Source organism: Kitasatospora sp. NPDC049285 (assembly GCF_040678815.1).
Classification (GTDB): Bacteria; Actinomycetota; Actinomycetes; order Streptomycetales; family Streptomycetaceae; genus Kitasatospora.
Genome location: NZ_JBFAQR010000041.1, coordinates 1 through 57,536, shown reverse-complemented (window position 1 = coordinate 57,536; position 57,536 = coordinate 1). Strand labels below are relative to the sequence as shown.

The window sequence follows — 57,536 nt, the reverse complement described above, 5'->3', positions numbered from 1 at the left end:
CCGCAGGTCACTCGGGCGGCCCCACCCCGCCACCTTCCGGTAACCGGCTTTGACGAGTTGCACTCCTTACGGGACACTCGATCCCATGCCAGGCACCTCCCTCACCGTCGAAACCGCCACCGACTACGCGCCCGCCACCTCCGTTTCCAAGGTGCAGGGCAGTGCCCGCCCGGCGCGGGGCTCCACCGCCCGCGACCGGTCGGCCGGTGCGCGCCGACGGGTGGGCGCGGTACCGGCGCCGGTGCTGTGCGTGGTGTCGATGCTGGCGGTGCAGCTCGGTGTGGCCGCCTCCAAGCCCCTGTTCGGCATCCTGGGCGTGGCCGGTGCCACCTTCCTGCGGCTCGCCTTCGCGGCCGTCGTCCTGCTCGCCTTCACCCGGCCCAAGCTGCGCGGACGCAGCCCCCGCGACCTGGCCCTGGGCGGCCTGCTCGGCGTCGCCTCGGCCGGGATGACCCTGCTGTTCGCGGGTGCCGTCGACCGCCTCCCGATGGGCACCGCCGCCACCATCGAGTTCCTCGGACCGCTCGCCGTCGCCCTGGTCTTCGCCCGCCGGGCCGGCCACGTCCTCTGGGCGATGCTGGCCGCCGCCGGGGTCGCCCTGCTCACCCTGCTCGGCGGCGACGGCTCCGGCGGGCTCGACCCGGTCGGACTGGCCTGCGCCTTCGGCGCCGCCGCCTGCTACGCCGGGTACATCCTGTTCACCGACAAGGTCGGCGCGGCCTTCAAGGGCTTCGAAGGCCTCGCGGTCTCCTTCACCATCGGCACCCTGGTGCTCGCCCCGTTCGGCGCCGCCGAAGCCGTGCACGGCTTGGCCGACTCCGGCTCCCCCGTCCTGCTGCTGCTCGCCGTCGCCGCGGTCGCCCTGCTCTTCCCGGTGCTGCCGTACGCGCTGGAGATGACCGCGCTGCGCCGGATGTCCCAGCGGGTGTTCAGCGTCATCGTCAGCCTGGACCCGGCGGTCAGCGCCCTGGTCGGCCTGGTGGTGCTGGGCCAGGTGCTCGGGCTGCCGCAGGTGCTGGGCATCTGCTGCGTCGTCGCGGCGAGCGTCGGCGCGACGCTGACGGCTCGGCGCTGACTTTCCGTTCCGACGGAACGCCCGCGGGGGCGCGGAGGCCGTTGCGGCCTGCGCGCCCCCGCGGGGTTCTCCTCGGGATCCTCCGGGACTTCTCTCCGGGGATCTCGTGCTCTCTGCGCCCCGAGGCGGTGACCCTCTCCACTCCCGGGTGCCACGGCGGTCCGTGCCCTGTTCCGGTCGGCGCCCCCGCCGGCCGTACGCACCTCCCGCCGGGAGGTCAGGAGGTGAAGACCGGCGAGTAGACGAAGGTGAAGTTCTTGTTGGACTGGTCGGCGAGGACGATGCCGTAGTTGTCCTTCACGCCCAGGGTGTTGTTCTGGTTCGACGCACCGGCGCCGGTCGCCGTCTGCTGGGTGGAGTTGTAGTTGCCGTCGACCGATCCGAAGATGTTGCCGCTGCCGAGGTTGGAGACCACGCTGCCGTTGGAGCCGTGGTCGGCAGCCGCACCGTTGTCGGCCGCCGCGGCGCCGGCCCCGGCGAGCAGCAGACCGGCTGCCAGCGGGACGGAAACGAGCAGGGCGGCCAAGTGAGTGGTGCGGGAGCGCGCCATGAAATTCCTCCGTGAAATCGTCGACCGTCAGCCCTCGGGCTGCGGACTGGTCAGCTGATATTCGGGATATTCGAATCCGGGTTCGCGGCCAAACGAACTCCGGGGGCTGCGACGCCGGGGACCAGACTTCCGCAACAAATCGACAAAGCACCAGCACCGAAGAGCCTTTTCGCCCATTAGCGTGATGCTGACGACTCGGCGCATAATCCGCGGACGGTCGGTTCGCTGACCGACGCACCGACACTGATCTGGCACTTCGCCCGGACGGCGGCGGCGCAACACCCTCCCGGCGGGCGCACGGGAGGGCCCCGTCCGGCGAGTCGCACGAGCCCCGGGGCGCGCGGAATTACCGCCCGCGCCCCGCTTCGGTTCGATGACCATCCATTGTCGACAATTCCCAATAGCGCAGGATTGTCAGATCATCCTTCCCCGACTAATCATCTTTCCCGAATCAGATCATCTTTCCCGGATTGAGAATTCCCAGCGGATCGAAGACCCCCTTGATCTGCCGCTGCAGCTCCAGCCCCACCGGCCCCAGCTCGCGTGCCAGCCACTCCCGCTTCAGCAGCCCGACGCCGTGCTCGCCGGTCACCGTGCCGCCGAGTTCCAGGCCCAGCGCCATGATGTCGTCGAAGGACTGCTTCGCCCGCTCCACCTGCTCGGCGTCCTGGGCATCGAAGATCACCACCGGGTGGGTGTTGCCGTCGCCGGCGTGCGAGACCACGCCGATGGTCAGCCGGTACCGGTCGGCGATCTCGGCCACCCCGTTCAGCATCGCGGCCAGCCGGGCCCGCGGCACCGCCACGTCGTCGATCATCGTGGTGCCCATCCGCTCCATCGCCGGCAGCGACAGGCGCCGTGCCTGGAGCAGCAGTTCGGACTCGGCCCGGTCCTCGGCCGGCACCACCTCGGTGGCTCCCGCGGCGGTGCACAGCTCCGCCACCGCAGCCAGCCGCTCGCGCTGGTCCGGCCCGTCGAAGGCGACCAGCAGCAACGCCCGGGTCGACTCCGGCAGTCCCATCTGCGCCATCTCGTTCACCGCCCGCACGGTGGTGGCGTCCATCAGCTCCATCAGCGACGGCGTGAACCCCGCCGCCATCACCTCGCACACCGCCTGCCCCGCGGCGTCCACCGAGTCGAACTCGGCGGCCAGCACCAACTGCGGGCCCGGCGCGGGCCGCAGCGCGACCACGGCCTCCACCACCACGCCCAGGGTCCCCTCCGACCCGACGAACAACCGCGTCAGGTCGTACCCGGCCACCCCCTTGGCGGTCCGCCGCCCGGTCCGCAGCAGCCGGCCGTCCGCCAGCACCACGTCGAGCCCGAGTACGTACTCGCTGGTCACGCCGTACTTCACGCAGCACAGGCCGCCCGCGCCGGTGCCGATGTTGCCGCCGATGGTGCACGACTCCCAGCTGGACGGGTCCGGCGGGTAGGACAGGCCCACCGCCTCGGCCGCACGCGACAGTTCGGCGTTCACCACGCCCGGCTGCACCACGGCGATCCGCTCCACCGGATCGAGCTCCAGGATCCGGTTCATCCGGGTCAGCGAGAGCAGGACGCACCCGTCCACCGCGTTGGCACCGCCCGACAGGCCCGTCCGCGCGCCCTGCGGCACCACCGGCACCCGCAGCTCGGTGGCCGTCCGCATGACGAACTGCACCTGCTCCACCGTCTCCGGGAACACCACCACCGCCGGATCCCCGGCCGCACAGAACCCGGCCATGTCCCGCGCGTACGCCGCCGTGACATCCCGATCCACCGCGACCGCCCCACCCGGCAGCCCCGCCGTCAGCCGCTCGACCAGATCACCCACGGCAACCCTCCACTCCCGCACACCACTCCACCGCCCGCACTCTCCTCCCCTCCCCCACCCCGGGCAAGCCCCGACCGCCGCTGCGCCGACCCCTGTCCCGCTGTCGGTCCCCTCGGGCACCCTGTTCCCATGCGCGCACCCCGTGTCCAGTGCCCCGCCTGCGAGCGCCCGGTCGCCCTGATGCCCACCCGCCGCACCGGCTACGGCGTCATCCACGACCACAAGCGCGACCGCCGCTCCCTCGTCCTCTGCGACGGCAGCATGCGCCAACTCCCCCTCACCGAAGCCACCCGCTGGCAGGACACCCTCCCCGGCCTCCCCGGCCAGGACCTCCCGCCGACCCTCTTCTGACGGTCCGCCACCTGACGCCCGGGGGCCTGGGGCTGTCCGAGTGGCAGATCGGCGCAGGATGGTGGCGAGCCGTCACACCGGACGGACCGCGCCGCATACTCCCTGGTGAACCACGTCGCAGCCCGGTCGTGCCCCAGGAGGAACCTCGTGCGGAATCCCACCCGACGGGCCGCCGTCATCGGCGCCTGCACCCTGCTGCTGATCGGCGCGACCGTGCTCCACGCGTCCGCCGACGTCGCCGCTTCCGCGCCCGGCACCGGCACCGCGGCCCTGAACGAGTACGCCTTCATCGTCGACTCCGATGATCCGCAGGGGTTCAACGGCAGCCTGGTGGTCCTGGACCGGCGGACGCAGCGCGTGGTCGAAACCGTCTCCACCGGGTTCGGCCAGCTCCCCAACGCGGTGGCGGTCCAGCGGGACGGCACCACGGCGTACGTCGCCAACTTCTACAGCAACAGCCTCTCCGTCGTCGACACGCGCGCCGCCGCGGTGACCGCCACCGTCGCCGTGGGAGAGCAGCCGGTCCAGGTGCTCGTCTCCCCGGACGGGCGCACCGTGTACGTCGTGAACAGCGGATCCCCGACCATCGCGGGCAGCATTATGGTCATCGACGCGGCCACCCTCCAGGTGGTCAGGACCCTCGCCATCGGCGCCAACCCCATCCGGATGGCGCTGGCCCCCGGCGGGCAGCAGGCGTACGTCGTGACCGACAACTCCGTCAGGCTGCTCGATCTCGGCACCGGCCAGACCCTGGCAACGCTCGACAGCCCCAACAGCGGCGGCCTCCTGATCAGCCTCACGCTCGCGCCCGACGGCCGACGCCTCTACGCCGTGGACGCCACCACGAACCAGGTCCTCGACATCGACGCCTGCTCGCTCACCCTCCTCCACGCACCGATCGGCCTCCCCGGGTTCGGCGTCGCCGGGAACGCCGCCGTCAGCCCCGACGGCTCCCTGCTCTACGTCACCGAGTCGGCCTCCACCGACGTGGCCGTCGTCGACACCGCCACCGACACCGCCCGCCCCGCCACGCTCACCGTCGGCCGCAACCCCACCAACGTCGCCTTCACCCCGGACGGAACCGCCGCCTACCTCACCAGCTCGCTCGACGACCCGAAGGGCCTCAGCATCATCGACCCCGCGAACACCCGGGTCACCTCCCAACTCAACGTGGGATCAGGCCCGTTCGACCTCGCGCTGGTGGACACCACGACCACCCTCTGACCGGAGGGCGACAACGCGTCAGGGCGGGTACCGGAATCCTCCGGTACCCGCCCTGAGCTGTGGTTTCATCCACCCTGGCGGAGGGTGTGGGATTTGAACCCACGGTGACGGGTCACGCCACGACAGTTTTCAAGACTGTTCCCTTAGGCCGCTCGGGCAACCCTCCTTGGCGGAGGCCAGCCTAACGGGTCGGGGCGGGTTCGGTGCACACCGTTTCGGGGTGGGGTGGGTCAGTTGTCGCCCTTGCGTTCGCCCAGGGTGACGGTGGTCTTGGCGGTCTTTCCGTCGCGGGTGTACTCGACGTCGACCTTCTCGCCGGGCTTGTGGGTCCAGATCTCGGAGACCAGGGTCGGGCCGCTGTCGATGGTGATGCCACCGAGCTTGGTGATCACGTCGCCGGGCTTGAGGCCGGCCTGGTCGGCGGGGCCGCCGGCGGTGACGGGGGCGGTGCCCTGGACGGCGGCGGTCTGGATCTGGGCGCCGTCGCCCTTGTAGTCGTCGTTGCGCAGGACGCCGAGGATCGCGTAGACGGGCGTGCCGTCCTTGATCAGGGTCTGGGCGACCCACTTGGCCTGGTTGATCGGGATGGCGAAGCCGAGTCCGATCGAGCCGGCCCGGCCGCTGCCGCTGGTGTTGGACTGGATGGCCGAGTTGATGCCGATCACCGCGCCGGAGCCGTTGAGCAGCGGGCCGCCGGAGTTGCCGGGGTTGATCGAGGCGTCGGTCTGCAGGGCGTTCATGTAGGACGCCTGGGCACCGGTCTCGTCGCCGGAGGCGACCGGGCGGTCCTTGGCGCTGATGATGCCGGTGGTGACGGTGCCTTCGAGGCCGTACGGGGCGCCGATCGCGATGGTGGCGTCGCCGATCGCGACCTTGTCGGAGTCGCCGAGCGGCAGCGGGACCAGCTTGCCGGTGGGCGGGTTGTCGAGGCGGATCACCGCGACGTCGTAGCCCTGGGCACGGCCGACCACGGACGCGGTGTACGAGGAGCCGTCGGAGAACTTGACGGTGAGCTTGCCGCCGTTGGCGGCGGGGGCGACCACGTGGTTGTTGGTCAGGATGTGGCCCTCGGTGTCGAAGACGAACCCGGTGCCGGTGCCGGACTCCGAGGAGCCCTGCGCCTTGATGGTGACGGTGGACGGCAGCGCCTTCGCGGCGATCCCGGCGACCGACTCCGGCGAGCGGTCGTTGGTCTTCTGGTTGTCGCCGACCGTGACGGTGGTGCTGGAGTGGCTGGCGCCGGTGTTGGAGCTGCCGCCGTCCTTGTCGGTGACGGCCGCGCCGACCAGCCCGCCGGCCAGGCCCGCCACCAGGGCGACGGCCGCGACCAGGGCGATCATCCCGCCGCGCTTCTTGCCCTTGCCGGGCTGCGGCGCACCCGCGCCCCACTCCGGACCCGGACCGCCGGGCACGCCCGCGTCGCCGCCGGACGGGTACGCCCAGCCGCCGACCGGCTGGCCGGCGCCGAACGGGTGGTGCGACTGCCCCTCGGCACCGCCCGGGACGCCCGCCGGAGAACCGGAACCCTCCGGTGCGGCAAACGGGTTGCCGGCGGCCACCGGCGCGACCTGCGGGGCATCCGCAGCAACCGGCGCGACCGGAGCTCCCGCAGGGCCTGTCCCCTCCGCCGGAACGGAGCCCTCGGCGGACCGAGCGAACGGGTTGGTCGGCGCGGCCGGCGAGCCGTACGGGTTCTGGAACGGCGCCGGACCGTCCACCACGGTCTCCGGCGCCTTCCCGAGCTGGATCGTGTCGTCGGCAGCCGGAGCAGCAGGCGCAGCCGGCAGCACCGGCGGCGGAGCGTCCAGGTAGGCGGGCGCGTCGCCCCGGTGATCGTGGCCGGGCGCGGGAGCGGAAGCTACCGCCTCGGTGCCGGTGGGCCGGGGCCCCTCCTCCGGCGGGGTGGTACCACTCGCGTGCTCGGTGCTCACGGACGACCTCCATCGCTGACAGAACTTCGGGCCGCGACCCGGTTCGGGACTTGGCACCACGGTCGCCGCGTCCTGGCGCGGCGACCTCGGAAGACAGTTTTTCCTATGCCGGATTCGGATGCCGTAAGCGGGCCCCTGAAGAATCCATGAGAAGCCTTAGGTCGCCCTGACATGCACACCCGGTACAGGTCCGCCGGCACCGGATCCCTCCGGGAAAGCCACCCCTGGCCTTGGCGTTCTCCCGCCCGGAGGCTAGCCTGTCGCTCCTGTAAACCGAAGACATCGCGGGAGCTTGGACCAACCAGGCTGAGAGTGCGCTGGATCGACCGTAGGCCATGGCGGTGACGCCGGGTCGGGTCGAGGGGGCGCTGACCGCCGGAACCTGTCCGGGTAATGCCGGCGTAGGGAGTATCGGCCATGACGGCTGTTCCGTCTGCCCCAATTTCCGATCTTGCGGCGTCCGCGCGGGCCGAGGCCCCGCTGACCCTCGACACCGCGCCTCCGCGCACCCTCGACTTCCGGGCGCTCTTCGCGCTCTGGGCGAACCTCGGGGTGAGCCTGATCGGCTTCACCAGTGCCGCCACGGTGCTCGGCGCGCAGGGCGAGGAGCTGGGCTTCTCGGCCGCGGCGACCGCGATCGTGGCGGGTACCGCGATCGGCACCGCGATGCTGGCGGTGGCGGCGCTGATCGGCGCCCGGACCGGCGCCCCGGCGATGGCGGTGCTGCGCGGCCTGTTCGGCACCCGGCTGTCGTACGTGCCGACGGTGCTGAACATCCTCCAGTGCGTCGGCTGGGGCGTGTACGAGCTGACGGTGATCGCCTGGGGCGCGCAGACGGTGGCGGGCACCGAGGGCTGGCGGTGGCTGTTCGTGCTGCTGGCCGGGGTGCTGACCACGGTGCTGACGATCTGGCCGCTGGGCGCGATCGCGGTGCTGCGCAAGTACGTGGCCGTCGCGGTGGGCGTGGCGATGGTGTACTTCACGGCGCAGTTCGCCCGGCACGGCTTCCCCGACCCGGGGGCGGGCAACTGGCACGGCTTCCTGAAGGCGACCGACGCGGTGATCGCGGTGTCGATCTCCTTCGTGCCGCTGGCCGCGGACTACACCCGGCATGCGCGCGGCTCGGCGAAGGCGTTCTGGGGGACGTTCTCCGGCTACACGGTGGCCCAGGTGTGGTGCTACCTGCTGGGCGTGGTGGCGCTGCTGCAGTCCGGCGGCGACCCGGAGAAGATCCTCGGCTCGTTCACCGGCGTGGCGGCGGGCTGGGCGTTCCTGCTGGTGCTGGTGCTGCGGGAGACCGACCAGTCCTTCGCCAACGTGTACTCGACCGCGATGTCGATCCACAACCTGCTGCCGAGGGTGGACCGGCGGGTGCTGACCGGCGGGATCGGCGTGCTGGTGACGCTGCTGGCGCTGCAGATCAAGGAGTTCACCGACTCCTACTACGCCTTCCTGGGCCTGATCGGCTCGGTCTTCGTGCCGCTGTTCGCGGTGCTGGCGGTGGACTACTTCCTCGGCGCGGGCCGGCGCGGCTGGAACCTGGCGCAGGACGCACCGTCCCGCTGGGTGATGCTGCTGCCGTGGGTGCTGGGCTTCGCGACCTACCAGTTCCTGGCGCCGACCGCGATCGCCGGCTGGTGGACGGACCTGTGGGCGAACGTCCAGCAGGCGGTGCACTTCACCCCGCAGGCGTGGAGCTCGGCCTCGCTGTTCTCCTTCCTGGTCGCGGCGCTGGCCACCGGCGCGGTGTCGGCGCTGGAGCGCCCGGTAGCGGCAAAGCAGGCGTAGGCGGAGCAGGCACAGCAGGCGTAGGCACACGGCAGGCGCAGGTAGAGCACGCGCAGGCCGAGCAGGCGTAGGGCCGACGGGTGTTCACCCGGTGGTCGCCGTGGCGGCGGCCGGGCGACATCCGGCCCCGCGTAGGGTGGTTGGCGTGAACGCCCAGCACAACGCCACCGCCGCCCTCGCCGCCCCGCTCGACCGCACGGCGGTCAAGGTCATCGCCCACCGGGGTTCCTCGGCGGCGCTGCCGGAGCACACCGAGGAGGCGTACCGGCGGGCGCTGGAGGAGGGCGCGGACGGGCTGGAGTGCGACGTCCGGCTGACCTCCGACGGGCAGTTGGTGTGCGTGCACGACCGCACGGTGGCGCGGACCTCGGACGGCCAGGGCGTGGTGTCGACGATGACGCTGGCCCAGCTGTCCGCGCTGGACTTCGGCTCGTGGAAGTCGCCCGCGGACCCGACGCCCAGTGGGATCCTCACGCTGGAGCGGCTGTTGGAGCTGGTCGCGGACTCGGGGCGGCGGGTGGAGCTGGCGATCGAGACCAAGCACCCGGTGCGCTACGCGGGCCGGGTGGAGGCCGAACTGCTGCGGATGCTGGACCGGTTCGGGCTGCTGCCGGCCACGCCGGAGGACTCGACGGTGCGGGTGATGAGCTTCTCCGAGCTCGCGCTGCACCGGGTCCGGCGGGCCGCGCCGGCGGTGCCGCGGGTGTACCTGTGGGAGCGCCGGCTGCCGGTGCTGGGACGGACCCGGGCGCTGCCGGGCGGCGCGGCGATCGCCGGTCCGGGCATCGACCTGGTGCGCCGCGACCCCGGTCTGGTGACGGCGCTGCGCCGGGCCGGCCACCCGGTGCACGTGTGGACGGTGGACCGCCCGGAGGACGTCGAACTCTGCCTGGAGCTGGGCGTGGAGGCGCTGATCACCAACCGCCCGGCCGAGGTACGGGCGCAGCTCGGCCGCTGAGCACCCCAGCGGAGCCGGACACCGGACGCACCGGTGGCCCGGATTGCGTGTCGGTAAATACCGAACGGGGTATTTCCCGACGCCCTTTCCTACGGGGGCGGCATGACAACGCAACGTGAGACGTAGCTCACCTTTCGCCCACCGTGCGTGGTGATGCCGTTAATGCCCCCACCGGATCGTCGAACGCCCGTTTCCGATGCATTAAGCGCGGGCATCCATCCCTCGGCAGATGCTGAAGGAGGTCCGGGGGTGGCGTTGATGGTGGCGCGAGCTGTGCCAGTTCAGGCCGGGTCGACCTCATCCGCGATGGCCGTTCCACATGGTCCGGCCAGCGTCTCGGTGGCGCGGCGAAGGCTGCGCAGCGATCTCGGCGACCGTTCGATACCTGATGCGGTGATTGACGACGCGGTGTTGATCCTCTCCGAACTGCTCAGCAATTCCTGTCGGCACGCCAGGCCGCTGGCCGCGGTGGATCACCGGGACGAGCCGGACGAGCCGGACGATCCCGCCGATGATCCGTCAGACGGCGGAACGGTGCTGGTGAGTTGGGAGATGCACGGGGACGGTCTGCTGACGCTGGAGGTGACCGACGGCGGGGCGACGACGCGTCCGCTGCCGGGCAGTCCGTCGGTGACGGCGCACGGCGGTCGGGGCCTGAGCATCGTCGGGAAGCTGGCCAGGGACTGGGGCGTGCGGCACGCACCCGGTCAGGTGACGGTGTGGGCGGAACTGCCCGCGTTCGGGCAGGTGGTGGGCGGCGGGCACCGGCGCAGCGCCTGAGCGGGAGGCCCGGGGCGAAGTAGGCTGCGCGGTGCAACGTCCGCCGTTCCCGGGAGAGCCGCACCATGGCCAAGAAGGCCGCGAAGAAGCAGCCCAGCCAGTCCACCGTCGTCGAGGGCGAGGTGCCGGTCGTCGGAGCGCGCGAGGCGTGCCCGTGCGGCTCGGGCCGCCGTTACAAGGCCTGCCACGGGCGTCAGGCCGCCCACGCGGTGCAGGAGTTGGTGCACCGCCCGTTCGAGGGGCTGCCGGGCGAGGCGGACTGGGTGGCGCTGCGCGAGCTGGTGCCGGCTGCCACGGTGCCGCTGACGCTGGCGGCGGGCGTGGCCGACGAGGCGGTCGGCGAGGTGCCGTCGGTGGTGCTGGCGACGGTGCTGCCGCTGGCCTGGCCGGCGCTGCGTCGCCCGGACGGCTCGATCCTGCTGGGCCTGCAGACCCAGTCGTCCTCCGGTGACCTGAGCCGTGACCTGGCGGACGCCCTGGAGCTGGCGCTGACCACCGAGCCGGGCTCCCCGGTGCCGGCCCGCCGGACCGTGCCGGGCGGCCGTCGCCTGCAGGAACTGCTGGACACCACCGCCGAGTTCACTCCGGCCGTGCACACCGGGTTCGAGTTCTGGCTGGAGGACGCCGACTCGGCGACCGGCGAGGTGGCGGCCTCGCTGGAGCGGGCCAACGCCTCGGCGATCCCGACCGAGAAGCTGGCGGGCGTGGACTCCGCGTACTGGTGCGGCACCCCGGACAAGAACCACCTGCGCTGGGTGATGACCGTCCCGGAGGAGCAGCTGCTGGACGCGCTGGCCCGGCTGTCGGCGGCGGGCGAGAGCTCGCTGGGCGAGGGCACCAAGCTGGTCGGCTCGTTCCGGGCGCACGGCCTGACCGTGCCGGTGTGGGACCTGCCGCTGGAGGTGACCGCCGCGGACGTGGAGAAGCCGGCCGCCGAGTTCGCCGCCCGCCTGGCCGAGGTGCTGGCCGCGCCGGCGCCGCTGACCGCGGAGGAGCGCCGGGCCCGGGCGAACCTGGTGAGCCGTCAGGTCACCCTGAACTGACCGGAAGTGAGCCGCGTCACAGGGGAATCTGACCCCGTCGAAATCCCAAGAGCCTTTCGGCGTGGACAAATTGGCGCGGAGCCGGATCTTTGTTACTGTTTGAACAGTCCGACCGCTGGTGCATCCCCCGTCGCCAGCGGTCGGGCTTTTTTCTGCCCGCTCAGCGGTGCGGCAGGGCGACCGCGCTGGCGGTGATCAGCCCGCCGAGCAGCGTCCCGACCTGCGGCAGCCACGGCTCGTCCTCGATCGGGCGGCGCACCCAGTGCACCGCGCCGGAGCCGGTCCGCGCGGGCGGCAGCACCAGGTAGCCGCCGGGCCCGTGGTAGCGCAGCACCCCCGGCACCCAGGGCCGTTCGGCGAGCAGCGCGCCGAGTTCGGGCAGCGTGTACGGGGCGGTGAGCAGCACGTAGCGGTTGGCGGTGCCGAGCACCGGACCGCAGGGGACGCCGATCTCGTCGAGGTGGCGCAGCAGCCACGGGCCGGCCGGGCGGGGCAGGCTGACGGCTCCGAGGGCGCGGCCGGTGGCGACCAGCACCGGGGCGCCGGGGGCGCGGCGCTCCCACCAGTAGCGGATCATCCGGACGTCGGTGGTGGCGGCTTCCAGCGACGGGTCGTCGGGGTGGGCGCCGGGCGTCGGGCAGGCCCGGTCGGCGCAGGAGCACGGTCCGGCGGCGCCGCGCAGCGCGCGGGCGCCGGGGACGACCGGCCAGCCGCGGCCGGTGGCGGCCTCCAGGGCGGCGCTCAGGGCGAGGGCCCGGACCCGCCGTCGCCCGGGCAGTAGCCGGGTCACCCGCTCGGACAACTGGCCTCGGCCGGTGGGGCGCATGGCGGCTCGTTCCTTTCCGCATCGGGTGAGCGAGGGCGGGGGAGGCGGCCGGCGGCGAACACCGGGCCCTGGAACGAGAATCCCCCATACGTCCGGATGGACGCGGGTCGGCGGGCCGTGGTTCCACCGTACGAGTGAGTGCGGTCCGGCCCGGGTGGCACCTCGGCGGCCTGCGCATACGATCCCTGGCACCGCCCGGCCCGCCCGCTCCTGGACATGCCCCGATCGGCCTGTGTACAAGTGGGGGAATCGTGCCGAGTAGTGAGTAAAGACATCGTTTCGGTCGGTCTGGGGGTCCTGCGTGACACGTTCCGGATTGTGGGGAGTTGCGACATGACCGACATCCAGCCGCTGATGTCCGAGCCGGCACTGGCCGAGCTCGGCGCGGTCGGGGCGCCGGCGGCCGGTCTGCAGGACCGTTTGGCCGGATGGCTGTCCGATTTCACCAATCTGCAGGAGCACCTGGAACTGCTGGCCCGGGCCGACGGGCTGGACGGGACGCTGGACGCGCTGCTCGACTCCGGCGCGGCGCTGCTCGGCGCGCGGCGCGGCCTGGTGGTCACGGTGCGGCCGGGGCCGGCCCGCACGCTGGCCCGACCGGTCGGGCTGGGTCTGGACCGGGCGATGCTCGGCGCGCTGGAGACCGTCCCGGTGGAGCACGGCCCGTTCGCCGGGCTGCTCAGCCAGGGCGCGGAGTCCGGGCGGCTGCTGATCGCCGACCTGGCCGCCGACCCGGCGGTCGAGCCGCGCTTCCGCGAGGTCGCCGCCCAGCTCGGCCTGGGCGCCTGCTACGCGCTGCCGCTGCGCACCGAGCGCGAGGGCGCGCTGGGCGCCGCGGTGTGGTTCTACGACGAGCCGGGCCGGCCGGACCAGCGCCGCCGTCATCTGGTGCGCCGCTTCTGCGAGTTCGCCGCGCCGCTACTGGCCAGGGAGCTGGCGGCGGACCGGGCGGTGCGGGCCACCGCGGCGCTGCGGCGTTCGCTGCTGCCGGACCACCTGCCGTCCCCGGCGGGGCTGCGGATCGCCGCCCGCTGCGTGCCCGCGGCGCTGGACCGGGCGGCGGGCAGCGACTGGTACGACGCGATCGCGCTGCCCGACGACACGCTGGGGCTGACCGTGGGCAGCGTGCTCGGCGGCGGTCCGGGTGCGGGACCGGGTGCGGGGGCGGGCGCGGCGGCCGCGATGGGCCGGGTGCGGGCGGCGCTGCGCGCCTACGCGGTGCTGGAGGGCGAGGACCCGGTCTCCGTCCTCGGCGACCTGGAGCTGCTGCTGAAGACCACCGAGCCGACCCGGTCGGCGACCGCTGTGTACGCCTGCGTCGACCCGGTGGAGCGGCGGATCTCGCTGGCCGGGGCGGCGAACTGCCCGCCGGTGCTGCTCACCCGGTTCGGCGCCAACTTCGTGGAGACCTCGTTGTCCGCGCCGCTGGGCATGCTGAGCTGTTGGGAGGCGCCCGGGGTGGAGCTGACCGCGGAGCGCGGCGACCTGCTGGTGCTGTACACCGAGGGCCTGGCCCGCCGGTTCGGGCCGACGCTGCACGCCGGGCAGGCGGCGCTGCGCCGGGCCGCCGCGGACGCGCCGCGGGACGTCCGGCTCGACCCGGAGCGGTTGTGCACGCACCTGTTGGTGGAGGCGGGCGGCGAGGAGCCGGGCGAGGACGACCTGGTGCTGCTGGTCGTCCGCTTCGAGTAGCACCCCACCAGGGGTCGAACGGCCTTTCTCCACTCGAACAGCCCTACGTACGATGGGGGCGACGTCCGCCCCTCGTGTCCCGCGATCCGGGACGAGTGGGGCGGCACTACGCGCAAGGAGGCGACGTACGTGACCGAGGACCGCAGCCCGGCGGTGTCCGAGAACCCCGAGGGGTCCGCCGACGGCGAGGAGGAGAAGCCGATCAAGAGCCGCAAGAACGGCCTGTACGGCGAGATCTCCGACGAGCTCGCCGCGTCGATGCGCTCCGGCTGGGCCGACACCGAGCTGCACGGCCTGCAGCCGGTCGCGCAGGCCCCCTACGCGGCCGAGCGGCGCGCCAAGCTGTCCGCCGCCTTCCCGGGCGAGCGCCTGGTGGTCCCGGCGGGCAACCTGCGGGTGCGCGCCAACGACACCGAGTACACCTTCCGCGCCGCCACCGAGTTCGTGCACCTGACCGGCAACCAGACCGAGGACGCCCTGCTGGTGGCCGAGCCGGTCGACGGCGGCCACGAGTTCGCGCTCTACCTGCTGCCCCGCTCGGACCGCGAGAACGGCGAGTTCTGGCTCAGCGGCCAGGGCGAGCTGTGGGTCGGCCGCCGGCACTCGCTCACCGAGGCCGGCGAGCTCTACGGCCTGCCCGTCCGCGACGTCCGCAAGGCCGCCGAGGAGCTGGCCGCGCAGAGCGTCCCGACCCGGATCGTGCGCGGCTACGACGCCGCGCTGGAGGCCGCCCTGGCCGAGCAGCTCGACTCCGAGAAGGACGACGAGCTGAAGGTCTTCCTGTCCGGGCTGCGCCTGGTCAAGGACGCGTGGGAGATCGGCGAGCTGCGCGCCGCCTGCGACTCCACCGTCAACGGCTTCACCGACGTGGTGCGCGAGCTCGGCCAGGCCGTCGCCACCTCGGAGCGCTGGATCGAGGGCACCTTCTGGCGCCGCGCCCGGGTCGAGGGCAACGACGTCGGCTACGGCTCCATCTGCGCGGCCGGCCCGCACGCCACCACCCTGCACTGGGTGCGCAACGACGGCGACGTCCGCCCGGGCGAGCTGCTGCTGCTGGACGCCGGCGTGGAGACCCACACCCTCTACACCGCCGACGTCACCCGCACCCTGCCGATCAACGGCCGGTTCACCCCGCTCCAGCGCCGGATCTACGACGCGGTGTACGACGCCCAGGAGGCCGGCATCGCCGCGGTCAAGCCGGGCGGCCGGTTCCGCGACTTCCACGACGCCGCGCAGCGGGTGCTCGCCGAGCGCCTGCTGGAGTGGGGCCTGCTCGACGCCTCGGTCTACGACGTGGAGAAGGTGCTGGAGCTCGGCCTGCAGCGCCGCTGGACCCTGCACGGCACCGGCCACATGCTCGGCCTCGACGTGCACGACTGCGCGCACGCCCGCCGCGAGGACTACGTCGACTCGCTGCTGGAGCCCGGCGTGGTGCTGACCGTGGAGCCCGGCCTGTACTTCCAGGCCGACGACCTGACCGTCCCCGAGGAGTACCGCGGCATCGGCGTGCGGATCGAGGACGACATCCTGGTCACCGCCGACGGCAACGAGAACCTGTCGGCGGGCCTGCCCCGGCAGGCCGACGAGGTCGAGGCGTGGATGGCCTCCCTCACCGCCTGACCCGGCGTCACGCCCGCTGCCCCCGGCCGGAGTTCCGGCCGGGGGCGGCGGCGTGTCAGGAGGCCGTCAGGTCGGTGATCCGCTCGCCGACGTACCGGACGCCGTTCGGCGCCCGGGGGTCGGCCACCCCGGCCCGCGGCGTCACCACCACCGCCGGGTGCTGGCCGGCCGGCACCGCGAACGCCAGCCGGAAGGTCACCGTGCGGCTGGCGCCGGGGGCGAGCGCGAAGGCCGCGGCGGCGCTGGCGGGGTCGCCGTGGGAGGAGTCGGCGGGCAGCCGGGTCCAGGTCGACCCGTCCAGCCGCTCCGCGGTCACCGCGCCCTGCGCCGTGCCGGCCGCGACCAGCAGCTCCGGCCGGACGGCGCGGTAGTCGGTCGGGCTGTAGTTGGTGTAGGTGACGGTGAAGGTCTGCGGGGCGGTGCCGCCCTTGGTGTCGAGCGCGGCCGGCAGGTCGGTGGTGACCTTGACGTCCCGGGCGCCGGCGATGCCTCCGCTCCGGGCGCTGACGTCGAGGCTCTGCGCCAGCGCGGCCAGGTCGTCCTGGTAGTCGGCCTTCATCCCGGCGGCGACCAGGTAGACCATCTCCCCCGGGAAGCCCCACACCTTGAGGTCCACGGCCGAGCCGTCGCCGCAGTCGACGTGCCAGCCGACCTGCTCGGCGTACCGGCTGCCGAGCTTGACCACCGAGCGCTGCGGCGCCTGCTGCTGCTTGGCGCGGGCCGCCGCGGGCATCGGGTGCGGGTTGCCCCAGACCGGGCAGGCCGGCAGCTGCTGCCAGCCGGCCGCCGACTCCAGGGCCTGCTCGTTCGGCCAGTCCACGGCGCCCTGACCGCCGGCGCCCAGGACGACCAGCCGCACGCCGTACGGCAGGCAGTCGCCGACCGGCTTGCCGGAGCCGCCGGGGCTCAGCACGCACAGCGAGTTGACCGGGCTCTGGTCCGGCACGCTCCAGCCGGTCGGCAGGGTGAAGCCGACGTCCTTGAAGACCCGGTGCGAGCCGAGCGGCGGGGCACCGCTCCCCGGCTCGACCGCGTCCGCGGAGTCCTCCGTCGAGGCGTCGGCGGCGGCGCCGACGTCCGGGGCGGGGGTCGGTGCGGCCTCGGACGCGCTCGGGCTGGGCGACGCGGTGACGCCGGCGACCGGACCGGTGTCGTGCTCGGCCGCCGGGCGGGCGCTGTCGGCGCTCAGGTAGGCGGTCAGCGAGGCCGCCAGGGCGAGCAGCGGGGCGACGACCAGCACCACCGGGCGCAGGTGCCGGGGGCGGCGGCGCAGCGGCGGCATCGGGCGCAGGTGCTGCGGGGTGACCTGCTCGGCCCGGGCGGCGAGCGCCGCGCGCAGGAGTTGCTCGACCGGGCGCTCGGCCTTGTGGTCCTCGCTCATCAGGCCTTCTCCAGGTGCTTCTCCAGGGCGTCCAGGGCCCGGCTGGCGGTCGACTTCACGGTGCCCCGGGACAGCCCGAGGGTCTCGGCGATCTGTGCCTCGGACAGGTCCGACCAGTAGCGCAGCACCAGCACCTCGCGTTGCCGCCGGGTCAGTTCGCCGAGGGCGGCGAGGACCCGGCGGTGCTCGTCGCCGAGCACCGCGCGGTCCTCGGCGGAGGGCTCGTCGGCCTCGTGCGGGGGGACGTAGGCGCGGGCGGTGCGGCGGCGGCGCAGCACCGAGCGGGCGCCGTTGACCACCGAGGTGCGCAGGTAGCCGAGGGCGTTGTCCAGGTCGTCCAGCCGGTCGCCGTACTTGCGGTACAGCTCGGTGAAGGCGTCCTGGACGACGTCCTCGGCGATGTCGTGGTGGTCCACCAGCAGGACCGCCAGCCGGACGAGTTGCAGCCGGTGGGCGTGGTACAGGCCGGTTAGGGTGGGTCGTTCGCCGTCGGCGGCGCGGCCGCCGGCCAGCACGCGCAGTCCGGGTCCGGCGGGTGCGGCCGGTTCCGGTTCGGGCGCGGTGTCGCGCACGCCGAGCAGCGCGGTCATGACGCCCCGGAACAGGCCGCGCGCCAGGCGGGCCGCCGGTGGCGTGATCGCCATCGCCATCGTGGTCTTCCGTCCCCCCTGGGGGCGGCGGGACGCTCCTTCCCGCCGCCGGTTCGGTGTTGGTGACGCAGGATCAGGCGGCGCGGTTCGGGGTGATCGCACCCCGCACCCGCCGCCCGGGTGGAACCGACTCACCGCGACCGGCTGCAGGTCCCGGCAGGTCCGGACGGACCGTCAGACGGTCCGGCGCCGGTGACGCCGGCCCCAGCCGGAGCGGAGCATGACGACATTCTTCGCAAAACGGGTATCGGTGGACGCGGCCATCGCAGGTTCCCCCTAGGAGTGGAATCGGTGGAGTCGAGGCCAGGGCCGGGAGCGGGTTCTCCCCGAGTCCGCTCCGCCGGCTCTCACCCGGATAGACGTCCATCCTCCCGGGGGGTTGCGAGTCAGTTCCAAGCATTTTTCGCGGACCGCCGGAGCTACACTCACCGCGAACCGCGCACCACCTTCTGGCCGCATCTGGAGCACCGCATGGCCGCGCCCGTGTCCGTCGTCATCGGCAGCCGCCCGGCGCCCGTGCACACCGTCGCGCTGTACGCCTTCGCGGGCATGGCCCCGTTCGAACTCGGCGTGGTGGTCGAGGTGTTCGCGCTCGCCCGGCCCGAGCTGGCCGGGCTGCTGGCGGCGCCCTGGTACGACGTCAAGGTCTGCGCGGAGCGGCCCGGGCACCCGCTGGAGGCGGTCGGCGGCTTCTCGCTGACGCCCCGTCACGGCCTGGACGAGCTGGCCGCCGCGGACACCGTGGTGGTCGCCGGCGTGCCCGACCCGTACCGCGGGGCGCCCGACCCGCTGGTGGCGGCGCTGCGCACCGCGTACCGGCGGGGTGCGCGGATCGTCTCGATCTGCTCGGGCGCCTTCGCACTGGCCGCCGCCGGACTGCTGGACGGCCGGCCCGCCACCACCCACTGGCGGTACGCCGAGCTGCTGCGCAGCCGCCACCCGGCGGTGCTGGTCGACCCGGACGTGCTGTACGTGGACGACGGCCAGGTGCTGACCAGTGCGGGCAGCGCCGCCGGGATCGACCTGTGCCTGCACCTGGTGCGGCTCGACCACGGCGCGAAGGTGGCCAACACGGTGGCCCGCCGCTTCGTGGTGCCGCCGCACCGGGACGGCGGGCAGGCGCAGTTCATCGAGGCGGCGGTCCGTCCGGTGGCCGAGCCGGAGGACGGGGTGGCCCGTTCGATGCGCTGGGCGCTGGAGCACCTGGCCCGGCCGCTGACCGTGCCGCTGCTGGCCCGGGCGGCGGGCATGTCGGACCGCTCCTACCTGCGGCACTTCACCGCCCGCAACGGCGTCAGCCCGATGCGCTGGGTGGCCACCCAGCGCATCGCGGCCAGCCTGCCGCTGCTCGAGTCGGCGGAGGGCAGCGTCGAGGAGATCGCCGCGGCGGTCGGCTTCGAGTCCGCGGCGACCTTCCGGCACCACTTCGGGCGCACCATGCGCACCTCGCCGACCGCCTACCGGCGCACCTTCGGCGACTCCGCCGCCTGAGCGGCGTCCCGAGCCGCCGTCGGTTCACCCGTCAGGACTGCTCGTGGCGGTCCGCGTTGGCGTGGATCGCGTCGCGCAGCCACGCGGCGAGGCCCGGGGCGAGCTTCTCGTAGGTGGCGGTGAACCGCGGGTCGGCGACGTACATGTCGCCGAGGCAGCGGTGCATCGGGTGCGCGCACTCGTAGAAGTTCAGGCCGATGTGCTGCCGGTGCCGTTCGGCGGCGTCCATCGCCTCCGGGCTGTCGGCGGCCGCGCCGGCGGTGAACGCCGCCACCAGGGCGTCGTTGATGCCGTCGGCCTCCTGCTTGATCCGCTCCCAGTCCGCCTTGGTGTAGCGGCTGGTCTTCTGCCGGGACTGCTCCCAGGCGGCGGTGTCGCCCCAGCGCTGCTCGGCCTCGTCCTCCCAGCTCTCCTGGTAGTCCTCGCCGAACACCTCGAACTTCTCCTCCGGGGTCAGCTGAATGCCCATGGTCCTTGCCTCCATCGCTCGTTCGACCGCCGCGGCGAGTTCCTCGAGTTTCCTGATCCGGCCGCCGATCAGTTCGCGCTGCCGGCGCAGGTGCTCGCTCGGGCTGACCGAGCGGTCGTCCAGGATCGCCGCGATCTCCTCCAGCGGGAAGCCGAGTTCGCGATAGAACAGGATCTGCTGCAGCCGGTCGACCTCCGTGTCGTTGTAGCGCCGGTAGCCGGCCGGGGTGCGGCCGCCGGGTGACAGCAGCCCGATCTCGTCGTAGTGGTGCAGGGTGCGCACGGTCACCTTGGCGAGGGTGGCGAGCTGTCCCACCGTGTATCCGCTCATCGCGTTCCTCCTCTCCCGTCGACCTGAAGCCTGCGGCCTCACGTCGCGTGAGGGTCAAGCCGGATCCGTGTGCTCCTCCGAGCGGACCCGCCCGGGCGGGCCGGAGCTTGGGCCTACCCGCCAATTGTCCGCCGCCGGGCCGGGCCCCGAGCATGGCCGCATGTCGACGAACTCCCTGGCCGGGCGGCTGACCGCCGAGGCGGTGGGCACCGCCGTGCTGGCCGCGACCGCCGTGGGTGCGGGCCTGAAGGCCGTGTCCGGCCCGGCGGGCGGCGTGGGCGCCGTGGCCGGGACGCTCGCGCCGGCGGCGGCGCTGGCCGTGCTGATCGCCCTGTTCGCGCCGGTCTCCGGCGGCCACCTCAACCCGCTGGTCACCGCCGCCGCCTGGTGGCCGGCCCGCCGCGAGCCCGGCGCCGGCCGGACCGCGGCCGGCTATGCGGCGGCCCAACTGCTGGGCGCGGCAGGCGGGGTGGCACTGGCGGCAGCGATGTTCGGACGGCTGCCCGCGGTGTCGGCGGTGCACCGGGACGGGCCGCGCCAGTGGCTCGGCGAGGCGGTGGCCACCGGGGTGCTGATCCTGCTGGTGGCCGCCCTGGTGCGCGGCGGACGGGTCGCGCTGGCCCCGCTCGCGGTCGGCGGCTGGGTGGTCGCGGCCGGCTGGGCGGTGCCCTCGGGCGGCTTCGCCAACCCGGCGCTCACCCTGGCCCGCGCCGTGGCCGCCGATCCGGCCGGCATCGCCCCGCATTCGCTGCCGGGCTTCCTGATCGCCCAACTGGTGGGCGCGGCGGCCGGGTTGGCGCTGGCCACCGCGCTGTTCCAGGCCGCGCCCGGGGTGTGAGGCGGCGTCAGTCCGCGACGCCGCGCTCCGCGATCACCTTCTCGATCCGCACCCGGACCAGCAGCTCGCCGGGCACCCCGTTGCGGGCCGCGTACTCCTCGGCGCGGTCCTCGCCCATGTACCGGGCGGCGATCCGGCCCGCCCACGCGCGCACCTCGGCGAGTTCCTCGCTGATCTCGGCCCGGCCCTCCACGAGCGCGTAGGCGAACGGCGGCCGGTCGTCGTCCACGCAGAGCATCACCCGCCCGTCGCGGGCCAGCGTGCGGCCCTTGACGGTGTCCTTGCCGGTGTTGAACACCAGCTCGTCGCCGTCCAGCAGGAACCAGATCGGCGCGACGTGCGGGCGCCCGTCGGCGCGGGTGGTGGCGAGTTTTCCGGTGCGGGTGCCGTGCGCGAGGAACTCGCGCCACTCGGGTTCGGTCATCCTGGGCATGGCGTCATCCTGCCAGGGCGGCCGGTCCGGTCATTCGGATTCGCCGTAACGCACCAGGTAGTCGGCGAAACGGCCCAGGTCCTCGTCGTCCCAGGAGACGAACCGGTCGGTGAAGGCCCGCCGCCGCTGCTCGTACGCCTCGGCGAGCAGCTGCTCGCCCGCGTCGGTCAGGTGCAGCAGCTGTCCGCGCTGGTCGTCCGGGTCGGCCTCGCGCTTGACCAGGCCCAGCCGCTCCAGTGCGCCGACCTGCCGGCTGACGGTGGACTTGTCGAGCATGAAGTGCGCCGCCAGATCCGCCGCCCGGCAGGAACCGCGCTCCTTGACCAGGTCGAGCATGCTGTACGTGACCAGCGAGAGGTCGGGGTGCAGCTGGGCTGCCTTGTGGCGGGCCCGGCGGGCGAACGCGGTCAGCTCGCGCTGGATGGTCTCCAGCGCGACGTCGCGGTCGGGCATGGCGGCGGCTCCTTCGTCGTGCGGTGTTGCGACCACGGTAGGGGCACCCGCCCTCACACGCCGACCGCCTCCTCCATCTCCTCCTCCGCCGGTTCGACCAGGGCCGGGGCGGGGACGGGCACGGCGCGCCGGCGCTCGGCCGCCGCCGCGACGGCCAGCAGCGCCGCACCCGCCGCGAACCAGGCGAGCAGGGTGGCGAGGTGGCCGCCCAGGCCGGCCCGGCCGCCGAAGTAGACGTGGTCGCGGACGCCCTCCAGGAATCCGGCGCCGTTCCAGAAGGCGTGCAGCGCGCCGAAGAAGCCGTTCTGCAGCTCGGGCTGGAAGATGCCGCCGGAGCTGGTGAAGTTCAGCATCACGAACAGCGCCATCATGGTGAGCGTGGTCCACCGGCCGAGGAAGGCGTGCAGCGCGGTGCCGATCGCCACGATGCCCGCCGCGTACAGCCAGGACATCGCCCAGACCCCGGCCAGCCCGTGGTCGACGACGTGGAACACCGGCCCCGCGAGCAGCGCACCGACCAGGCTGACCACCAGCGACACCCCGAGGCCGAGCAGCGCCCGCACCCGCATCGACAGCGCCGCACCGGCCGCGCCGAGCACCGCCACGCTGCCGTAGGAGCCGATGCTCAGCGCCACCAGCAGGAAGAACAGCCCCTGCCCGGTCGGGTCGCCGGCCGGCAGCGGGGTGAGTTCCTGCACCGTCAGCGGCTTGTCCTGCTGCGCCGCGACCTTGGTGAACACCTTCTGCGCGGCGCCGGCCGAGGTCTCCGAGTTCGCCGTGGCCACCAGCAGGGTGGGCGCGCCCGGGTCGGGCAGATAGGCGGCGACCAGTTCGCGGTCGAGCAGCCGCTGCCGGGCGTCGTCGGCGGTCGCGACGGTGCCGACGTCCAGCGCGTCGCCGGCCCGGTCCGCCAGGGTCTGGGCGAGCACCCGGTCCTGCGGGCTCTGGCCGATCACGGCGACCTTGAGCTGGTGCGGGGCGGGCGCGTGGAAGGCGGACAGGTAGGCGATCCCCATGCCCAGGCACATCAGCAGCGGGGTGACCAGGTGGGTGAGGACGTGCCGCAGGGCGGGGCGGGGCGCCGGGGACGCCGTGGACATCGCAGCTCCATCGTTGGTAAGTACAACTATTTGGTTGCACTCTACAACGCAACGATTCCCCGGATCCAGACCGCGCCCCGCCCTGTGGCCGCACTCACAGCGGCCCGCGACCGCCTACAGCAGGTCGTCCAGCTCCCGCAGCAGCCGCGCCTTCGCCCGCGCCCCGACCAGCGAGCGCACCGGCTCACCGCCCTGGAACACCATCAGCGTCGGCATCGACAGCACCCCGTACGCGGCCTGCGTCTCCGGGTTGACGTCCACGTCCAACTGGACGATCTTCAGCCGGCCCGCCTGCTCGTCCACCAGCTCCGCCAGCACCGGGGCGATCATCCGGCACGGCGGGCACCAGTCGGCGGTGAACTTCACCAGCACCGGACCCTCGGCCGCCAGCACCTCGGTCGCGAAGTCCTGGTCGGTCACGCTCCGCACCACACCCATCGCATCCTCCCTCTCACTCGTCACTCCTCGGTGCGGACCAGCTCGCAGCGCGGCTCCGGCTCCACCGCCGCCAGCGCGTCCCGAGCCGCCTCGGCCTGCACCAGCTGCGCCGCCACCCGCTCCCGGACCTCGGCCAACCGGGCCGCCACGGCGTCCAGTTCGGCCAGCTTCGTCCGGTACACCTCCAGCGAGGCCGGGCACGAGTCGCCCGCCGGATGACCGGCCCGCAGGCACTCCACGAACGGCCGGGTCTCCTCCAGCTCGAACCCGAAGTCCTGCAGCACCCGGATCTGTCGCAGCAGCCGCAGGTCCTCCTCGTCGTACGACCGGTAGCCGTTGCCGCCGCGCCGCGCGGGCAGCAGCCCGCGCGACTCGTAGTACCTCAGCGTCCGAGTGGTGGTCCCGGCCCGCTCCGCCAGTTCGCCGATCCGCATGCCACGACGCTAGACCTTCACCCCGGCGTCAAGGCCAGCGGAATTTCCGGGAAATTCCGGGAAAGCGCTTCCCAAGATCGCTTACAGTCGGCGGAATGACCGACCTGACGGCCCTGCTCGCGGCCTACGACGAGCACCTGCGCGGCCTCGGCGCCCGCCGCGACGACGAGACCCACGACAGCGACGGCCCGCTGCTGCGCAAGTACGGCGGCTTCCGCGGCTTCGTCACCTCCCCCGCCGCCGACCTCGGCCTGGACGGCGCCGAGCTGGACGCGCTGATCGCCCGTCAGCGCGACTTCTTCGCCGCCCGCGGCGAGGCCGTCGAGTGGAAGACCCGCGGCCACGACCGGCCCGCCGACCTGCCCGACCGGCTGCGCGCCGCCGGCTTCGCCGCCGAGGACCCGGAGACCGTGCTGATCGGCGTCACCGCCGAACTCGCCACCCCCGGCCCCGCCCCCGAGGGCGTGACGCTGCGTCAGGTCACCGACGCCGCCGACATGCGGCGGATCGCCGCCATGGAGGCCGCCGTCTGGGACGAGGACTGGAGCTGGCTCGCCGAGGACCTCACCCGCCGCGCCGCCGACCCCGAGCACTTCCTGGTCCTGGTCGCCGAGGCCGACGCCCAGGTGGTCTCCGCCGCCTGGCTGGTGCACCGCCCCGGCAGCCCGTTCGCCGGCCTCTGGGGCGGCTCCACCCTCGCCCCCTGGCGCGGCCGCGGCATCTACCGCGCCCTGGTCGCCCACCGCGCCCGCTGGGCCCTCGACCGCCGCATCCCCTACCTCCAGGTCGACGCCTCCCCCGACAGCGCCCCCATCCTCCGCCGCCTCGGCATGCACGCCGTCACCACCACCACCCCGTACGTCTGGACCCCGCCGGCCGACTGACCCAACCGGGCGCGTCGCAGCCGCCCCGGCGGCCACCGCCGTCAGCACCGTCAGCACCGTCAGCACCGCCAGCAGGACCTGGCCGGTGCGGGCCGGCGGCTCCGCGCGGACCGCGTGGACCGCGTGGAAGCGGTGGTGCCGACTCAACTCGTCCTCCAGCCGACCGAGTTCGTCGAGCGCGGCGGCCGGGCCGCGGACCTCCGCCGGCGCCACCACCCGGCTCAGCGCGGGCATCCGGAGCGCCGCCACCTCTCCGAGCGCGCCCGACAACAGGGCTGACGGACCGCCAGGCGCCGGAGCGCACCCGCCCGGAGCGCCGCCGGACCAGCGACGTGCAGCGGCCGTGACCGCCGTGCCGACCGCGACGCGGTCAGCGTGCGGCGGCCGAGACCGCCACCGCCGCGTCGATCGCGCCGTACAGCTCGGAGCGCAGGCCGAGGCCGCTGACCTGGATGTCGACGGCCTCGGCGACGGCGGGCTGGGCGTGGCGGTCGACGGACTCGCGGATGCCGGCCACCAACGGGGCGCCGGCCAGGCCGAGTTCGCCGCCGATGATGATGGCGGCGGGGTTGAGGCAGTTGACCAGGTCGGCGAGGACGCGGCCGATGGTGCGGCCGGCCTCGCTGATGACCCGGGCGGCGGCGGGGACGCCGGCCAGCTGGTCGAGCGGCGGGAGGTCGGGTTCCTCGCCGGGTCGGGCGCCGGGGGTGAGGACGTGGGCGAGGCGGCGTCGGACCTCGACGATGGAGGCGACCGACTCCAGGCAGCCGCGGTTGCCGCACCGGCACCAGGTGGAGGTGTCGGGGAGCTGGATGTGGCCGATCTCGCCGGAGATGCCGCTGGCGCCGCGGTAGATCCGGCCGTCCAGCAGGAGCCCGGCGCCGATGCCGGTGGAGGCCTTGACGTAGATCAGGTCGTTGACGGAGCGTCCGGCGCCGTAGGCGCGTTCGCCGCGGGCGCCCATCTCGGCGTCGTTGCCGACGGCCACGGGGCGGCCGAAGAGGCGGCCGAGTTCGGCGGCGGGGTCCATGCCGATCCACTGGGAGAGCGTGGAGGGGGCGCGGACCACCTGGGTACGGGTGTCCAGGGCGCCGGGGATGCCGGCGGCGATCGCGGTGATCTCGTCGAGGCTCCGGCCGGCCGCGTCGAGGGCGCGGGCGGCGAGCGAGGCGGCGGCGTCGAGCACCTCGCGGGGGTGGTTGTCGACGTCGAGCCGGTCCCCGGCCTCGCCGAGCACGGTGCCGGCGGTGTCGGCGACGGCCGCGGTGACGTGGGTGTGGCCGAAGTCGAAGGCGAGCACCAGCCCGTGCGCGGGGCGCAGGGTGACGGCTCCGGCCCGCCGGCCGCGGCCGGCAGCGGTGGTGGCGGTGGCCTCGCTGACCAGTCCCTCGCCGAGCAGGTCGGTGACGGCGCTGCTGACGGCCGACCGGGACAGCCCGGTGAGCCGGCTGATGTCGGCCCGGCTGAGCGTGCCGTGTTCGCCGAGGACGGCGAGCAGGGTGGCCCGGGTACGCAGGCGGCGCGCCGAGGGGGCGGGGGCTGGAGCTGTCATGAACGGAACGGTACCGAATCCGGAGCCGATTTGTGCCGCGGAAAGGATTATTTATCGTCCTGCTCGGCTTCTTGACGGACGAATTGGCCTATACCTATCGTGGCCACAGCAGTACCTCATGGGCCGGTTCGGGACACGCGCCGGGAGAGGAAGGCCGATGTACGCCACGCAGAGCCGCCACCGCTGGTGCGTCGAGATCCCGCACGCCACCACGGTCCGCTCCGGCCGCCACCTGTTCATCGTGGACGCCGCCGCCGAGGACGACGCCCGCCGCGAGGCGATCGAGCGCGCCGAGTCGGCCGAGGCCCGCCGGCACCGCCGGGACGCAGCCCTGGACCTGGCCCAGGTCACCGTGGTCCACCTGGCGCTGATCAACGGCCACTGAACGCAGCGACCCCCGGAGCCCGAACCAGGGCCCCGGGGATCGCGCTGCCGCGAACGGCTCAGGCTCGGCCGGCCGCCTTCTGGGTCCGCCGCGCCAGCGAGTCGATGACCACCGCGGCCAGCAGCACCGCGCCGGTGATCATGAACTGGATGGCGTTGCTCAGGCCCTGGATGTTCATCCCGGACTGGATCGAGCCGATCACCAGCGCACCCAGCAGCGCCGACCAGGTGGAACCGCGTCCGCCGAAGAGGCTGGTGCCGCCGATGACGGCCGCCGCGATGGCGTTCATCAGCAGGTTGCCGCCGCCGGAGGTCTGCGAGGCCGACTGGATCTGCGCGGCCAGGAAGAGACCGCCGATCGCCGCCATGGTCGAGCAGATCATGAACACCGTGATCCGGATCGCCGACACGTTGATGCCGGCCCGCCGCGCGCCCTCGATGTTCCCGCCCAGCGCGAACACCTTCCGGCCGTACGGCGTGCGGCGCAGCACGAACTCCAGCACCACCACGAAGATCACGAAGATCAGCAGCGCCAGCGGCAGGCCCTTGTACTGGTTCAGGGTGTACGCCGCCAGGAAGCCCACCACCGCGAGCGCCCCGGTGCGGATCAGGATGTCGGTCATGGTCCGGTAGGGCACGCCCGCGGTGCGCCGGCGCCGGGCGTCCAGCAGCGAGGACCCGAGGAACAGCAGCACCCCGACCGCGGCCGCGCCGTAGGCGGCGGCCTGCTGCCCGTAGATGGTGCTGTACAGCTTGGAGACGATGTCCTTGCCGGACAGGTTGACGGTGCCGGTGGAGCCCAGGATCTGCAGCATCAGGCCGTTCCAGCCGAGGTTGCCGGCCAGGGTGACCACGAAGGCGGGGACGCCGACCTTGGCGAAGAAGAAGCCCTGGATCAGGCCGACCAGCGCGCCGCCGACGAGCGCCGACAGCAGCGCCACCCACTGGTTGACCCCGTGGGTGACGTTCATGACCGCGAAGATCGCCGCGCACAGGCCGCTGACCGAGCCGACCGACAGGTCGATCTCGCCGAGCAGCAGCACGAAGACCACGCCGAGCGCGATCATGCCGGTGCCGACGATCTGCTGGGACAGGTTGGACAGGTTCTGCGCCGACAGGAAGCTGCTGTTCAGCGAGCCGAACACGGCCCAGATGACGATCAGCGCGATCACCACCGGCGCCGAGCCCAGCTCGCCGCTGGTCACCCGGCGCTTGAACTCGATGAAGTAGCCCTTGACGCCCTCCTGCCGGACGATCAGCCGCGGGTCGATCGCGGGCGTGGCGTCGGCGGCCACCGGGACGGGGGCGTTGACGCCGCCCTTGGGCATGGTGTCCTCGGGCAGCGGGTGGTGCCGGCCGCCGTCCGGGTCGGGGATGTTGCCGCTCACTGGCCGCCCTCCGTGCCACGGGCCTGACGGCGCGTCACGGCGTTGTCCGTGGCGCCGGTGATGGCCGAGATGATCTGTTCCTGGTTGGTGGAGCGCTTGTCGAACACCCCGTTGTTGCGGCCGAGTCGGAGCACCGCGACGGTGTCCGCGACCGCCATCACGTCGGCCATGTTGTGGCTGATCAGGATCACCCCGAGGTTCTGGTCGCGCAGCCGCTCCACCAGGTCGAGGACCTGCGCGGTCTGCTCGACGCCGAGCGCGGCGGTCGGCTCGTCGAGGATCACCACCTTCGGCGAGCCGATCAGTGCGCGGGCGATCGCCACCACCTGGCGCTGACCGCCGGAGAGCGAGGCGATCGGGATCCGCACGCTGGGAATCCGGATCGAGAGGGTGTCCAGCAGCGTCCGGGAGCGCTTCTCCATGGCGACCTCGTCCAGCACCAGCCCGAAGTGCCGCAGCTCCCGGCCGAGGAACAGGTTGCCGACCACGTCCAGGTTGTCGCAGAGCGCGAGGTCCTGGTAGACGGTCGCGACGCCGAGGTGCTGGGCGTCCTGCGGCCGGTGGATCGACACCGGCCGCCCTTCCCACTCGATCTCGCCCTCGTCGGGCTGGTAGACCCCGGCGATGGCCTTCACCAGGGTCGACTTGCCGGCCCCGTTGTCCCCGACCAGGGCGACCACCTCGCCGGTATGCACCTCCAACTCGATGTCGGTGAGCGCCTGGACGGCGCCGAACCGCTTCGAGATCCCGCGCAGCGCCAGTACGGTCTCACCCGCCACCGCGACCAACTCCTTTACGAGTGAGGGTGATTACTGGAGCCCGGCAGCCTGGCAGGCCGCGGCGTAGTCCGGGGTGCAGATCTGCGGCACGGTGTACAGGCCGTCGGCGACCACGGTGGTCTTGATGTTGTCCTTGGTGAGCACGGTGGGCGCGATCAGCAGCGCGGCCACCTTGTTGCCGCTGCCGTTGGTGGAGCTGGTCGGGTTCAGCGAGGCCTCCGGGCTCTTGCCCTGGGCCAGCGCCACCGCCATCGCGCCGGCCGCGTCCGCCTCCGGCTTGTACGGCTTGTAGATCGACATGGTCTGGGTGCCCGCCAGGATCCGCTGGACCGCGTCGAGCTGGGCGTCCTGGCCGGTGAGCGGGACGCTCAGGTTGGCGGCCTTCAGCGCGGTGGCGATACCCGCGGCCATGCCGTCGTTGGCGGAGTAGACGCCGACCACGTTGGGCGCGCCGATCGCGGTGATCGCGGCGGCGGCCTCCTGGTTGGCGGTGTTCGGGTCCCACTGCGGGGTGTCGTACTCCTTGCCGATCTTCAGCTTGCCGTCGATCGCGCTGTGCGCGCCGGCCTTGAAGTCGGCGGCGTTCGGGTCGGTCGGGGAGCCGTTGATCATGATGATCTGGCCGGCGCCCGCCTTGCTGCCGACCGCGGCGACCAGCGCCTCGCCCTGCAGCTGGCCGACCTTGTGGTTGTCGAAGGAGACGTAGGAGTCGACCGGGCCCTGCGCGAGCCGGTCGTAGGCGACCACCTTGACGCCGGCGTCGTGCGCCTTCTGCACCGAGGACTGGATCGCCTTGGAGTCGACCGCGTCCAGGATCAGCACCTGGTCGCCCTTGGTCAGCGCGGTGTCGACCTGGGTCTGCTGCAGCGTGGCGTCCTGGTTGGCGTTGTAGTAGTCGATCTGCGCGTTCGGCGCCAGCGACTTGATCTTCGCCTCGATCAGCGGCTTGTCGAACTGCTCGTACCGGGTGGTCTTGGACTCCGGCAGCAGCAGGCCGATCTTCACCGCCCCCCCGGCGCTGCCGCTGCCCGAGGAGCCGCTCGACTGTTTGGCACTGCCGCACGCGGTGAGCCCGATTCCGAGCGAGGCCACCACGGCGGCCATGGCGATCCGACGAAGACCGATGTTCATGACGCTGCCCTTTTCCGTTGGAGTCCGCCCCCGTCACTCAGTGTGAGGACGGCAGCGGAACGCCACGATCCGGGCTGGGCCACACGGGTGGCGAAATCCCCTCGGCGGCCCACTCGGGACGTCGGCGGCGGCCGGAAAGCTCCGCCGGGGCTCGCGACTCGGCGGCGGAATGCGGGAGACTGCGGCCATCACTCACCACGGGGGAAGACCGATCCATGACCACTCCGCAGCCACCGCACGACCCGCTGCGCAAGCAGAACGTGCCGCCGCCGCCCAGCACGCCCCCGACCACGCCACCGCCGCCGGCCGCGCCGCCGAGCGGCGCCCCCGTCTACGGCTACCCGCACCCCTCGCCCGAGTACGGCTACCCGCAGGCCCCCGCCTCCCCCGTCGCCTACGGGTACCCGGCGCCGGGTCCGGCGGCCGCGGCGCCCGGGCAGCCGCTGGTGGTGCTCGGCGACATCATCGTGACCAGCACCGAGATCCTCACCCCGGCCGGTCCGATCCCGCTGCGCGGCGCGGTGTGGACGGTCACCGACCTGTCCCGCACCGAGGAGCGGATCGCCCCGGCGGGCATCGTGCTGGCGATCGTCTTCTTCGTCTTCTGCCTGCTCGGCCTGCTCTTCCTCCTGATGAAGGAGCGCCACACCGTCGGCCACGTCCAGATCACCGTCACCGGCGGCGGCCGCTACCACACCACCTCCATCCCGGTCAGCTCCCCGCACCAGGTGATGGAACTCTTCAACGGCGTCAACTACGCCCGCAGCCTGAGCATCTGACGCCTATCAGCGCCGGCGGTCGCGGCGCCGCAGCAGTACCAGGACAACCGCGCCGAGCAGGACCAGCGCGGCGCCGGCGAGGGCGAACACGGTGGAGCCCTGGCCACCGCCGGTTTCGGCGAGCCCTGGACCTGCCGGGGCGGTCGGGGTCACAGCGGACCTGGAGGCGGTCGACGATGCGGTCGGGGACTCGGTCGGGCCACCGCTCGGGCTGATGGTCGGCGACGGCGACGGCGACGGCGTCGGCGTGGGGCTCTGGGCGGGTGCGGCGGCGAACCGCAGCGGCACCGGCTCGGTGCGCACCCGGATCCCACCGCCGCCGTCCATGACCGGGGCGGCAGGGTCGATCCACTCGGTGGAGAGCACCATCGTGGCGGGGCCGGGCTGCACGGCGCCGTGCACGGCGAGCCGGACCGGGATGGTGACGGTCGACTTGGCAGGCAGCGGGATCGGTGGCCAGGCCTTCCACTCGCTGGTCATCTCCCAGTTGCCGAGGCCGAGCCGCGGGCCGGGCTGGTGGTTCTCCTCGGGCATGAACGCGGTGGCCGCGCGCCACGGGTGGTCGGCGGTGCGCGGGTCGCGGTAGTCGACGCTCTCGTTCTCCGCGTACAGGGTCTTCGCCTGGTCGGCGATCTGCAGGTAGACGTAGGCAGCGCGGGGCGTGGACTCAGCGTTGGCGAGGACCAGTTGGAAGTCCACCGGGTCCGCGCCGATCACCACCTGGGTCGGAGCGCCTTGGATACCGACCCGGTAGTCGGCGGGCAGCGCGACTGCCTGCGGCGCGGCGGTCGCACCGAGCAGCAGGACGGCACCGAGAGCGGGTATCAGCACACTGCGGGGGCGCATCGGAACCTCGCGGGAGCGGCGGGACCTGGACGCGTTCACGATAGCGAAGGGCTGTACGCCCTCCGCATCGTGTGGTGGACCGTGGGTTGAGGACCCGTCAGAGCAGGTTCGGCGTAGTGCCTCGGGTCACCGGTACAGGCGCTGCGCGAGCAGGGCGCGGCCGGTCGGCCAGTCGCCGAGGCCGGAGGCGGGGTTGAGGTGGCCGAGGGCGCCGGCCTCGACCAGGTCGGCGGCGAGGGCGGTGGCGGTGGTGCGGGCGTGGGCGGGTGAGCTGTAGGGGTCGTCGGCGCTGGCCACCAGCACGGTGGGGAACGGCAGCGGGGCGAGCCGCGGGGTGCCGAACCCCTGTGCGGCGGTGGGGAAGTGGGGGCCGTGCGGGTCGGGCGCGGCGACCAGGAAGGCGCCGGTGATCGCGCTGTCGGCGTGGTCGGCGGCCCATTCGGTGAGCAGCGAGCAGCCGAGGCTGTGCGCGACGATCAGCTTGGGGCCGTCGATGCTCCGCAGCGCCGCGTCCAGGTCGGCGACCCAGAGGTCGCGCACCGGGGCGTCCCAGGAGGCGTGTTCGACCCAGACGGCGTTCGTCTGGGCGGCGTGCCAGCGGTACTGCCAGTGCTGGGGGCCGGAGTTGTCGATCCCGGCGAGGTACACGTAGGTGGGTTCCATGCTCAGACCTCGGGCTCGGCGCGGCGGGCGCGCGTGACGGACCGGAACGCCGTCCGAATCCTCGCGGAATTGCCTTCGGCCCCGGGTGACCGGCGCCGGGAGCGGGCGGCGGAAATGACCCGGGGAGGTCGGGCAGCGATGCGGAGTCGCCGCTGACTCCCGGAGGCGGCGCGGGGGCGGTTCGGGCCGGGCCGCGCTTTCCGGACCCTAGCGCAGGGCCCTCGGTGCCCGAATGACTTCCTCCGCATTCTCGCCAGCTGGGACGCCTCCGGGGCCGGGCCACCGGCATCCACTTGACCGTGTCTCATCATGTGGAACGGCGGGGAGCAGTCGGTCCGCGCGGCCCGCACCCGGCGCCGCGATCCACCCCTACCCGGGCGTTTCCCGAATTCCGGAGTCTTCACCGGCCGCGCTTTCGCCTTTCCCGAAATCCCCGGCCGGTGAATTCGCGGGCCGGCTTCACCGGCGACCGTTCCGATCGGCCGACGGCGAAGCATTCCGGCGTTTCGCCCCGAGACCCGGCGAGCCGCCGACCGATCGGTCGTGCGACGGTCGTCACACTCGGGACCTCCACCTTTACCTCACCTGACGGCGCATCACCGTCGGAACTGACGGTCGTTCAGCCCGCCGCACGGTGTTTGACCTGGGCTTCCAACTGCCTTTGTCCATCGCGGATGAGACGGAACTTCACGTCCCGGCAGCGGATCGGTCACCTGTTCGCCCGATGATACGATCATCCCGCTTGGGGGAGCGGCGGGTTCACCCTGCGATGGCGGGGATTCAGCAGTCGGCCGCCAGTCGCCTGAAGAGAGTCTTATGACGAAATACACAGCGAACCCGTTGCTCTGGGTTCTCGTCCTGGTCCTCGTCGCCGCGGCCGTCGTCGTCGTTCGCCAGCGCAAGGCGTCAGCGGCACTGCGGGAGCAGATCGGCGGGCTTCGGGAGCACTACTCCGACCTCGAACACCACTATACGCAGTCGGTGGCCGCGGCTCAGGAGCAAGCTGACGAAGCGACAAAAACCGTGCTGAAGTCCGCAATGCGGACCCTGCAGGGCCTCGCCGCGGAGCAGCAGCTGATCCTGTCGCGCCTGCAGAGCAAGTACGGCGAGTCCGTGATGCTGCAGGACCTCATGGAGGTCGACCACACCAACTCGCAGTTCGGCCGGCGCGCCCAGTCGATCGCGGTGCTCTGCGGCGGCTGGCTGGGTCGGCACCGCGACGTCGCCTCGGTGTACGACGTGGTGCGCAGTGCCCAGGGCCGCATCCGGCACTTCCGCCGGGTGGAGATCCTCTCGCAGGTCGACTTCGGGATCTCCAGCCGCGCCGTCGAGCCGGTCGCGCTGGCCCTGGCCGAGCTGCTGGACAACGCGACCAGCTACTCCAGCCCGGACACCGTGGTGGAGATCAACATCCGCACCGTGCCCAAGGGCGTGGTGATCGTGGTGGACGACGCCGGCGTCGGCATGAACGACGAGGAACGCGCCCGCGCCGAGCGGCTGCTGATCACCGAGCGGGTCACCGGCGTGGCCGGGCTCGGCAACCCTCCGCAGTTCGGCCTCGCGGTGATCGGCGTGCTCTCCGAGCGCTTCGGCTTCGAGGTGTCGGTGGACTCCTCCTCGCCGTACGGCGGTGTGCGCTCCGTGCTGCTGCTGCCGCACGAGCTGCTCACCGGCATGCCGGACAAGCGGGTTCCGGCCCCGGCCGCGCACAACGTCGTGCACAACGCCGTGCACGGCTCCGTGCCCACCCACGTGCCGGCGGCGATGCCCGCGGCCGCGCCCGCCGCCGCGATCCCGGCGCCCGGCGCCGAGCCGATCGGCTCGACCGCCGACGGGCTGCCGCTGCGGCGCCGCAAGCGGCCGATGGCGATCGTGCCGCCCACCGCCGACCCGTACGCCACCGATCCGTACGCCGCACCGTACGCCGCGCCCGCCCAGCCCGCCGCTCACCGCACCGGCGCGGAGACCGCGGCGATCATGGGTGCCTTCCAGCGCGGCACCCGGTCCGGTCGCGCCACCCTCCGGGACGACGCGGACCCGACCAACAGCACCCGCGGTGCAAGCAGCGAAGGGCATGAGTTCTCGTGAACGACGATCTGTCATGGATGCTCGACAGCGCCCTGGAGATTCCCGGGGCCCTGCACGCGGTCCTGATCTCCGCGGACGGTCTGCTGATGGCCCGCACCAGGGACATCGGCAAGGACAACGCGGACCGGGTCGCCGCCGCGATGAGCGGCGTGCAGTCGCTGAGCCGCTCGCTCGGCTTCTTCTGCGACAACCCCACCCAGCGCTGGCAGCAGACCCTCGTGGAGTTCGACGGCGGCTGGGTCTTCCTGATCTCCGCGGGTGAGGGCGCCTACCTGGGCGTCTCGGCCTCGCCGGACGTCGACATGCAGGACATCACCTTCCGGATGCAGCAACTGGTCGGCCAGTTGGGCAAGTTCCTGGCCGCACCGCCGCGCGAGGACCTAGGAGTTCGCAGGTGACCAACCCCGAGGACCTCGAGTACGAGTCCACCGGCTTAGTCCGCGCCTACGTCATCACCAAAGGCCGCGAACTGCCGGACGAGCAACAGCTGTCGCTGATCACCCTGGTCACCGCCGCCCCCGAACCGGGGCATCGGGCCGCCCGGCTCACGCCTGAGGAGCAGCGCCTGCTGGACATCTGTTCCGCCGGCTACCTCTCGGTCGCCGAACTCGCCGGCCACACCCGGCTGCCGCTGGGTGTGGTGCGGATCGTGCTGGCCTCGCTCAGGGACGCCGGCCACGTGATCACCCGCCCGCCGGTGCCGCGGGCCCGGTTCGCCGACAGGGACATCCTGGAGGAGGTGCTCAATGGACTCCACGCCAAGTTCGGCTGAGGTTCGCAGCCTTGAGGAGCAGGACTACGTCTCCGGCGGAGCCACCCAGACGGCCGTGAAGATCCTCGTCGTCGGCCACTTCGCGGTGGGCAAGACCACGTTCATCGGGTCGATCTCCGAGATCGAGCCGCTGTCCACCGAAGAGACGATGACCCAGGCCGCCGAGGCGATCGACGACCTCAAAGGCGTCAAGGGCAAGACCACCACCACGGTGGCCATGGACTTCGGCCGACTGACCATCAGCGAGCGGGTGGTGCTCTACCTGTTCGGCACCCCCGGCCAGATGCGCTTCGTCCAGATGTGGGAGGACATGGCGCGGGGCGCGCTCGGCGCGCTGATCCTGGTCGACCCGGAGCGGCTCGCCGACTCCTTCCCGGTGATCGACCTGATCGAGCAGTACGGCCTGGACTACGCGATCGCCGTCAACCACTTCGACGGCAACCCGGACCGGGCCGAGGCAGCACTGCGCGAGGCACTCGACCTGCTCGACGACACCCCGGTCGTCACCTGCGACGCGCGCGACGAGAAGTCGTCGGCCGCCGCCCTCACCACACTCGTCCGCTATTTGCTGGACCGCGCCAGCTAGGAGCAAGGCAGTCATGGACGCTCGTTCTTCAGCCCCGGTACCCCCGCCCGGGTGCCCGGCCTTCGGCGGCCGGGTGCCGCTGTACGGGCCGGAGTTCGCGGCCGACCCGCAGACGTACTACTCGTACCTGCGGCACTACGGCCCCAGCGCGCCCGTCGAGCTGGCACCCGGGGTCGACGCGACCCTGGTCACCGAGTACTCGGCGGCGCTGCAGCTGCTGCAGGACTCGGCCTCGTTCCGCAAGGACTCCCGCCGCTGGCGGGACTTCGCCGAGGGCCGGATCCCGATGGACAGCCCGGTGGTCCCGCTGCTCGCGTACCGCCAGAACGCCATGTTCAGTGACGGCGCCGAGCACCTGAGGCTGCGTCAGGCGATCACCGACAGCATGGCCCGGGTCGACCCCCGCCGGCTGGCCCGCAGCACCCGGCAGGCCTCCGACTTCCTGATCTCCCAGTTCGGCTACCGCGGCTCGGTGGACCTGGCCGGCGGCTACGCCCGCCAGCTGCCGCTGTTCGTCTTCAACGAACTCTTCGGCTGCACCGCCGACATGGGCGACCGGGTGCACTACGGCATCTCCAACATGTTCGACGGCATCAAGCCGGAGAAGGCCGCCGAGGTGCTGTTCGGCGCGGTCGGCGAACTGGTCGCGCTCAAGCGCGCCCGGCCCGGCGACGACGTCACCTCCTGGCTGATGCAGCACCCCGCCCAGCTCACCGACGACGAGCTGGTGCACCAGGTCGCCCTGCTGCTCAGTGCCGGCGCCGAGCCGCTCAGCAACCTGATCGGCAACTCCCTGCACCGGCTGCTCACCCACGACGCGTACGCCCACCAGGGCGGTCTGATCGACGAGGCGATCGACGACACGCTGTGGGAGAACCCGCCGGTGGCCAACCTCGCACCGCACTACGCGGCCACCGACATGGAGTTCGCCGGCCGGCAGGTGCGCGCGGGCGACCTGCTGATGGTCAGCTTCGCCGCCGCCAACAGCAGCCCGATCCTGGCCGCCGAGCGCCAGGCGAGCAGCCGGGCGCACCTCGCGTGGAGCGCCGGTCCGCACGCCTGCCCGTCCAAGGACCCGGCGCGGCAGATCACCATGAACGCGGTCGAGAACCTCTTCAACCAGCTGCCCGACATCGAGCTGGCGGTGCCGGAGGAGAGCCTGACCTGGCGGCCCGGCGCGTTCAGCCGCGGCCTCACCACGTTGCCCACCCGGTTCACCGCGACCAGGCCGCCCGGTCAGCCCGCCCGTGAGGAACCGACGCGGGCGGAGCCCGCCACCGCGCCCGAGAAGGTGGGGCGTTGGAGCCAGTTCCTCAACTGGTTGACCAAGTGATGTTCACAACAGTTCCCAACTCGCCCTAACCGCATGAATCTTCAACATGACGGGTATTCAGCAGCGCAATTGCCCAGGCGATATGCCGTGTGTTGTTGATGACTCGAGGACAAGGAGGGTGTCATGGACCAGGCCTCCAGGGACGCCGCCGTTCAACACCCCGCCCCGTCGCACCCTCCGATACCCGCCCCTGGGGGCGGGTATCTCCTTTCCACGCCCGTCCCCCGTCCGGTCGGACCGCGCGACGCCGCGCCGCGCCGCAGATCCGGGGGGCCGGCGGTCGGCCGCACCGTCGGCGGCCACACGGTCCGTCAACTGCTGCCCCTGTGCGCCCAGGCGGGCCTGGGCGCCGCGGACTCCGCCGCGTACGCGCGGGCTCTCACCGAGGCGCTGGGCCCGGTCGCCGACCGCCCGCTCGACCTGGCGCCCGGCACGCCGTCGTTCCTGTCGGACGACCACACCCCGGTCGAGTTCTCGCTCTCCTTCGCCGTCGGCGCGGCCCCCACCCTCCGGGTTCTGCTGGAGCCCGCCAGCGGCCTCGGATCACTGGCCGAGTCCGGACGGGCCGGCCTGCTCGCCGTCCGCGCCCTCGCCCAGCGCTGGAACATCTCCACCGGCCCGCTCGACGCCGTCGAGGACCTCTTCTTCCCCGACCGCCCGCACGGCGCGTTCGCACTCTGGCTCGCACTGGAACTGCTGCCCGGCGGCGTCCCCCGGATGAAGGTCTACCTCAACCCCGCCGCCCGCGGCCCCGAGCACCAGGCCGCCACCTTCCGCGAGGCGCTCCACCGGCTCGGCCGCACCAGCGCTCTGGACGCACTGCCAGGCCACGACCGGCTGGTCTTCTTCGCCCTCGACCTCGGCGACTGGGAGCAGCCCCGGGTCAAGTTCTACACCTCCCACCCCGGGTTGGCCCCGTCCGCCGTCGGTGCCCTGAGCACGATGGCCGGCGGCCCGAACCCCGCGGAACTCGAGTCCTTCCTGCGCACCGCCGCCGGCCTCCCGGCGGACCGTCACACCCGGCTGGACCGACGCCCGGTGCTCACCTGCCACGCCTTCACCGGCGCCGCCGACGGCCTGCCCAGCGGCTTCACCCTGTACCTCCCGGTCCGCGACTACGCCCGGCACGACGGCGAGGTGCTCGACCGCACGGTGGTCCTGCTGGACCGCTACGGCATCGACCCGACGCCCCTGCGCGAGGCTCTTCCGGCCGTCACGCCGCGCCCGCTCGAGAGCGGCGTGGGCCTGATCGCCCACCTCGCCCTGGCCCACCAGCAGGGCCACCCGCCCCGGGTGACCACCTACCTCTCCTCGGAGGCCTACCGGGTCCGGCCGCCCGCCGCCTGATCGGGACGCCAGCCCCGACCGTCATCGGGCCGCAGCAGCGGGACGCCGCGTGAAGCCGCACACTCCACGCGCGCCCCGATCCCTCCGCTGCGGCCCGGCCGCCGCAGGTGAGCGCGCGGCCGCTACCCCTCGCGCAGCTCGCGCAGGTACGCGCGGACATCGACCTGGACCGACGAACCCGTCGCGAGGCCGTACCGGGCCTCGATGCCCGACAGGTAGGCGTCGATCTCCTTGTGCATCACGTCGGCGGCCGGCAGCGCCGCCTCGCCCGTCAACAGCCGTGCCACCCAATCGGCCTGAGCCTCCACCAGGCGGGTGATCGACCCCACCGGGCGGATCAGGCCGAGGAACCACAGCCCCGGCTGGTCCGGCGCCACCACCCGCCGGTACAGCCGCACCCGCCCCTGGCCGCCCGCCGGGTGGCCCTCCGGCAGGAACGGGAACCGCCAGCCGAACCCGGTGCAGAACACGATCGCGTCCGCCTCCGCCGAACTCCCGTCGGTGAAACGGACGGTGGAGCCCGCCAGCGCCTCGATCCCGGGCCGCGGCAGCACGGCGCCGTGCCGGATCCGGCTGAGGATCTCGTCCGAGATCGTCACCGCCGACGAGAAGATCCGGTGGTCCGGCTCGGGCAGCCCGTAGTCCGACAGCTTGCCGCGCGCCACCAGCAGCGCCTGCTCCACGAACTCGCGCTGCTCCTCCAGCGACTTGGCGCCGAACCACGGCGCGTCCGCGATCAGGTCGGACGATATGCCGTACAGCTGCTTCGGCACGACGTGCAGGCCCCGGCGGACCGAGAGCACCGTCCGCGCCGCGTGCCGGGACAGGTCCGAGGCGATGTCGACCGCGGACGCCCCCAGCCCCACCACCACGACCCGCTGACCCTCGAAGTCCCGGCCGTCGCGGTAGTCCATCGAGTGCAGGATCCGCCCGGTGAACGACTCCGCCCCGCGCGGCAGCGGGTCCGGCAGCAGCGGCACCGAGTGGTGCCCGGACGCCACCACCACCTGGTCGAACTGCCGCACCGCCTCCGTTCCCCGCGCGTCCCGGGTCACCACCGTCCATACGCCGTAAGCGTCCTGACGGACCGATACCGCCTCGGTGCGCAGCTCGATGTGCGGGAGCAGGCCCGCCCACTCCGCGAACCCGCGCAGGTAGGCCGCCATCTCGTCGTGCCGCGGGTACTGCCCGAGCTCCTCCCCCATCGGCCAGGCCGCGTACCCGGTCAGCTGCTTCGCCGTGTTCAGGTGCAGCGAGCGGTAGCCCGGGCCCGGCTCGCCCGCTCCCGGCAGCCGCCAGAGGCCGCCCACGTCCGCCGCGCGCTCGACGCAGACGAACTCCACCCCCCGTTCCCGGAGCGCGTACGCAGCCGCCAACCCCGACAGCCCCGCACCGATCACACACACGCCCACGGCAGCCTCCGCGCATCCGTCACAGCAAGTCCGTTGTCCCCCAATGATCTTGACTTCCCAGCATATTCCCCACACACACCCATGGACCGGGGAGGGTTACGGGAGCGGGGGGCGGTTGTGGGACCCGGGGAGGGTTACGGGAGCGGGGGACGGTTGCGCGACCCGGGGAGGGCTACGGGACCCGGGAACCTCACTCGCCCGCCGGGACGGCCCCGTCGCGGATCGCGCGGACCAGTCCGGTCACCAGCCGGGCCCGCGGTGCCAGCTCGTCGACCAGTACGTACTCGTGGTCGGCGTGGGCGCCGCCGCCGACCGCGCCGAGGCCGTCGAGCGTCGGTATGCCGAGGGCGGCGGTGAAGTTGCCGTCGCTGCCGCCGCCTACCGTGACGCCCGGCAGGCCCGGGGAGAGCCGGCGCGCGAGCCCGAACAGGCGCTCCGACGCCGCCTGCGGCATCGGGGGCCGGCCGACGGAGCCGTGCACCGTGAGCTCGGCTCCGGCGAGGTGCGGGCGCAGTGCGGCGAAGGCGGACTCGATCCGCTCCTTCTCCTCGGCGGTCTCGACCCGGACGTCGACGGTCACCGTCGCCTCCGCCGGCACGACGTTCTCCGTGGTCCCCGCCGTGGCGATGGTCGGGGTCACCGTCGTCCCGGTCTCCGGCCGGCTGAGCGCCGCGATCGCCAGCACCTGGTGGGCCGCCTCGACCAGCGCGTTCACCCCCGTGGCCGGCTCCAACCCCGCGTGCGCGGCCCGTCCCGTGACGGACACCGTGAAGGTGCCGCAGCCCTTGCGGCCGGTCTTCACCCCGCCGCCGTCGGCCGCGCCCTCGAACACCAGCACCGCACCGCAGGCCAGCGCCCGCTCCTCGATCAGGGCGCGGGAGGTGGCGGAGCCGACCTCCTCGTCGGCGGTCACCAGGATCTCCACCCCGCTCAGGTCGTCCAGCGCCGCCAGGCCGTGCACGGCCAGCACCAGGCCGCCGAGCATGTCGAAGACCCCGGGCCCGGTGGCGCGTCCGGCCGCCACCCGGAAGGGACGCCGGGCGAGCGTGCCGAGCGGGAACACCGTGTCGTGGTGCCCGAGGACCAGCACCCGTGGATCGCCCCCACCCGACCAGTGGACGTGCGGCCCCGCCCCGCCCTGCACCAGCTCGGCCCGCCCGCCGAGCCGGCTCTCGATCACCGACGCCACGGTCTTGGCCGAGGCGCTCAGCGCTTCGAGGTCACGTGACGGGGACTCGACCTCCACCAGCGTCCGCAGGTCCTCCAGCATCGCGTCGATCCGCACCGCGGCGCTCTTGCGCATCCTCATCAACTCCCAGGCGTACGGGGCACGTCGGCGGCCCGGTCGTCGACCCGGTGTCCGGCCGAGCGGAGCGCCGCCAGCCCGTCGGCCAGCCGCAACTCGGGGACCAGTACCAGGTCGGCGCCGTACGTCGAGGCCACGAACACCGGCACTCCCGCAGCCGCCAACGGTGCGATGAGCAGCGACAACACGCCCGGCAGGTCCAGCGCGTGGGCCGAGTCCCCACTGTAGAGCGCCCGCCACCGCTCGACGGAGCCGTCACCCGCCCGCCCGTCCACCTCCCGCACCACGGTCAGCCCCTCGGGAGCCCGTACCAGGGAGATCCGGGCCGATTCCAGCGCCGCCGATTCGTCGACGGCCCGCTCGACACAAAAGCTTCCAGGAAGAATGCGCAGCACCTGCGCGGTCGCGGTAACCACCCGCCGATCGTAGGACCGGCCGAACCGGATCGGTCCCGAACCATGCAAAAACCCCAGGCCATTGACCTGGGGTTTTCCTTATGGAGCGGGCGACGAGAATCGAACTCGCGCTCTAAGCTTGGGAATCCCTTGCCTCAGAATCGGCATTTCCGCAGGTCGCGGGCCACGCGGGCCCCGACCCGAGGGCCTTTGGATCATGAAATCCTTGGCTGCCGCTGACCGCGGCGTACCGCCCTTACAGGTGCAGTAGTCGTGCACGACGCTTCACGGACGTTTCGATTCGTCGACCCAAGGGTCGCCGCGCAGGACCCCTGCGGGATCCAGCGGTCCGCCTGGACAGGCCGCGCCGGCCAGGCGGTCGGCAAGCCTGCGCCCGTGAGCACAGGCTGCACCCACTCGCGCGACGGCCGAACGGCGCGCTCCCACGATGACCGAGTGGCAAACATGTCATGGACATGACTTAATAATAGAAGAGCACTTTCTGCAGCCAGGGGCCCCCAGCGTCCGAACACCCCGCGCCACGACCGGTCGAGCTGCCCTATCGGCACCCCGGGCGATCCGCCGACCTCGGCCCTTTCTGGGTCCGGTGACTGCCGTCCGAGATGGCCTGCCATGCCTCGCAAAATGAAGACCCGCCGCCGGTTCGGCAACGTCCGCCAGTATCGGTCCGGTCGCTGGAGCGCGACCTACACCGACCGCAACGGCCGCACCCAGCGGTCCCCGGAACCCTTCGACACCGAACTCGACGCCATGACCTGGCTCGCCCTCGTCCAGGCGGACCTCGCACACGGCAGCCGCACACCGAGCGCCTCCCCGCTCAAGGGCGTCCTGTTCAAGGACTACGCCAAGGACTGGATGGACAACCGCCCCCTGATGCCCACCACCCGCGGCCTCTACCAGCGCCTGCTGAAGGCCCACATCCTGCCTGCCTTCGGCACCACGCCCGTCACCCGCATCACCTTCGCCAAGGTCCGGGACTGGAACACCGAACAACGCGGCACCCGCGGACCCACCGTCGCCGCCAAGGCCTACCGACTGCTCAAAGCGATCATGGCGACCGCCGTCGACGACGAGACCATCACCCGCAACCCCTGCCGCATCCGCGGCGCCGGCAGCGAGCACCCGGCGGAACGCCGCATCGCCACCGTCGCACAGGTCTTCGCACTCGCCGAGAAGGTCAACAGCCGGTGGCGGCTGCTCGTTCTGCTCGGCGCGTTCGCCACCCTCCGCCCCGGAGAACTCGCAGCCCTGCGACGCGAGGACATCGACCTCCACCGACGCCGGATCATGATCACCTCCGCATCACCGGAGCTCGGTAACGGCAGACGCGCCACCGGCCGCCCCAAGTCCACAGCCGGCACCCGCACCGTCCACCTCCCCGCGTTCCTCGACGAACCGCTGCGCACACACCTGGACTTCTACGCCGAACCCGGCCCACTCGGACTCGTCTTCCTCGGCGAACGGGGAGCCCCCTACAGGCGCTCCACCTTCGTCCGCACATTCCGCAAGGCCCGCGCCAACGTCCCCGGCATGCCGGCGAACTTCACGTTCTACGACCTGCGACACACCGGCAACACCCTCCTCTCCCAGGAGAACACCAGCCTCAAAGACCTCATGGTCCGCATGGGCCACAGCACCGCACGCGCCGCCCTCATCTACCAACACTCCGACGACGACCGCCAAGCCGAACTCGCCGCCAAACTCGACCACCGCGTACGCACCGACCTCACAGACACAGAGCAGCCAAGGCCCAGATGACGCAAGGAAGATCATCTTGTATGGCCTGCGTGAGCGCCGCCAGCGACGGGGTCCATCGGTGGCGGCGACACAGCCAAAGCCCGAGCGAGACGTTCCCGACGGGTACTCCGCGCCGGGTAGAGATCGTGGGCGGTTCCATGCCCCGCTACCTGTCGCAGGTCAGGCCCGGTGGCGGCGGATATCACAGGGGCCGTTGGCGAGACTGTCGGAGGTCTGTAGCCTGTGCGGGCTGTCCATTCTGATCACCCGCATAGAGCTTGGACTCAAACGGTCGTCGCAACACCGGCTTTCTGGAGAGATAGTAGGTGCTCGTTGAGGGCCTCGGCGGGTGTCTTCCATCCGAGGGTCTTGCGGGGTCTGCTGTTGAGGGTGGCGGCGACGGCCTGGAGCTCGTCGGTGTCCCAGCGGGACAGGTCCGTGCCCTTGGGAAAGTACTGCCGTAGCAGGCCGTTCGTGTTCTCGTTCGTGCCGCGCTGCCAGGGACTGTGCGGGTCGGCGAAGTAGATCTGCAGCCCGGCGTCGATGCTCAGTTGGGCGTGCTGGGCCAGTTCCGTGCCGCGGTCCCAGGTCAGCGACCTGCGTAGTTGTCCGGGCAGTGTGGTGATCGTGGCGGTGATCGCGTCCTTGACGGCCTCGGCGCCGCGGCCGGCCAGCGCGGGCCCGTTCTTGGTCCGTGGCTCGGAACCGAAGCCTTCCATCGGCGGCAGGTGCAGCAGCATCGTGAACCGTGTGGTGCGCTCGACCAGGGTGCCGATCGCGGACCGGCCGGTGCCGATGATGAGGTCGCCTTCCCAGTGGCCCGGGACCGCCCGGTCCTCGGCCTCCGCGGGCCGCTCGCTGATCAGCACGTCGGCGGTGACGTGCCCGCGGATGCTCTGCCTGGTGCGTTCTCGCGGGACGCGCAGGGACCGCCCGGTGCGCAGGCAGGCGACCAGTTCGCGCTTGAGCGCTCCGCGTCCTTGCACGTAGAGGGCCTGGTAGATCGCTTCCGGGGAGATCCGCATGGACTCATCCTCGGGGAAGTCCACCCTGAGCCGCCGCGATATCTGCTCCGGGCTCCACGCCGTTGCCCACCTGCGGTCCTGCCGCCGCGGCTTGTTCCTGCCCTTCCAGTCCGGCACCTGCGGTCCCTCCACGATCCGGCCGTCCGCGGCGTGGACGACGTCGCCGGCCAGCCGGTCCTGCACGTAGGCGTGCAGGCGCTGGTTGGTCACCAGCTTCGCCGTCTTCGGCCGCTGTGCGCGCCGCTCGGCGTGCCACTGCGCGAGCGTGGCCCGGTAGTCCAGATGGTAGGTGCGGGTCGAGGCGTTGCGGCGAAGCTCCCGCGAGATGGTCGAGGGCGAACGCCCCAGGCACCGTGCGATCGCACGCACGCCGAGGTCCCGAGCCCGCAACAGGGCAATCTCCTCCCGCTCGGCGAACGACAGGTAGCGGCCCGAAGTGCTCGGGGCGAGACGGGGATTCACCCCGCCAGCATGGCGAAACCACCGCGACCCCACGGCTGGCGAGACCCTGATCGTGGCCGCGGCGTCCACGGAGCTCAGCCCCCGAGCGATCGCCTGCCAGAACTGGACCCTGTCCTCACGCCACGCGACGCTCGGCCGACCCGGCGAGGGCATCTGCCCGCGATACTCCCGAGCCGCCCGCTGCCGATTCCCCACTCCCATGCGCAAACCTCCAGCTCACAGAGGTGTTGCGACGACCAGTTGAATCCACCGAGGAACTGAGGTGCCGGTGTCCCGCCGCCGTCTCGTTGCGGCAACTGCCGTATTCGCAGCCACTGTTGCCCTGATACCGAGCCTGGCCCACGCGGCAGGCCCTGCAACTGGAACGACCCGTTCCCTCCCTGCGAGCGCCATGCCCGTGGCCGAGGCTGGTGGCGAGGGCTTCACGACCGCCATCAGCCCGGCGAGCAAGTCGATCCGGGTCCGGGAGCCGAGCCAGACGACCGTTGCCGCGTCGAGCCTCACAGCCACCTCGGGCAAGATCATCTACGTCGCCACCAACAGCCGCCCGTGCACCACTGCGGCAGGGACGGGCACGGAGGCTGATCCATTCTGCTTGCTCCAGAGCGCAGTGGATGTGGCACAACCCGGCGACACCGTCGACGTAGTCGGCATGATCCCCATCGCCGCCTCTGTGACCGTCAAGACATCGGGGATCTCGATCGTCGGCATCGGTAACCAGGCGTGGATTGAGGGCGGCGGCCCGCATGCCGCCCTGACTCTGGACCACGTCAGCAATGTGACGGTCAGCAACCTGATGATCACTACCTATGGTGTGCCGGCCGTCGCGGTCGTCGGCTCCACCGGGGTCTCAGTGGACTCGTCCTACCTGACGATGAACCCGAACTTCAGGGGGGCCACGACGCTCACCGTCGACGGGGCGTCCAGCGACGTGACGGTGAGCAGGACGTACATCGACGAGGGCTACTGGTCCGCGGGTGCCCGAGGGGTCACGATCGCGTCCGGCGCGAGCAACGTCACCCTCGCCAGCGACGTGATGGCGACAGCGGGGATCACCGCCACCGGGGTCACGGGCCTCAACATCACGAACAACACGATCCAGCGCGGCTGTGATTCGGCCATCGACATCGACGGCGCGTCATCCGCGGTGGCCATCGAGAACAACCTGCTCGAGGACGCGAATCCCGGCACGGACTACGCCCTGGGCGGGTACCAGTCCGCCTGCACCGCGGCCGGCCAGTCCTGGGCGCCCGATGTCGTCGTGTCCGCCGCCTCGGCCGCCGGCACCACGGCTGACTACAACGACTTCTACATCTACGGCTCCGACGCCACCCCGCCCTATAGCTGGGCCGAGACGGTCTACCCGACACTCACCGCGTTCCGGTCCGGCACTGCCCAGGGCATCCATGACACGATCGACCCGATCCCGCCGACCGACATGTTCTTCCGGCTGAACGAGTCCAACAACATCGACGCCTGGCCCCACCCCGGATCGGCCGCGCTCAACTCCGCCAACCCGAACGCGCCGGGCAAACTGGCCACAGACTTCTTCGGCCACAGCCCCTACGTCGCTCGCGGCGCCATCGAGTTCGTCAACACCAACCCCACCCTCGCGGTCGCACTCGCGGCCAAGAACACCAGCGTGTTCGGGTTCTCGCTGACCAGCACGATCGCAAGCGCGGTCGAGCCGCTCACCGTCAGCGTCGCCTGGGGCGACGGAACCACCACCGGCAGCAGCCTCTACGGCGACGGCACCGTGAACTCGACCCACTCGTACGCAAAGCTGGGCACGTACACGATCACGGTCACCGTCACGGACAACCTCGGCATCGCGGTGAGCAACTCCGTCCAGGTGTCGACGCAGGGTTCGCAATACTCGGCGTACGGCCCGCGGCGCCTGCTCGACACCCGCGACGGCACCGGCGGACCGCAGGCGCAGGTGCAACCGGGCCACTCGGCCCGGGTGAAGGTCGTCGGCAACGGCGGCATCCCGTCCGGGCTGACGGCCGCCGTCCTCAACGTCACCGTCACCAACACCGCCAGCGGCGGTTTCATCACCGCGTACGGCGAAGGCGATGCCAGGCCCACCACGTCGAACGTCAACTTCACCAACGGCCAGACGGTGCCGAACCTGGTCATCGTCCCGGTCGGCGCCGACGGCTACATCGACCTGTACAACGGCGGGTGGGCCCCGGTCGACCTGATCGCCGACATCACCGGCTACTTCACGAAGGCGGCGGCGAGCGGCTACTCGACCATCGCCCCGGCCCGCCTCCTCGACACGCGAGACGGCACCGGCGCTGCGCGCAGCCAGGTCGCCGCAGGCAGCTCCATCCCGGTGCGGATCGCCGGCAACGCCGGCGGACTTCTGCCCTCGTCCGGCATCACCGCGGTCGCACTGAACGTCACTGTCACCAACCCCCGCAGCGACGGCCACCTGACCGTTTACCCGAGCGGCCAGCAGGCCCCCAACGCGTCGAACGTGAACTACACACAGGGCCAGACGATCGCCAACGCGGTCATCGTGCCGGTCGGAGCCGACGGCAGCATCCGCGTCCTCAACGGCGGTTGGGCGCAGACCGACGTCATCGTGGACGTCGTGGGCTACTACAGCACGGCCGCCAAGGGCGCGTACGTGCCCATCGCCCCGACCCGGTTCACGGACACGCGCGCTCTGCCCTGGTCGCCCGCCCCGGTGACCGCCCGTATCAACCACTTCCTGGTTCTCGGCCCTGGCATGGACGCCACCGCCTTCGTCCTCAACGCCACCGTCACCAACACCACGGACGCCGGACACCTCACCGTGTCACCGGACCCCAACTCGCTGCGCGACGAGCAGAGGTTCCCGGTCACCGCACCCAACACCTCCACGCTCAATTGGCAGGCGGGCGCCACCGTGCCCAACCTGGTCCAGGCGGCTGCCGGGCACACCGACGGCATCGTCGACTTCTGGAACGAGAGCGACGGGAACATCGACCTGATCGTCGACGAATTCGGGTACTACCAGAACTCCTGATCGGCCAGCACACAGGCCCGAAGGGCCCGGAGCGGCGATCCCTGCGCCCTTCTGGGACTCTCGCTTCCGGCAGGTCCCAAACCGGCCTCAGAACCAGGGCACGAACACCCGGTCAGATGAGGTGGCGGCTCGTCACCTCACTACGACGATGGGAGGGGTCCGGAGCCTGTCGGCCCCGGACCCCTCCTTCGGTCTTCTCCCACGTGGCTCTGTCAGGAGCTGGCGTAGAGTGCGGCGACCTGTTCGGTGCTGAGTGCGTAGGGGTAGGTGCGTGCGTCGGCGATGTTGCCCGCTGTCATGTTGTCGAGGTGGCCGTCGGGGTAGCGGTTGGCTCCGATGGTGAGGTTCCCGGTAGACGCCCACGTTGTCGAGACTGGAGCGGAGCCTGCGTAGGTTCCGTTGACGTACAGCGTCATGATCTTGCTTGTCGCGTCGTAGGTCCCGACGAGGTGAGTCCACTTGCCGGTTTCGGCGGCGGATTTCGCCGTGGCGACGTAATAGCTCGCGGCCGGGTCGTCAGCGGTCGTGGCGATCATGGCCCAGGTGCCGAACGTCTTGCTGTACTGCAGGTAGAAGGGGCTGCGCTGCTGGTCCGTCTCGGAGAGCACAGTGTAGAAGTCGTTGCGATTGTTGATCTTCACCCAGGCGCTCACGGTGTAGCTTCCGGTGGTGCCGGGGGTGGCGATGTTCGGGCTGAGCGCTCCGACGCCGGTGAGGCCGTCGGTGCTGGCAAGGCCGGCGGATCCGGCCAGGTGCGAGGTGGGCGCGTCGGGGCTCCAGGTGACAGTGCCGACTGTGTTGGCTTGGATGCCCTGGCTGCCGGCTGCGTCTTTGCCCATGACGTTCGGGTCGAGCAGCCACTCGCGGTCCCGGGGGCTGAGCGTGGTGACAGGGGTCTTGGTGGTCTTGTCCGTTGTCACGCCGACCCAGGTGGTGATCCGGCTGGTCGAGCCGACGAAGCCCCAGAGGTCGGGGATGTCGTCGCCGTTGAGGTCGCCGACTGCTCCGATCTGCGGGAACGCCGCCGGGGTGAGCCCCGACATGATGCGCTTGGCGGGACTCTGGGTGAGGCCGGTGACGGTGGTGTAGCTGACGCCGTCCGTCGTGCCGGTTCCGAAGGTCAGGGCGTACTGGTAGATGTCGCCTGCGGTCACCGCGGGCGTGGTGGTGGTGTTGCGGGCCCGTACCCAGAGCGCGGGCCTGCCGTCGGCGAGGGCGTTGCCGGGCACCATCAGGTCGTAGTTGCCCCAGGTGCCGTCGCTGGTGAGCTTTCTCGGCGTACCGAAGTAGGTGGACTTGCCAGAACTGTTGTTCTTGGTGATGCCGAGGTTGGGGTAGTACCAGAGGTTGCCCTGCTCGACGGCGAGGACGCCGGTGCGCTTGCTGGGATCGGTGGGCTTGAGGGTGGCGTCGTCGGAGCCGACCGGGGTGATCTGGCTGACGGTGGCCCAGGAGTCGATACTGCCGTAGTACGCGCAGTTCGAGTCGGCGCTCACCGGGCAGTCGGGCCGGTAGAGCTTCGTGGCAACGACGTCGAACCTCCCGTTGTCCTGATGGTTGTTCCGGTAGTACAAGAGGTCGCTGCCGCCGCCGGTGCCGTCCGGCGCGGTGGGGTCTTTGTGGACGAACAGGGCGTCGACGTTGTCGCCGCCGTCGATCGTGCCGCGGTGGCTGGTGCGCACGTCCTTCCAGGCGGTGCCGGCCGGCGCCTGGCCGAGTGTGGCCGCGGACGACGGTGCCGCGAAGTTGACGCCCTGGCCGTAGTCGAGGAGCCGGCCGTCGTCGCCGGCGGCGAGGATGTCCGGGTAGCCGTCGCCGGAGACATCACCGTAGGCCAGCGGTGTCGGAGACCACGCGACGGAGAAGCTGTACGGGGTGACCTGGGTCTTGTTGCCGGCGTTGTCCTCGACCTGGATGTAGACGGTGTTGGTGCCCCAGTGGGTGGGAGTCACGGACAGCCCAGTCACGGGCAGTTGCGCGGGCAGGCTGCCGAAGTACATGTGCTGGACGTAGGGGTCGCACATGCACGGGTTGGAGCTCCAGTGCACGGCGGCCACACCTGACGACTCGGTGCCCCCGGCAGGCTTGGCGTCGGCGGCGTTGAAGGGGATCTCACCGGTCTGGCCGACGTGCTTCGTGCTCATCTGGCCGTTGCCCGCGGGCGGGAACTGCGTGGAGAGGTCGGTGATGGCCGGGCCGTCCGGCGCGCCGGGAAGCGACAGGGTCGGCTGCGTGAGGTCGACGCGGAAGTGGCAGACCGGGGTGGGGTTGCCGCGCAGGAGGCCGTCGTCGCCCTTGGTGATCCAGCTGTAGTAGTGGCCGTCCTCAAGAAAGTCAGAGGGCAAGGCGTAGCTTGCCGGGTTGCCTGTGGAGACGAAGCCGCTCCAACCCTCGTTGGTCTTGGTGGACGAGGCTGGGTCCCAGATGCTCACCCACTCGGTCAACTGGCCCTGGTTCGGAGAGGAGACCGTCGACCGGAGCTGGAGGTCCTTGGTGGTGATCCAGCCGTAGGAGCTGACCGGCACCTCAGCGCACGACTCGATGTCCGGGACGTTCGGCACGCCGGTGCGCGGGGTGCCCGGGGCGGTGCGCTGGTTCTGCGGCACGTCCGGGTACTTGTCGAACTCGATGCCCATGGTGGCGCCGGTGGTGAGCCGCTTGAACGCGTTGACGTCACTCTCGTCGGCGGTGGCGATCTGGAAGCTGATGTCATGGCCGGCGTTGGCGCCGACGACGCCGGTCACGTCGTAGTTGAACGGGATGTTCCCCGCGCACCCCGACTGGCCGGTGCCGCCGATCTGCCGACTGCCGAGGAACTCACGTCTGGTCGGCTGGTTGCCCCAGACGGTGCCATCAGCCAACCGGTCGGTGCGATAGGCGGTGACGTCGTACGTGGTGGTGCAGGACCAGTTCGCCGAGTAGCGCTGTTCCAGGTTCAGCTGGGCGTAGTGGACGACGGCGCCGCCGAGGTTGCCGAGGTCGAAACGGTAGTAGGTGTGGTACGTGGATGCGGGGCTACAGGAGCCGCCGGCGGCGTAGAACCCGCACCTGCCGATGCCGGGATAGTCCGTGCTGCTGCTGCCGGTACGGTTGTCGTTGTTCAGGCCGGGGATCCCGGATTGGACCCAGTTGTAGAGGTTGGTGCTGGCCGAGGTGGGCGTCCAGGCGGGGTCGATGTACCAGGGGCCGGTGCCGTTGGCGAGCAGGTCCTGATCGGGCGTCAGCGTGATGCCACCCGTATCCGCGGTAACCGGCATCTGGGCCACCCGTGCTCCCTGGCCGGGGCCGTCGGTCGAACTCCCGGTGAGGGGCGCGTCGGTGGTGCCGGCGCTGTCCGCGGGGGCCGCCATCGCGCGCGCGGTGAGCGTTGCGGAGGAGGCCGGCGCCTGCCGGCTGCTGTCCCACATCATGGGTGCGGGTGCGTGCCAGAGGGCCTTGCCGTTGGGGGACTTGGCGGTCAGGTTGTTCCCGGGATCGGCCGAGACCGTCACGTTGGCGGTCTCGGTGCCGAAGCGCAGTGCCTTCAGCGCCGGGTTCGCGGCGGCCGCTGCGGACTTGAGGACGAGAACGGTGGTGAAGCCGCCGAACTGGGTGGCTGTCACCTTCAGGTCAGTGTCCTGGTCGATGGTGTACGTCAGCGACGCGCCGCTCACCTGCGGCGCGGACAGCGGGAACGGCGACGTCAGCGACAACTGCTCACCGCCGGGGCCCATCAGGGTGGCTAGACGGGTGTCGCCGCCCTTCGACAGGCGCAGCCCGCTGGGGGCGGCCTTGGGCGAGTAGCTGCCGTCCGGGTTCGCCACCAGGGTCGCGTCCAGGTCCGCCCAGGCGCCGTCCTTGCGCATCCGCTGTTGCTCCAGTTGGAGCGACTGGTACAGGTGCCCCTGCGGGGTGGCGACGGTGTTGCTGAACTCGGTGGTCAGGCCGGGAATGGGCACGTTGGTGCCGGTCGACTTCGCTGAGGCCAGGGCCCGTTCAGTCTCCGATGATGCCTGGATCGAGTCCAGATGCGCCTGGTCGCGTGCTGCGATCTGATTGACCGTCAGTGCCGTTGAATCGGCGTGTGCTTGTGGAATTGACATGGGTATTGCGCATGTCCAGAGTGCCACTAGGGTGGCGAGTGCTGTTCGGCCGCCGAGGCGGCGGCCAGGACGCAGAGCCATAGGTGATCTCCAGCGGGAGGCTTCCCGTCCCCAGTCGGGCACAGGACTGAGGAATGATCAGGCATGCGCCGGGCCAGGCAAAGTGATTTACCGTCTGCTATGGCCGTTTCGTGAAGGTGCGGGCGATTGGTGATCGGCGTGAGATGGATCACGCGGTCGTTCCGTCCGGTATCTTCCCCGCGAATTCCCATGACGCCGTAAAGTCCTCCCGCTCATCGGTGGTGCACGACTCGGATGCGCCATCGCCTTATGGCCTGCAGGAGGGGACAAACGGTGTCGCAATATGCGAACCGCGAAATCTCGGTTCGAAGGGGAAGGCGACGACGCGGCGGCACACGGCTGCCGATCGTCGCGGCGAGTACGTTGGCGGTCGTCGCCTCGCTGCTGGGGCCCGTGAGCCTGGCGGTGGCGGCCGACGACTCGGACAAGATCTGGGAGCCGCCGAACTCCCCGGTCGTCCGGACGGCGTCGATTCCGGTCAAGGCGGCAGGAGCTCACGGCGCGGACGCCAAGGCGCGGCCGGCCGCTGCCAAGCCAGTCGAGCGCCAGCAGGTCAAGGAAGCGTCCGCGACCGTCGACCTCGCGAAGGCGGTATCGACCGGTCGCGCTCAGGCCGCAGGTCTTCCGGTGTGGCTCGCCACCGCCAGCGCGGCCGCGCCGCACTCCGGCACGGCTTCGGGCTCGGTCACGGTCACCCAGCTCTCCTCAAAGACCGCCGCCGCGGCCGGAGTCGACGGCCTGCTGGTGAAACTGGAGCCCAAGGACATCAAGGGCAGCGGGAAGGTCCAGATCGCACTGGACGTGTCGGCACTCGACGCCGCCAGCGCGGGCGCGTTCTCGCAGCGCGGGCGGCTCGTCCTCATTCCGTCCTGCGCGCTGACCACTCCCGGCGTGCAGGCATGCCAGACCAGGACTCCGATCGCCACGCACTACGACACCGGCCACAAGCAGGTCGTCGCCGACATCGACCTGCCCACCGGCACTCCGTCAGCGTCGGCATCCCCGTTTGCGCCCGCGAGCGCGTCGGCGACCGCGGGCCCGCTGCTGCTGGCACAGGACACCACCGCGTCCGGCGGAGGCGGCGACTACAAGGCGTCCGGCTTGAACCCGTCGGCCGGATGGAGCGCCGGTGGCTCCAGCGGCGCGATGACCTACTCGTACGCCATCCAGAGCCCGCCCGCCCTCGGCGGCCAGGCTCCCTCGGTCAGCCTCAACTACGACTCCTCGTCCGTGGACGGCAAGACGTCGGCCACCAACTCCCAGGCCTCGTGGATCGGTGACGGCTGGGACTACAGTCCCGGCTTCATCGAGCGCACCTACAAGTCCTGTGACAAGTCCGGGATCGCCGACTCCGGCGACCTGTGCTGGGCGGGCCAGAACGCGACCTTGTCGCTCGGCGGCCACTCCGGCCAACTCGTCCGCGACGACACCAGCGGCGTGTGGCATCTGAAGGACGACGACGGCACGAAGATCGAGTTCCGGACCGGCGCAAGCAACGGGACCGACAACAACGAGTACGTCAAGGTCACCGACACCTCCGGCACGTCGTACTACTTCGGCGCCAACCACCTGCCCGCCGCCGACGGCACCAGCGTCACCGGCACCGGCCCGGCCACCAACTCGGTCGCCACCCTCCCGGTGTACGCAACCACCGTCGGCAACCCCTGCCCCGGCGGCCAGCCGTCGTGCAAGCTCGCGCAGCGCTGGGGCCTGGACTACATCGTCGACGCCCACGGAAACCTGGTCACCGTCACCTGGGCACCCGAGACCAACAACTACTCCCAGGGCGGGGGCCAGAACAACGGGAACGGGACGCCGACCAGCTATGTGCGGGCAAATCTGCCCCTTCGGATCGCCTACGGCCAGCTGCTGAGCGAGCAGCTCGCGAGCAGTGGCACCCTCGAGCCCGCCGCGCGGATCGATTTCAGGACCGCAGAGCGCTGCACCGACACCACCTTCGACTGCTCCGCGGCCAACCGGACCGTCGCGAACAAGCTGAAGTGGCCCGACGTCCCGGTCGACCAGGAATGCAAGGACGGATCGGCCTGCACCAACTACAGCCCGACGTTCTTCACCACCCGCCGACTGATCGAGATCGACACCGCGGTCAGGGTCAACAACGTCTGGAAGGACGTCGACTCCTACGCTCTGACGCAGAGTTCCCCGCCGACAGGTGATCCGGGCGGCGAGGTACCGCTGTGGCTCGACCAGATCCAGCGCACCGGCAACGCCTCCACCGCCTCCTCTGCCTCCGTCAAGCTCCCCCCGGTCTCCTTCGTATCCCAGATGCTCAGCAACCGGGTCGACGGAGTCGCGTCCTCGGCCAACGGCGCGACCTTCCTCGACAACCACCGCCCCCGCATCATCGAGATCCACACCGAAACCGGCAGCACCCTTCACGTCGACTACGAACTCCCTGGCTGCTCCCGGCTCCAGAACGTCATGCCGCGCGCCGAGGACGACAACGACATGGCGTGCTTCCCGGCGCGGTGGACGGCCCCGCCAGGCTCACTCGCCGGATCCGACCCGATCCTCGACTGGTTCAACCACTACCGGGTCAAGACGATCAACACCACCGAGTTCACCGGCACCAACAACAAGGACACGGTCACCGCCTACACCTACGGCAAGGCGGCCTGGCACCGCGACGACAGCGAGTACACTGACCCCAAGTCCCGCACCTGGGGCGACTTCCGCGGCTTCGCCACCGTCACCGCCATCACCGGCTCTGCCAACGACGGCCCGCAGACCAAGACCCGGACCACCTACCTGCAGGGCATGGACGGGGACAAGACCCTGACCGGCACCCGCACCGTCAAGGTGCCGGATGCGCTCGACGAGTCCGTGACCGATGACAACTGGCTCGCCGGCAAGGTCCTCCAGACCGAGACGTTCGACAAGGCCGCTGACACAACGGCCGCGACCGTCACCGTCAACCGACTGACGCAGCCGACAAATCCCACCGCCACGCACACCAAGACCGGCAGCACCACGCTCGACGTGCCGCTGATCGCCCGCTACGCGGGCACGATCAGCACCAGCACCACCAAGACGAAGAAAGCCGACGGCACCGACCAGGTCACCAGCACCACGACCACCACGGACCCGGACCACAACAACCGCGTCAAAACCGTGCTGAGCAAGGCCACCGGCCTGCCCGACCTGTGCACCGTCACCGACTACGCCACCGGGCCGGACCTGCAGCGCACGGACCTGGTCGCCCAGACCGTGGTAATCAGCGGCACGAACGCCTGCACCGCAACCCCGGCGCCGGGCAACACGGTCAACGGCATGCGCGTGCTCTACGACGGCAAGGACTACAAGCTGGCCGATGCCACCGCGAACCCGACCGGCAATCAGGCCCTCGGTTCCTTCGACGGATCCGGGAACCAGGTCTACCTCACGACCAGCACCACCACCTACGACACCTACGGCCGCGTCGCCACCGCCACCGACCCAAACAGCAGCGACAACCAGCATCCCAAGGGCACGGCCACCACCAAGACCACCTACACGCCGGCCACAGGTGAACTGCCCTCCAGCGTCACATCGGTCGCGCCGGCACCCGGAAGCACCGGCACCTGGACCAGCGTCACTACCCTGGACCCGCGCCGAAACCTGCCAACGGCCGTCACCGACGCCAACAGCAAGACCGTCAACGAGGCATACGACGCGCTCGGGCGTCTGACCGCGGTCTGGTTGCCAGGGCGTGCGACGACCGCCTCGGCCAACTACACGTACACGTACACGAGCGACCCCGACCGCAAGGCCCCGGCCTACGTCACCAGCAGCAACCTGACCAGCGACGGAACGCCACCCACCTACCACCGCTCCATCGCGATCATGGACGGCCTCGGCCGCGTTCGCCAGACCCAGGAGAACGCGGTGGGCACCGGCACCTACACCGGCCGCCTGATCTCCGACACCTTCTACGACTCCCACGGCCGCGCCTACAAGACCAACGCGCCCTGGTACAACTCCACGGCGCCCTCCGGCACCCTCGTCAACCCGGACACGGCCCCCAACCAGTCCGCAGACGACGTCATCCCATCGCAGACCGTGCTGACCTTCGACGGCCGCGGCCGGACCACCACCTCGACATTCAGGTCGATGGGCGCCGACCAGTGGTCGACCACCACGGCGTACGTGGGCGCGGACCGCGCCGACGTCACCCCGCCGCAGGGCGCCTGGCCTACGACCACCCTCACGGACGCCCGCGGCCAGGCCAAGGAGCTGTGGCAGTACCGCACGGCCGCGCCGACCGGGCAGGCCGCCGACGCGACGGTCACCAAGTACACCTACACGGTCGACGGTAAGCCGCTGACCCGCAGGGACGCGGCTGGTAACACCTGGTCGTACGAGTACGACCAGCGCGGACGCCAGACCAAGGCCACCGACCCCGACACCGGAGTCACCACCCAGACCTGGGACGACGCCGGACGCCTCACCTCCAGCACCGACGCACGCAACACCACGCTGTACCACGCCTACGACCTGATCGGCCGCAAGACCGGCACCTTCCAGGGCGGCACTGGCAGCGCCAACCAGCTCGCCGCATGGTCGTTCGACACCGTCGCCAAGGGCAAGCCGGCCTCCTCCACCCGCTACACCAGCGGCGCCACAGGCCCGGCCTACACCACCGCCGTCACCGGCTACGACGACGGCTACCGCCCCACCGGCACCACGGTCACCATCCCCGGCGCCGAAGTCGGCCAGGGCACCACGCCGTTCGTCTACGCCACCTCCAGCACCTACGACCAGGTCACCGGAAACGTCCAGAACACCAATCTGCCAGCCGTCGGAGACCTGCCTAGGGAAGACCTCGGATACAGCTACGGCATCGACGGAATCCTCCAGAGCTACAGCGGCCTCTTGTACGGCGGCCAGACCAACACCAGCGTGGTCTACGACCGGCAGACCCAGGTCGACGCGTTCGGGCGCCCGACTTTCACCGTCGTCAACCCGTACGGCACTCAGGTCTTCGCCAGCACCGTCTACGACCAGTCGACCGGCCAGGTCCGCAGCCAGAGAGTCGACCGGCAGACCCAGCAGAACGGGCAGACCCAGCTCACCGACTACACCTACAACCCGGCCGGCCAGATCACCTCGATCACCGACACCCCGGACAACACCCCATCGCTGACTGACCGTCAGTGCTTCACCTACGACACTCTCGGCCGGCTGACCACCGCCTGGACCGACAAGGGCGGCATCACCACCGCGTCGGGCACCGGCTACAAGGTGCTCTCGCAGGGCTCCTGCACCAACGCCACGCCCACCGCAGGCGCGGTCTCCCCGGTCACCAACACGGTGGGCGGCGGGAACCCGTACTGGCAGGACTACACCTACGACGTCACGGGCAACCGCACCAGCCGCACCGACCACGCGATCAACACCACCGCGCCCGCCGTGCTGAACCCGTCGCAGGTCACCCAGATCGCCGCAGCCAGCGACGCCACCCAGAGCTGGGGCATCGCCCTCGCGGACGGCAAGATCTGGACGTCCCGTCAGAACGCCGACGGCACCTGGGGCCTGTACACGCAACTCGTCCCGAGAACCGGCGCGCCGCTCGACACCGTCACCTCCGTGTCCGCGGCTGTCAGCAACGGCCAGCTGCAGGTCATGGCGATCTCCGGCGGCAAGGTCTGGCACAGCCTCCGGGCCGCAGACGGCACCTGGCAGGACTGGCGGGACATCGCCCCCGTCGTCGGCTCCCTCGCATCACCGAGCCAGCTCGCCCTGACCGCGACCACCTCCGGCCTGGAGGTCCTCGCGTTCTCCGGCGGCAAGCTCTGG

Annotated in this window: 47 protein-coding genes, 1 tRNA gene and 1 riboswitch; of the genes, 24 read left to right on the top strand and 24 right to left on the bottom strand. The window is 71.7% G+C overall.

Annotated elements, in window-relative coordinates; translation table 11 throughout:
* Window positions 1-85 precede the first annotated feature (85 nt).
* A complete protein-coding gene (locus tag AB0K51_RS23825; protein WP_363458789.1) occupies window positions 86-1,075 on the top strand; it encodes an EamA family transporter in 990 nt (329 codons plus the stop codon).
* Window positions 1,076-1,292: 217 nt separating this feature from the next.
* On the opposite strand, the gene AB0K51_RS23820 is transcribed toward AB0K51_RS23825, so the two are convergent.
* Together AB0K51_RS23820 and AB0K51_RS23815 are read right to left on the bottom strand one after the other, a co-directional pair.
* Window positions 1,293-1,625 carry a hypothetical protein gene (locus tag AB0K51_RS23820; protein ID WP_363458787.1) on the bottom strand — a complete coding sequence of 111 codons (333 nt, stop codon included), beginning with the start codon at window positions 1,623-1,625 and terminating at the stop codon, window positions 1,293-1,295.
* Window positions 1,626-2,076: 451 nt separating this feature from the next.
* Complete coding sequence (locus AB0K51_RS23815) at window positions 2,077-3,441, bottom strand: FAD-linked oxidase C-terminal domain-containing protein (protein WP_363458785.1); 1,365 nt, start codon at window positions 3,439-3,441, stop codon at window positions 2,077-2,079.
* A gap of 129 nt (window positions 3,442-3,570) precedes the next feature.
* On the opposite strand from AB0K51_RS23815, the gene AB0K51_RS23810 reads away from it, so the two are divergent.
* Together AB0K51_RS23810 and AB0K51_RS23805 are read left to right on the top strand one after the other, a co-directional pair.
* Window positions 3,571-3,792: a hypothetical protein gene (locus tag AB0K51_RS23810; protein ID WP_363458783.1), complete on the top strand. Its 222-nt coding sequence runs from the start codon at window positions 3,571-3,573 to the stop codon at window positions 3,790-3,792.
* 147 nt (window positions 3,793-3,939) lie between these two features.
* Complete coding sequence (locus AB0K51_RS23805; protein WP_363458781.1) at window positions 3,940-5,016, top strand: hypothetical protein; 1,077 nt, start codon at window positions 3,940-3,942, stop codon at window positions 5,014-5,016.
* A 75-nt stretch (window positions 5,017-5,091) separates the two neighbouring features.
* Here the strand turns inward: AB0K51_RS23805 and AB0K51_RS23800 are convergent.
* Together AB0K51_RS23800 and AB0K51_RS23795 are read right to left on the bottom strand one after the other, a co-directional pair.
* A tRNA-Ser gene (locus AB0K51_RS23800) sits at window positions 5,092-5,182 on the bottom strand.
* Window positions 5,183-5,246: 64 nt separating this feature from the next.
* The gene (locus AB0K51_RS23795; protein WP_363458779.1) at window positions 5,247-6,947 is read right to left on the bottom strand and encodes a trypsin-like peptidase domain-containing protein; all 1,701 of its coding nucleotides are present in this window, start codon (window positions 6,945-6,947) and stop codon (window positions 5,247-5,249) included.
* A gap of 274 nt (window positions 6,948-7,221) precedes the next feature.
* Window positions 7,222-7,373, top strand: a riboswitch (TPP riboswitch).
* Here AB0K51_RS23795 and AB0K51_RS23790 point away from each other — a divergent pair.
* The 4 genes from AB0K51_RS23790 to AB0K51_RS23775 all read left to right on the top strand — a co-directional run bounded on the left by AB0K51_RS23790 (window position 7,365) and on the right by AB0K51_RS23775 (window position 11,516).
* On the top strand, window positions 7,365-8,735 hold the full coding sequence (locus AB0K51_RS23790) for a cytosine permease (RefSeq protein WP_363458777.1): 1,371 nt from the start codon (window positions 7,365-7,367) through the stop codon (window positions 8,733-8,735). (Overlaps the previous riboswitch by 9 nt.)
* Before the next feature lie 145 nt (window positions 8,736-8,880).
* On the top strand, window positions 8,881-9,693 hold the full coding sequence (locus AB0K51_RS23785) for a glycerophosphodiester phosphodiesterase (RefSeq protein WP_363458775.1): 813 nt from the start codon (window positions 8,881-8,883) through the stop codon (window positions 9,691-9,693).
* Between the two features lie 258 nt (window positions 9,694-9,951).
* On the top strand, window positions 9,952-10,473 hold the full coding sequence (locus AB0K51_RS23780) for an ATP-binding protein (protein ID WP_363458801.1): 522 nt from the start codon (window positions 9,952-9,954) through the stop codon (window positions 10,471-10,473).
* 65 nt (window positions 10,474-10,538) lie between these two features.
* Complete coding sequence (locus tag AB0K51_RS23775) at window positions 10,539-11,516, top strand: DUF5926 family protein (RefSeq protein ID WP_363458773.1); 978 nt, start codon at window positions 10,539-10,541, stop codon at window positions 11,514-11,516.
* Between the two features lie 160 nt (window positions 11,517-11,676).
* On the opposite strand, the gene AB0K51_RS23770 is transcribed toward AB0K51_RS23775, so the two are convergent.
* Window positions 11,677-12,342: a bifunctional DNA primase/polymerase gene (locus AB0K51_RS23770; protein ID WP_363458772.1), complete on the bottom strand. Its 666-nt coding sequence runs from the start codon at window positions 12,340-12,342 to the stop codon at window positions 11,677-11,679.
* A gap of 333 nt (window positions 12,343-12,675) precedes the next feature.
* Here AB0K51_RS23770 and AB0K51_RS23765 point away from each other — a divergent pair, with 333 nt between their 5' ends.
* Together AB0K51_RS23765 and AB0K51_RS23760 are read left to right on the top strand one after the other, a co-directional pair.
* The gene (locus AB0K51_RS23765) at window positions 12,676-14,034 is read left to right on the top strand and encodes a PP2C family protein-serine/threonine phosphatase (RefSeq protein WP_363458771.1); all 1,359 of its coding nucleotides are present in this window, start codon (window positions 12,676-12,678) and stop codon (window positions 14,032-14,034) included.
* Window positions 14,035-14,163: 129 nt separating this feature from the next.
* A complete protein-coding gene (locus tag AB0K51_RS23760) occupies window positions 14,164-15,654 on the top strand; it encodes an aminopeptidase P family protein (protein ID WP_363458769.1) in 1,491 nt (496 codons plus the stop codon).
* A gap of 55 nt (window positions 15,655-15,709) precedes the next feature.
* Here the strand turns inward: AB0K51_RS23760 and AB0K51_RS23755 are convergent, their stop codons facing one another.
* Window positions 15,710-17,035, bottom strand: a complete 1,326-nt coding sequence (locus AB0K51_RS23755; protein ID WP_363458767.1) for a hypothetical protein — start codon at window positions 17,033-17,035, stop codon at window positions 15,710-15,712.
* Window positions 17,035-17,679, bottom strand: coding sequence for a SigE family RNA polymerase sigma factor (locus tag AB0K51_RS23750; RefSeq protein WP_363458765.1), 645 nt, complete (start codon window positions 17,677-17,679; stop codon window positions 17,035-17,037). Before AB0K51_RS23750 ends, AB0K51_RS23755 begins: the two co-directional genes overlap by 1 nt.
* A 477-nt stretch (window positions 17,680-18,156) precedes the next feature.
* Between AB0K51_RS23750 and AB0K51_RS23745 the strand changes: the two genes are divergently transcribed.
* On the top strand, window positions 18,157-19,176 hold the full coding sequence (locus tag AB0K51_RS23745) for a helix-turn-helix domain-containing protein (protein ID WP_363458763.1): 1,020 nt from the start codon (window positions 18,157-18,159) through the stop codon (window positions 19,174-19,176).
* A 31-nt stretch (window positions 19,177-19,207) separates the two neighbouring features.
* On the opposite strand, the gene AB0K51_RS23740 is transcribed toward AB0K51_RS23745, so the two are convergent.
* Window positions 19,208-19,975 carry a MerR family transcriptional regulator gene (locus AB0K51_RS23740; RefSeq protein WP_363458761.1) on the bottom strand — a complete coding sequence of 256 codons (768 nt, stop codon included), beginning with the start codon at window positions 19,973-19,975 and terminating at the stop codon, window positions 19,208-19,210.
* 160 nt (window positions 19,976-20,135) lie between these two features.
* On the opposite strand from AB0K51_RS23740, the gene AB0K51_RS23735 reads away from it, so the two are divergent.
* Window positions 20,136-20,813 carry an aquaporin gene (locus tag AB0K51_RS23735; RefSeq protein WP_363458759.1) on the top strand — a complete coding sequence of 226 codons (678 nt, stop codon included), beginning with the start codon at window positions 20,136-20,138 and terminating at the stop codon, window positions 20,811-20,813.
* Window positions 20,814-20,820: 7 nt separating this feature from the next.
* On the opposite strand, the gene AB0K51_RS23730 is transcribed toward AB0K51_RS23735, so the two are convergent.
* From AB0K51_RS23730 to AB0K51_RS23710, 5 genes are all read right to left on the bottom strand, one after another.
* A complete protein-coding gene (locus AB0K51_RS23730; RefSeq protein WP_363458757.1) occupies window positions 20,821-21,246 on the bottom strand; it encodes a PPOX class F420-dependent oxidoreductase in 426 nt (141 codons plus the stop codon).
* A 30-nt stretch (window positions 21,247-21,276) separates the two neighbouring features.
* Window positions 21,277-21,699: a MarR family transcriptional regulator gene (locus AB0K51_RS23725; RefSeq protein WP_363458755.1), complete on the bottom strand. Its 423-nt coding sequence runs from the start codon at window positions 21,697-21,699 to the stop codon at window positions 21,277-21,279.
* Between the two features lie 53 nt (window positions 21,700-21,752).
* Window positions 21,753-22,799 (bottom strand): hypothetical protein, encoded by a 1,047-nt coding sequence (locus AB0K51_RS23720; protein WP_363458753.1) that lies wholly within the window; start codon window positions 22,797-22,799, stop codon window positions 21,753-21,755.
* A gap of 114 nt (window positions 22,800-22,913) precedes the next feature.
* Entirely contained in the window at window positions 22,914-23,237 is a 324-nt protein-coding gene (gene trxA / locus AB0K51_RS23715) for a thioredoxin (RefSeq protein WP_363458752.1), read from the bottom strand.
* Window positions 23,238-23,257: 20 nt separating this feature from the next.
* Window positions 23,258-23,671 carry a MerR family transcriptional regulator gene (locus AB0K51_RS23710; RefSeq protein WP_363458750.1) on the bottom strand — a complete coding sequence of 138 codons (414 nt, stop codon included), beginning with the start codon at window positions 23,669-23,671 and terminating at the stop codon, window positions 23,258-23,260.
* A gap of 95 nt (window positions 23,672-23,766) precedes the next feature.
* Between AB0K51_RS23710 and AB0K51_RS23705 the strand changes: the two genes are divergently transcribed.
* Together AB0K51_RS23705 and AB0K51_RS23700 are read left to right on the top strand one after the other, a co-directional pair.
* Window positions 23,767-24,555 carry a GNAT family N-acetyltransferase gene (locus AB0K51_RS23705; RefSeq protein ID WP_363458749.1) on the top strand — a complete coding sequence of 263 codons (789 nt, stop codon included), beginning with the start codon at window positions 23,767-23,769 and terminating at the stop codon, window positions 24,553-24,555.
* 135 nt (window positions 24,556-24,690) lie between these two features.
* Complete coding sequence (locus AB0K51_RS23700) at window positions 24,691-24,834, top strand: hypothetical protein (RefSeq protein WP_363458748.1); 144 nt, start codon at window positions 24,691-24,693, stop codon at window positions 24,832-24,834.
* A gap of 91 nt (window positions 24,835-24,925) precedes the next feature.
* Here AB0K51_RS23700 and AB0K51_RS23695 read toward each other — a convergent pair whose 3' ends face one another.
* On the bottom strand, window positions 24,926-26,107 hold the full coding sequence (locus AB0K51_RS23695) for an ROK family transcriptional regulator (protein ID WP_363458746.1): 1,182 nt from the start codon (window positions 26,105-26,107) through the stop codon (window positions 24,926-24,928).
* A 157-nt stretch (window positions 26,108-26,264) separates the two neighbouring features.
* Here AB0K51_RS23695 and AB0K51_RS23690 point away from each other — a divergent pair, with 157 nt between their 5' ends.
* Window positions 26,265-26,492: a hypothetical protein gene (locus tag AB0K51_RS23690; RefSeq protein WP_363458745.1), complete on the top strand. Its 228-nt coding sequence runs from the start codon at window positions 26,265-26,267 to the stop codon at window positions 26,490-26,492.
* 58 nt (window positions 26,493-26,550) lie between these two features.
* On the opposite strand, the gene AB0K51_RS23685 is transcribed toward AB0K51_RS23690, so the two are convergent.
* Genes AB0K51_RS23685 through AB0K51_RS23675 form a run of 3 tightly spaced genes read right to left on the bottom strand, consistent with a single transcriptional unit; the run spans window position 26,551 to window position 29,789 of the window.
* Window positions 26,551-27,819, bottom strand: a complete 1,269-nt coding sequence (locus AB0K51_RS23685) for a sugar ABC transporter permease (protein WP_363458800.1) — start codon at window positions 27,817-27,819, stop codon at window positions 26,551-26,553.
* Window positions 27,820-27,875: 56 nt separating this feature from the next.
* Complete coding sequence (locus tag AB0K51_RS23680; protein WP_363458743.1) at window positions 27,876-28,667, bottom strand: ATP-binding cassette domain-containing protein; 792 nt, start codon at window positions 28,665-28,667, stop codon at window positions 27,876-27,878.
* Between the two features lie 21 nt (window positions 28,668-28,688).
* Entirely contained in the window at window positions 28,689-29,789 is a 1,101-nt protein-coding gene (locus tag AB0K51_RS23675) for a substrate-binding domain-containing protein (protein ID WP_363458741.1), read from the bottom strand.
* A 215-nt stretch (window positions 29,790-30,004) separates the two neighbouring features.
* On the opposite strand from AB0K51_RS23675, the gene AB0K51_RS23670 reads away from it, so the two are divergent.
* On the top strand, window positions 30,005-30,568 hold the full coding sequence (locus AB0K51_RS23670) for a hypothetical protein (RefSeq protein ID WP_363458740.1): 564 nt from the start codon (window positions 30,005-30,007) through the stop codon (window positions 30,566-30,568).
* A gap of 6 nt (window positions 30,569-30,574) precedes the next feature.
* Here AB0K51_RS23670 and AB0K51_RS23665 read toward each other — a convergent pair whose 3' ends face one another.
* Together AB0K51_RS23665 and AB0K51_RS23660 are read right to left on the bottom strand one after the other, a co-directional pair.
* Entirely contained in the window at window positions 30,575-31,414 is an 840-nt protein-coding gene (locus AB0K51_RS23665) for an LPXTG cell wall anchor domain-containing protein (RefSeq protein ID WP_363458739.1), read from the bottom strand.
* Between the two features lie 126 nt (window positions 31,415-31,540).
* Window positions 31,541-32,077 carry an alpha/beta hydrolase gene (locus AB0K51_RS23660; protein ID WP_363458737.1) on the bottom strand — a complete coding sequence of 179 codons (537 nt, stop codon included), beginning with the start codon at window positions 32,075-32,077 and terminating at the stop codon, window positions 31,541-31,543.
* 816 nt (window positions 32,078-32,893) lie between these two features.
* Here AB0K51_RS23660 and AB0K51_RS23655 point away from each other — a divergent pair.
* From AB0K51_RS23655 to AB0K51_RS23630, 6 genes are all read left to right on the top strand, one after another.
* On the top strand, window positions 32,894-34,165 hold the full coding sequence (locus AB0K51_RS23655; protein ID WP_363458736.1) for an ATP-binding protein: 1,272 nt from the start codon (window positions 32,894-32,896) through the stop codon (window positions 34,163-34,165).
* Entirely contained in the window at window positions 34,162-34,563 is a 402-nt protein-coding gene (locus tag AB0K51_RS23650; protein ID WP_363458734.1) for a roadblock/LC7 domain-containing protein, read from the top strand. Before AB0K51_RS23655 ends, AB0K51_RS23650 begins: the two co-directional genes overlap by 4 nt.
* A complete protein-coding gene (locus AB0K51_RS23645; protein ID WP_363458732.1) occupies window positions 34,560-34,937 on the top strand; it encodes a DUF742 domain-containing protein in 378 nt (125 codons plus the stop codon). The genes AB0K51_RS23650 and AB0K51_RS23645 overlap by 4 nt, the downstream gene beginning before the upstream one ends.
* Entirely contained in the window at window positions 34,912-35,523 is a 612-nt protein-coding gene (locus AB0K51_RS23640) for an ATP/GTP-binding protein (protein WP_363458730.1), read from the top strand. The genes AB0K51_RS23645 and AB0K51_RS23640 overlap by 26 nt, the downstream gene beginning before the upstream one ends.
* A 13-nt stretch (window positions 35,524-35,536) precedes the next feature.
* A complete protein-coding gene (locus tag AB0K51_RS23635; protein WP_363458728.1) occupies window positions 35,537-36,856 on the top strand; it encodes a cytochrome P450 in 1,320 nt (439 codons plus the stop codon).
* Between the two features lie 123 nt (window positions 36,857-36,979).
* Entirely contained in the window at window positions 36,980-38,203 is a 1,224-nt protein-coding gene (locus AB0K51_RS23630; protein WP_363458727.1) for a tryptophan dimethylallyltransferase family protein, read from the top strand.
* Window positions 38,204-38,325: 122 nt separating this feature from the next.
* Here AB0K51_RS23630 and AB0K51_RS23625 read toward each other — a convergent pair whose 3' ends face one another.
* From AB0K51_RS23625 to AB0K51_RS23615, 3 genes are all read right to left on the bottom strand, one after another.
* Window positions 38,326-39,615 (bottom strand): NAD(P)-binding domain-containing protein, encoded by a 1,290-nt coding sequence (locus tag AB0K51_RS23625; protein ID WP_363458726.1) that lies wholly within the window; start codon window positions 39,613-39,615, stop codon window positions 38,326-38,328.
* Window positions 39,616-39,805: 190 nt separating this feature from the next.
* Window positions 39,806-40,924 (bottom strand): M20 family metallopeptidase, encoded by a 1,119-nt coding sequence (locus AB0K51_RS23620; protein ID WP_363458724.1) that lies wholly within the window; start codon window positions 40,922-40,924, stop codon window positions 39,806-39,808.
* The gene (locus tag AB0K51_RS23615; protein ID WP_363458722.1) at window positions 40,924-41,337 is read right to left on the bottom strand and encodes an ACT domain-containing protein; all 414 of its coding nucleotides are present in this window, start codon (window positions 41,335-41,337) and stop codon (window positions 40,924-40,926) included. Before AB0K51_RS23615 ends, AB0K51_RS23620 begins: the two co-directional genes overlap by 1 nt.
* A gap of 612 nt (window positions 41,338-41,949) precedes the next feature.
* Here AB0K51_RS23615 and AB0K51_RS23610 point away from each other — a divergent pair.
* A complete protein-coding gene (locus AB0K51_RS23610; RefSeq protein ID WP_363458720.1) occupies window positions 41,950-43,095 on the top strand; it encodes a tyrosine-type recombinase/integrase in 1,146 nt (381 codons plus the stop codon).
* A gap of 263 nt (window positions 43,096-43,358) precedes the next feature.
* Here the strand turns inward: AB0K51_RS23610 and AB0K51_RS23605 are convergent, their stop codons facing one another.
* Window positions 43,359-44,762 (bottom strand): IS30 family transposase, encoded by a 1,404-nt coding sequence (locus AB0K51_RS23605; RefSeq protein ID WP_363458718.1) that lies wholly within the window; start codon window positions 44,760-44,762, stop codon window positions 43,359-43,361.
* A gap of 61 nt (window positions 44,763-44,823) precedes the next feature.
* On the opposite strand from AB0K51_RS23605, the gene AB0K51_RS23600 reads away from it, so the two are divergent.
* Complete coding sequence (locus AB0K51_RS23600) at window positions 44,824-47,577, top strand: PKD domain-containing protein (RefSeq protein WP_363458716.1); 2,754 nt, start codon at window positions 44,824-44,826, stop codon at window positions 47,575-47,577.
* Window positions 47,578-47,789: 212 nt separating this feature from the next.
* Here AB0K51_RS23600 and AB0K51_RS23595 read toward each other — a convergent pair whose 3' ends face one another.
* Complete coding sequence (locus AB0K51_RS23595) at window positions 47,790-51,515, bottom strand: LamG-like jellyroll fold domain-containing protein (protein ID WP_363458714.1); 3,726 nt, start codon at window positions 51,513-51,515, stop codon at window positions 47,790-47,792.
* 588 nt (window positions 51,516-52,103) lie between these two features.
* Between AB0K51_RS23595 and AB0K51_RS23590 the strand changes: the two genes are divergently transcribed.
* A partial coding sequence (locus AB0K51_RS23590) for a hypothetical protein (protein WP_363458713.1) occupies window positions 52,104-57,536 on the top strand: 5,433 nt, incomplete at its 3' end.

Bases quoted from the DNA above. Each gene is read 5' to 3' on its own strand.
- AB0K51_RS23660 (WP_363458737.1), bottom strand. From the start codon at position 32,077: ATGGAACCCACCTACGTGTACCTCGCCGGGATCGACAACTCCGGCCCC.
- AB0K51_RS23770 (WP_363458772.1), bottom strand. From the start codon at position 12,342: ATGCGCCCCACCGGCCGAGGCCAGTTGTCCGAGCGGGTGACCCGGCTA.
- AB0K51_RS23790 (WP_363458777.1), top strand. From the start codon at position 7,365: ATGACGGCTGTTCCGTCTGCCCCAATTTCCGATCTTGCGGCGTCCGCG.
- trxA (WP_363458752.1), bottom strand. From the start codon at position 23,237: ATGGGTGTGGTGCGGAGCGTGACCGACCAGGACTTCGCGACCGAGGTG.
- AB0K51_RS23775 (WP_363458773.1), top strand. From the start codon at position 10,539: ATGGCCAAGAAGGCCGCGAAGAAGCAGCCCAGCCAGTCCACCGTCGTC.
- AB0K51_RS23765 (WP_363458771.1), top strand. From the start codon at position 12,676: ATGACCGACATCCAGCCGCTGATGTCCGAGCCGGCACTGGCCGAGCTC.
- AB0K51_RS23675 (WP_363458741.1), bottom strand. From the start codon at position 29,789: ATGAACATCGGTCTTCGTCGGATCGCCATGGCCGCCGTGGTGGCCTCG.
- AB0K51_RS23740 (WP_363458761.1), bottom strand. From the start codon at position 19,975: ATGAGCGGATACACGGTGGGACAGCTCGCCACCCTCGCCAAGGTGACC.
- AB0K51_RS23695 (WP_363458746.1), bottom strand. From the start codon at position 26,107: ATGACAGCTCCAGCCCCCGCCCCCTCGGCGCGCCGCCTGCGTACCCGG.
- AB0K51_RS23745 (WP_363458763.1), top strand. From the start codon at position 18,157: ATGGCCGCGCCCGTGTCCGTCGTCATCGGCAGCCGCCCGGCGCCCGTG.
- AB0K51_RS23710 (WP_363458750.1), bottom strand. From the start codon at position 23,671: ATGCGGATCGGCGAACTGGCGGAGCGGGCCGGGACCACCACTCGGACG.
- AB0K51_RS23690 (WP_363458745.1), top strand. From the start codon at position 26,265: ATGTACGCCACGCAGAGCCGCCACCGCTGGTGCGTCGAGATCCCGCAC.
- AB0K51_RS23665 (WP_363458739.1), bottom strand. From the start codon at position 31,414: ATGCGCCCCCGCAGTGTGCTGATACCCGCTCTCGGTGCCGTCCTGCTG.
- AB0K51_RS23755 (WP_363458767.1), bottom strand. From the start codon at position 17,035: ATGAGCGAGGACCACAAGGCCGAGCGCCCGGTCGAGCAACTCCTGCGC.
- AB0K51_RS23655 (WP_363458736.1), top strand. From the start codon at position 32,894: ATGACGAAATACACAGCGAACCCGTTGCTCTGGGTTCTCGTCCTGGTC.
- AB0K51_RS23640 (WP_363458730.1), top strand. From the start codon at position 34,912: ATGGACTCCACGCCAAGTTCGGCTGAGGTTCGCAGCCTTGAGGAGCAG.
- AB0K51_RS23605 (WP_363458718.1), bottom strand. From the start codon at position 44,762: ATGGGAGTGGGGAATCGGCAGCGGGCGGCTCGGGAGTATCGCGGGCAG.
- AB0K51_RS23730 (WP_363458757.1), bottom strand. From the start codon at position 21,246: ATGCCCAGGATGACCGAACCCGAGTGGCGCGAGTTCCTCGCGCACGGC.
- AB0K51_RS23705 (WP_363458749.1), top strand. From the start codon at position 23,767: ATGACCGACCTGACGGCCCTGCTCGCGGCCTACGACGAGCACCTGCGC.
- AB0K51_RS23725 (WP_363458755.1), bottom strand. From the start codon at position 21,699: ATGCCCGACCGCGACGTCGCGCTGGAGACCATCCAGCGCGAGCTGACC.
- AB0K51_RS23620 (WP_363458724.1), bottom strand. From the start codon at position 40,924: ATGAGGATGCGCAAGAGCGCCGCGGTGCGGATCGACGCGATGCTGGAG.
- AB0K51_RS23635 (WP_363458728.1), top strand. From the start codon at position 35,537: ATGGACGCTCGTTCTTCAGCCCCGGTACCCCCGCCCGGGTGCCCGGCC.
- AB0K51_RS23685 (WP_363458800.1), bottom strand. From the start codon at position 27,819: ATGCCCAAGGGCGGCGTCAACGCCCCCGTCCCGGTGGCCGCCGACGCC.
- AB0K51_RS23670 (WP_363458740.1), top strand. From the start codon at position 30,005: ATGACCACTCCGCAGCCACCGCACGACCCGCTGCGCAAGCAGAACGTG.
- AB0K51_RS23750 (WP_363458765.1), bottom strand. From the start codon at position 17,679: ATGGCGATCACGCCACCGGCGGCCCGCCTGGCGCGCGGCCTGTTCCGG.
- AB0K51_RS23810 (WP_363458783.1), top strand. From the start codon at position 3,571: ATGCGCGCACCCCGTGTCCAGTGCCCCGCCTGCGAGCGCCCGGTCGCC.
- AB0K51_RS23610 (WP_363458720.1), top strand. From the start codon at position 41,950: ATGCCTCGCAAAATGAAGACCCGCCGCCGGTTCGGCAACGTCCGCCAG.
- AB0K51_RS23720 (WP_363458753.1), bottom strand. From the start codon at position 22,799: ATGTCCACGGCGTCCCCGGCGCCCCGCCCCGCCCTGCGGCACGTCCTC.
- AB0K51_RS23735 (WP_363458759.1), top strand. From the start codon at position 20,136: ATGTCGACGAACTCCCTGGCCGGGCGGCTGACCGCCGAGGCGGTGGGC.
- AB0K51_RS23780 (WP_363458801.1), top strand. From the start codon at position 9,952: ATGGTGGCGCGAGCTGTGCCAGTTCAGGCCGGGTCGACCTCATCCGCG.
- AB0K51_RS23825 (WP_363458789.1), top strand. From the start codon at position 86: ATGCCAGGCACCTCCCTCACCGTCGAAACCGCCACCGACTACGCGCCC.
- AB0K51_RS23630 (WP_363458727.1), top strand. From the start codon at position 36,980: ATGGACCAGGCCTCCAGGGACGCCGCCGTTCAACACCCCGCCCCGTCG.
- AB0K51_RS23820 (WP_363458787.1), bottom strand. From the start codon at position 1,625: ATGGCGCGCTCCCGCACCACTCACTTGGCCGCCCTGCTCGTTTCCGTC.